The following is a 57,214-nucleotide window of genomic DNA, read 5'->3' as shown; positions in this document are numbered from 1 at the left end:
CGACTCCGGTTCGTCCTTCTTCATGTCCACGGCCGCCTCTTCGGTTTCCGGGGTGTCTTCCTCGGTCGCCGGGGCTTCGGCCTTGTCGGTCTTCGGGTCGTCCGCCGAGACCTCGTCGCCGTCGTCGGCCGAGTCCTCGGGCGCTTCCGGTTCGACGACTTCCTCGCGGCCCGGGCGCTTCTTCGCCGAGATCACGAAGTACGTCACCGCGAGGATGAAGACGATCATCGCGGTCCAGTCGTTCAACCGCAGGCCCAGGATGTGGTGGGCGTCGTCGACGCGCATGTACTCGATCCAGCCGCGGCCCACGCAGTAGGCGGCGACGTACAGCGCGAACGCCCGGCCGTGGCCCAGCTTGAAGCGGCGGTCGGCCCAGATGACGAGGAAGGCGACGCCGACGCACCACAGGGACTCGTACAGGAAGGTCGGCTGGTAGTAGCCGGGGACGCGGCCGTCCGTCGAGGACGTGATGTGCAGCGCCCAGGGGAGGTGCGTCTCGCGGCCGTAGAGCTCCTGGTTGAACCAGTTGCCCCAGCGGCCGATGGCCTGGGCGAGGGCGATACCGGGGGCCAGCGCGTCGGCCCAGGCGGGCAGTGGGATGCCACGGCGGCGGCAGCCGATCCACGCGCCCACCGCGCCGAGGGCGATCGCGCCCCAGATGCCGAGGCCGCCCTGCCACACCTTGAAGGCGTCCACCCAGTCGCGGCCCTCGCTGAAGTACAGCTCGTAGTCCGTGATCACGTGGTAGAGGCGACCGCCGACGAGGCCGAACGGCACGGCCCAGACAGCGATGTCGGCCACCGTCCCGACCTTGCCGCCGCGGGCGACCCAGCGTTTGTTGCCGAGCCAGACGGCGACGAAGACGCCGATGATGATGCAGAACGCGTAGCCGCGCAGCGGAATGGGGCCGAGGTGGTAGACCCCGTGCGACGGGCTGGGAATGTAGGCAATGGTTTCCATGGCAGGGTCGACGCTACCGTGCCGGACCGCGACCACGGCAAGCGGCCCGGCTACGGCTCCATAACGGGCCGGTATGAAAACCGGCCCGCCCGCTTACCCCGTGCTAGCCCTTGTTCGCGGCCTGGACCAGCTGCTTCAGCTTCGCCGGGGTCATCGTCTGGTCCGCGTAGATGTTCTTGCCGTCGAAGAGGACGGTCGGGGTGCCGGTGAATCCGCCGGCCTGGAACGCGGCGGCGGACTTCGCGACCCAGCTGTCGTGCGTACCGCTGTTGACGCACTTCTGGAAGGCGGGTGTGTCGAGGCCGCTCACCTTTCCCCCCAGCTCGATCAGCTTGGCGTTGCCGGCGAACGCGTCGTCCGTCTCCTTGGGCTGGTTCTCGTACAGCACGTCGTGGAAGTCGCGGAACTTTCCGGCGTCCTGGGCGCAGGCCGCCGCGTTGGCCGCGCGCTTGGAGCCGGTGCCGCCGAGGTTGCCGTCGATGATCGTGACCAGGTGGTACTGCACCTTGAGCTCGCCGGAGTCGGTCAGCTCGTGCAGTGTCGAGCGGTACGCCGTCTCGAAGGCCTGGCAGGCCGGGCAGCGGAAGTCCTCCCACACCGTGAGTGTCGGCTTGGCGCTGTCCTTGCCGACCTGGATCGCCAGGCTGTCCTTGCCGGTCGCCCCGGAGGGCGCCACGACCGGGCCCGCCTTGCTGCTGCCGCCGTCGTCCTTGCCGGAGTTCGCGGCGAGGACGCCGACCACCGTCGCCAGACCCAGCACGCAGACGACGCTCACGGCCACGATCAGCGTGCGCCGCCGCCTCTCCGCGGACTTCTGCTTCTCACGCTCGACCGCCAGCCGCTCGCGGGCGGTGCGCTTTCCGTCACGGTTCTTCTCGCTCACACCCCGCAGAACGAACCGGGGAGGCGCAGCGCGCCTCCCCGGTCCCAGGTCCACCCATACGAGGGACCCGTTGTTCTGTTATGCCGGTCGCTCTGTCATGCCGGGCGTTCTGTCACGCCTGTCCGCGTACGCCCTTCGCGAGGTCTGCCGCGAGGGCGCGGACCGCCTCGACGCCGGCCGCGTCGTCCGGCGCGTCCAGCATCCGCTTGACGAAGGCCGAGCCGACGATCACGCCGTCCGCGAAGCGGGCCACCTCGGCGGCCTGCCGTGCGTCGGACACGCCGAGGCCGACACACACGGGCGTGTCGGCGGTGGCACGGGTGCGCTCGACGAGGTCCTGCGCCTGCGCGCCCACGGACTCACGGGTGCCGGTGACGCCCATGAGCGAGGCGGCGTAGACGAAGCCGGTGCCGACCTTGGTGATCTCGGCGAGGCGGGCGTCCCTGCTGCTGGGCGCGACCACGAAGACGGTGGCGAGCCCGTGCTTCTCCGCGTGCTCCCTCCACAGCCCGGCCTCCTGGACGGGCAGGTCGGGCAGGATGCAGCCGGCGCCGCCCGCCTCGGCCAGTTCGGCGGTGAAGCGCTCGACGCCGTAGCGGTCGATCGGGTTCCAGTACGTCATGACGAGCACCGGCTTGCCGGTCGCCGCGTGGGTCTCGCGGACCGTGCGCATGACGTCCGCGATCTTGACGCCGCCGCGCAGGGCGATGTCGTCGGCGGTCTGGATGACGGGACCGTCGAGGACCGGGTCGCTGTGCGGCAGGCCCACCTCGACGATGTCGGCGCCGCCGTCGAACGCGGCCTTGATCGCCTCGATGCCGCCGTCCACGGTCGGGAACCCGGCCGGGAGATAGGCGATGAGCGCGGCGCGTCCCTCGGCCTTCGTGGCGGCGAGGGTGTCGCTCAACAGCCGGATGTTGCCGCTCACTTGGCGTCCCCCTCGATCTCCGCGGTGTCGGCCGCGTTGGCGGCGACGGTGGCGTCGGCGCCGGTTTCGTACAGGCCGAAGTAGCGCGCGGCCGTGTCCATGTCCTTGTCCCCGCGCCCGGACAGGTTGACGACGATCAGGCCGTCCTTGCCCAGCTCCCTGCCGACCTCCAGCGCGCCCGCGAGCGCGTGGGCGCTCTCGATCGCCGGGATGATGCCCTCCGTGCGCGACAGCAGGCGCAGTGCCTGCATGGCCGCGTCGTCGGTGACCGCGCGGTACTCGCCGCGACCGCTGTCCTTGAGGTAGGAGTGCTCGGGGCCGATGCCCGGGTAGTCCAGTCCGGCCGAGATCGAGTACGGCTCGGTGATCTGGCCCTCCTCGTCCTGGAGGACGTAGGACCGCGAACCGTGCAGGATGCCGGGCTCGCCCGCGGTGAGGGTCGCCGCGTGTTCGCCGGTCTCGACGCCGTGGCCGGCCGGTTCGCAGCCGATGAGGCGTACGCCGGCGTCCGGGATGAAGGCGTGGAACAGGCCGATGGCGTTCGAGCCGCCGCCGACGCAGGCGATCGCCGCGTCGGGGAGGCGGCCGGCGCGCTCCAGGATCTGGCGGCGGGCCTCGACGCCGATCACCCGGTGGAAGTCGCGGACCATGGCGGGGAAGGGGTGCGGGCCGGCGACCGTACCGAAGAGGTAGTGGGTGCGGTCGACGTTGGCGACCCAGTCGCGGAACGCCTCGTTGATCGCGTCCTTGAGGGTGCGGCTGCCGGACTTCACGGCGATGACCTCGGCGCCGAGCATGCGCATGCGGGCCACGTTCAGCGCTTGGCGCTGGGTGTCGATCTCGCCCATGTAGACGGTGCATTCGAGGCCGAAGAGCGCGCACGCGGTGGCCGTCGCGACGCCGTGCTGGCCGGCGCCGGTCTCCGCGATGACCCTGGTCTTGCCCATGCGCTTGGTGAGCAGGGCCTGACCGAGGACGTTGTTGATCTTGTGGGAGCCGGTGTGGTTCAGGTCCTCGCGCTTGAGGAAGATCCGGGCGCCGCCCGCTTCCGCGGCGAAACGGCGTACTTCGGTGAACGCGCTTGGCCTGCCGGTGTAGTTGACCAGGAGGTCGTCCAGTTCTCGGGCGAACTCGGGGTCGTGCTTGGCCTTGTCGTATTCGACGGCGACCTCGTCCACGGCGGCGACCAGGGCCTCCGGGATGAACTTGCCGCCGAAGGCGCCGAAGTAGCCCTCGGCGGTGGGGATTTGGCCGTCGGGGTCTGGGATGAAGAACTCGCTGGGCATGCGGAAACCTCACGGTGAGTGTTTGGAGAGACACTAAGCGCCGTGGGGCGGAGGGTTGTTAGTTGACTGCCGGCCGGCCGTGGCTGGTCGCGCAGTTCCCCGCGCCCCTGAAGACCTGCCATCGACGCCCGTTTACCTGCCCAGGTTCGTCTCCGATGACGTAACGCACCCGACGACCGTGGACTCGCCTCGCGGGCGCGCGGCAACCCCTCGGACGGCAGCCGCGCGCGAGGCGGGCGTGCCGGTCCATGGGCGTCAGGGTGAGTGTCATCGGAGGCAGCCTAGCGGGCGATCAGCTGCGGCCGTGGCGCAGTGCCGGGTGTTCGCCGGCCGCCACCAGGTCGGAGACCGCCGACTTGGGGTCGCGACCGGTGACCAGGGACTCGCCGACCAGGACCGCGTCGGCGCCCGCGTTGGCGTAGGCGATGAGGTCGTGGGGGCCGCGGACGCCGGACTCGGCGATCTTGACGATGTGGGCGGGGATCTCGGGGGCTACGCGCTCGAAGGTGGCGCGGTCGACCTCGAGAGTCTTGAGGTTGCGGGCGTTGACGCCGATGATCTTGGCGCCCGCGTCCACCGCGCGGTCGACCTCGTCCTCGTCGTGGACCTCGACGATCGGGGTGAGACCGATCGACTCGGCGCGCTCGATGAGGGACTCCAGGGCCGACTGGTCCAGGGCCGCGACGATCAGCAGGGCGAGGTCGGCGCCGTAGGCGCGGGCCTCCCAGAGCTGGTACGACGTGACGATGAAGTCCTTGCGGAGGACCGGGATGTCCACGCGGGCGCGGACGGCCTCCAGGTCGGCCAGGGAGCCGCCGAAACGGCGCTGTTCGGTGAGGACGGAGATGACGGCGGCGCCGCCCGCCTCGTAGTCCGCGGCCAGGCCCGCCGGGTCGGCGATCGCGGCCAGCGCGCCCTTGGAGGGGCTGGAGCGCTTGACCTCGCAGATGACCTTGACGCCGTCGCCGCGCAGTGCGGCCACACCGTCCTTGGCCGCGGGAGCCTTCGCCGCGCGCTCCTTGAGCTCGTCGAGGCTGACGCGCGCCTGCCGTTCCGCCAGGTCGGCACGGACTCCGTCGATGATCTCGTCGAGCACACTCACGCGAGCGGCCCCCTTCCGGACGGTGGAAAAGCAATGGTCACATCTGGCTTCGATGGTATCCGGAGGAAGGCGTAGGCCTCGCATCCGGTTGACGCCGGTCCCAGTACCTGGACATCGGTCGATTGTTCAAGGGTGTAGCCAGCCACCGAACGGCAGATTCCGGACAACCGTGAAGACCAGCACCAACGCGCCCAGAGTCCACAACCGGACCCTGCCGAGTTCGAGCCGCGCGGGCCGGCCGCGCGCCGCACGGACCACCCAGACGGTCCATACGACCATGAAGGCCAGATAGCCCACCACGGCGATCGCGTTGTCCTGGAGCGCGGCGAGGAAGTCGCCGTGGATGAACTCGTGCGCGCTGCGCAGGCCGCCGCAGCCGGGGCAGTACAGGCCGGTGAGGCGGTACAGGGGGCACACCGGGTAGTGGCCGGGCTGGTTCGGGTCGACCGTGCCGACGTAGGCGAATGCTCCGGCGACGGCCGCGAGGACGCCGGCGGGCGTGGCGACGCGGTTCAGCACGGAGGCGGGACCGGGGGCTCGCGTCTTCGGCACCATCTGGCTGTCGGCGTTCACGTCTCGCATTGTGCCCCCTGGCCCTTTCGTGCGGCACGCGCGCGTGAGGGGCGGTCCCCGGTATCCGTCCAGGGCCGCCCCTCCACGAAGTGTGGCTGACAGCTACGACTCGGGTACGACCTCAGCTGTCCGCGTGCGCGGTCTTGCCGAGCAGCTCGGTCAGGTCCTTGGGGCGGTCCTTGGGCATGCCCATTCCCATCGAGCTCATGACCCAGCCGACGCCGCCGCCGATGACCGCGATCGCCATGCCGGCCCAGAAGCCGATCGGCTGCGCCATGACCATGAAGGCGCCGGCGACCAGGAAACCGATGAAGATGATGGTGGTACCGGTCCAGGCGGCCAAAGTGTGACCGTGGCTGTTGCCCGCCATGACGTGCTCCTCGTTGCTGTGTACGTGTGTGAGCAGACGCTCACGCTTCATTGTTCCGCACGCACGCGTGTGCGGTGCTTCGGGGTGGGTGCACTCGCGCGTCGGCCCGGCTAGGCCCCGGTGGGATCCTCGCCGCGGTCCAGCGCCTTCCAGATGTCCTCGGGACGGTCGGGGTCCACCACGGGAATCCGCCGGGGGCGAGGCGTGCCGTTGCGTTCGTAGCGGCCCGACATCGCGGGCCAGCGGCGGCCGTAGAGGAGGGCGAGGAGGCCGGCCAGCAGGATCAGGCCGCCGCCGACCGCGGCGACGTACGGCCAGGCGGTGTGGTCGAAGGCGTGCACGACGGACGAGGTGTCGCCGGAGGCCTGCGCGGCCTTGTCGTCGAGCGCGGAGCTGTCGGTGGCGCCCAGGAGGGCGGCGGCGACGATGCCCGCGCCGGAGAGCGCGAGGAGGGCGGAGACCGCGAAGCGGCCCGTCCTGCGGACGGCGAAGACGGCGACGAGCGCGGCGAGGCCCACTATGGCGAGCGCCGCGGGCACACCCGTGACGTCGCTGCCCTTGACGGACAGCGGGAACGCGTCGCCGGCCACCGTCGCGGTCCCCATCGACCAGCGCTGACGGGTGGCCAGCAGGGCCACCGCCGCGCCGAGCGCACCGCTCATCAGCGCTACGGCGAGGCTGCGGCGGCCGGCGCGCGCGGGGCCTTCGCCTTCGGAACGGGGGTGAGGAACAGCAGCAGTCACGTAGTCCACTATCGCTCCAACCCCGGGCGAACCGTCACCCGGGGTTCATATGACTCTCGTCCTATTGCCCGAGCCGGTTCGCCGTGTGCACCGCGCGGAGGACCGCCGCCGCCTTGTTGCGGCACTCCTGGTCCTCCAGTTCCGGGTCCGAGTCGGCGACGATTCCGGCGCCCGCCTGGACGTAGGCCGTGCCGTCGCGGAGCAGGGCCGTACGGATGGCGATGGCGGTGTCGGAGTCGCCCGCGAAGTCGAGGTAGCCGACGCAGCCGCCGTACAACCCCCTTCTGGAGGGCTCCAGTTCGTCGATGATCTGCATCGCGCGGGGCTTGGGCGCGCCGGAGAGGGTGCCGGCCGGGAAGCAGGCGGTGAGGACGTCGAAGGCGGTGCGGCCGGGTGCGACCCGGCCGGTGACCGTCGAGACGATGTGCATCACATGGGAGTAGCGCTCCACCGACATGAAGTCGACGACCTCGACCGAGCCGGGCTCGCAGACGCGTCCCAAATCGTTACGGCCGAGGTCGACCAGCATGAGGTGTTCGGCGCGCTCCTTGGGGTCGGCGAGGAGTTCGTCGGCGAGGGCCTGGTCCTCCTGCGGGGTCGCGCCGCGGTGCCGGGTGCCGGCGATGGGGTGGACCATCGCGCGGCCGTCCTCGACCTTGACGAGGGCCTCCGGGGACGAGCCCACGACGTCGAAGCCGTCGAAGCGGAACAGGTACATGTACGGGGACGGGTTGGTCGCCCGCAGTACCCGGTACACGTCCAACGCGCTTGCCGTGCACGGGGTTTCGAAGCGCTGCGAGGGGACGACCTGGAAGGCCTCGCCCGCGCGGATGCGCTCCTTGATGTCCTCGACGGCCTCCTTGAAGTCGGGGCCGCCCCACAGCGCGGTGTACTCCGGAAGCTCGGAGGGCGGGAGCTGGGCGGGCGGCTGGGCCACCGCGCGGGAGAGGTCCGCCTCCATGGCGTCGAGGCGGGCCGTCGCGTCCGCGTACGCCTCGTCGACACCGGTGTCCAGGTCGTTGTGGTTGATCGCGTTGGCGATCAGCAGGACCGAGCCCTCCCAGTGGTCCATCACGGCGAGGTCGCTGGTGAGGAGCATGGTCAGCTCGGGGAGCCGGAGGTCGTCCCGCTCCCCCGGGCCGATCTTCTCCAGGCGGCGGACGATGTCGTAGCCGAGATAGCCGACCATGCCACCGGTGAAGGGCGGCAGGCCCTCCTGGTGAGGCGTGTGCAGGGTGTCGATGGTGGCGCGCAGGGCGGCTAGGGGGTCGCCGTCGACCGGGACTCCGACGGGCGGGGTGCCGAGCCAGTGGGCCTGGCCGTCGCGGGCGGTGAGCGTGGCGGCGCTGCGGACTCCTACGAAGGAGTACCTGGACCAGGAGCGGCCGTTCTCCGCGGACTCCAGGAGGAAGGTGCCGGGGCGCTCCGCGGCCAGTTTGCGGTAGAGCGCGACCGGGGTGTCGCCGTCGGCGAGGAGCTTGCGGGTGACCGGGATGACGCGACGGTCGGTGGCCAGCTTGCGGAACGTCTCAAGGTCCATGGCGGCTGACCCTACTGATCCGAGGCGGCGGTACTGGAATCAGCACCTTCTTTGAGAAGACCTTGTTTTAGACCTTCTTCGAGGTCTTCTTTAGGGCCTGCCTTGAGGAGCACGTCCGCGTCGAAGCAGGTGCGGGCGCCGGTGTGGCAGGCCGCGCCGATCTGGTCGACCTTCACGAGGACCGTGTCGGCGTCGCAGTCCAGGGCGACCGACCTGACGTACTGGAAGTGACCGGAGGTGTCACCCTTCACCCAGTACTCCCGGCGGCTGCGGGACCAGTACGTGCAGCGGCCCGTCGTCAGCGTCCGGTGCAGCGCCTCGTCGTCCATCCAGCCGAGCATGAGCACCTCGCCGGTGTCGTACTGCTGGGCGATGGCGGGGACGAGCCCGTCGGCGCTCCGCTTGAGGCGGGCGGCGATCTCGGGGTCGAGGCTGCTGGGTGAGGGCGCGCTGGTCATACGGCCATTGTGCCGCGCGGCACCGACAGTCCCGGCCCACGTCCACTGTGCGGACCCGGTGGGCGGTCGTAGGCTGACGGTATGTCGACCTTCGCCAAGCGTGAACGACTTCTTCTCGCCGATCTCCTGGAGACGACGGGTCCCGACGCCCCGACGCTCTGTGAGGGCTGGCAGACCCGTGATCTCGCCGCGCACGTGGTGGTGCGCGAGCGCCGCGCGGATGCCGCCGGCGGCATCATGATCAAGCAGCTCGCACCCCGTCTCGACCGGGTGATGACGGAGTTCGCGGCGAAGCCGTACGAGGAGCTGATCCAGCTCATCCGTACCGGCCCACCGCGCTTCTCGCCGTTCCAGCTCAAGCAGCTCGACGAGGCGTCCAACACGGTCGAGTTCTACGTCCACACGGAGGACGTGCGGCGGGCGCAGCCGGAGTGGACGCCCCGTGAGCTGGATCCGGTGTTCCAGGACGCCCTGTGGTCGCGGCTGGAGCGGATGGCCCGGCTGATGGGCCGTAGCGCGCCGACCGGGCTGGTGCTGCGGCGCCCCGACGGGCAGACGGCGGTCGCGCACAAGGGCGCACCGGTCGTGACGGTGACCGGCGAACCCTCGGAGCTGCTGCTGTTCGCGCACGGGCGGCAGAGCGTGGCCAAGGTGGAACTGGACGGCGACGAGAACGCGATCGCCAAGCTCCAGGAGGCCAAGCAGCTGGGGATCTGAGAGGTCAGTGGGGCAGTTCGGCCCGGCGCAGGTCGCGGACGGAGAGGGCGATGACCCCGCCCAGTCCGCAGACCACCGCGCTGACCACGAACACCGGGCCGGTGCCCCACGCGCCGATCGCGGCGGCCGACAGCGGCATGCTCAGCGGGGCGAACCCGAGGCTGGCCAGGCTGGCGACGGCGGTGACGCGGCCGAGGTAGGCGGGGGCGGAGTGGGTCTGGAGCAGGGCCACACAGACGGCGCCGCTGAGCCCGGCGAGCAGCCCGATGAGCAGGGCGACGCCGACTGCCCCGAGGACGCTCGGGACGTAGGCCAGGGCGCCGATCGCGACGGCCCCGGCGATGATCGAGCAACCGGCGACCCGCCCGGCGTACGGCAGCCGCCCCCGCACGGTCAGCGTCATCGAGGCGATGCCCGCGCCGACCCCGAACCCGGCGAGCACCCAGCCCATGCCGGACGCCCCCCAGCCCCGCTCGTCGGCGAGCAGGGTCAGGCCCACGTTGAGCGGGCCGACGAAGCCGAGGTCGCCGAGGGCGATGGCCAGCATCAGGGGCGCTACGACACGGTGACGGCGGACGTAGCGGAGCCCGGTGGCCAGGTCGCGCCACGCGGTGGTCGTGCCGACCGTGGCCGTGTCGTCCGGCGGCAGCTCCCGGACCCGTACCGAGATCAGCAGGGGTACCGACACGGCGATCAGCAGCCCGGCGGTCACGAACGCGGCCGCCGCTCCCCCGAACGCCACGGCGAGACCGCCGAGCGGGGCGCCGAAGACCACGGCGAACCGGTACGCGAGGCCTCGCATGCCCTGCACCCGGGCGAGTTGTCCCTTACCGGTGATGCGCGCGGGCAAGGCACCCACGGCGGGCACGAAGACGGCGTCCACGATGCCGAAGACCAGGGCGAGCGCGGCGAGCGGCCACAGCCCCGGGCCGGTGAGGAACAGCAGCGCGGCCACGGCGAGTACGGCCGCGCAGCGCACCGCGTCGCTGCCGATGACGACCCGGCGCGGACCGAAGCGGTCGGCGATCACTCCACCGCCCAGCATCAGCACGGCACGCGGCAGCGCGCTGACCGTCATCACCAGGCCCGCCTGCGCCGGGGATCCGGCCTGTACGGCGGCCCAGGAGAGGGCGATGTAGTAGATCCCGTCGCCGGCCATCGACGCGGCGTAGGCACCGAGCCAGCGCAGGACGTTCGGGTCGCGGTGAGCGGGTCTGTCGGTGACTGTGCCGGGGGCTATGAGCTTGGCGGGCACGGGAGTTCGTCCTCTCCGGGGCTCAGACGCGGAACGGGAAGCCGTACGTGTGCACCGCGACGTTCTCGCGCCCCTCGGTGTCACCGGCGGCGACGGCGGCCCGGCCGCTCTCCTCGTACCGGCGGACGACCTCGTACATCTCCTTTGACAGCTCGGCGAGTTCGGCGGGGGTGAGCCGCAGCAGCCACTCGGAACTGTCGGCCGCCGACGTCCACTCGTCGCTCCAGTGGGCACGCCCGTCGAGGTAGCGCCGGTACATGTCGACGTGCTGGTCGAAGAAGAGGCGGCTGGCCGCGGTGTGCGCGGCGGCCTTCTCCGGGGCGTCCCGGAAGTCCTCGTCCCGGATGCTCACGCCCTCGGACGCGGGCTGCCACCACCGCTCCCGCCCGTCCCCGCTGCGCGGCTCGGCCTCCTCGATCAGACCGTGCTCGGCCAGCTTGCGCAGGTGGTAGCTGACCAGCGAGGGAGCCTCGTCGACCTGGTCGGCGAGCTGGGAGGCGGTCGCCACCCGGGTGAGGATCAACAGCCGGTACAACTGTGCCCGCAGCGGGTGCGCGATGGCCTTGAGCGTCCCCACGTCCTTGATCCGGCGGTCTCTCTCCCTGTCAGTCACACTCGCAGACTAGATACGAAAGGAAAATTGCGCAATGTTTCTTTCGCATCTCCCCACAAGTAAGCCCCGACCACCATGCAGCCGGGGCTTACATCACCGCAGAAGACCTCACCTGACGGGGTGTCCCGCCTCCCGCAACGCCTGCTTGACCTCGCCGATCCGCAGGTCGCCGAAGTGGAAGACGGAAGCCGCCAGCACCGCGTCCGCGCCCGCCGCCACCGCCGGCGGGAAGTCCGCGAGCTTGCCCGCGCCGCCCGAGGCGATGACCGGTACGGTCACGTGCTTGCGGACCGCCGCGATCATCTCCAGGTCGTAGCCGTCCTTCGTGCCGTCCGCGTCCATCGAGTTGAGCAGGATCTCCCCCGCCCCCAACTCCGCGGCCCGGTGCGCCCATTCGACGGCGTCGATGCCGGTGCCCTTGCGACCGCCGTGGGTGGTCACCTCGAAGGAACCCTCGGAAGTCCGCCGCGCGTCCACCGACAGGACCAGGACCTGGCGGCCGAACCGCTCCGCGATCTCCTTGATCAGCTCCGGCCGGTTGATCGCCGCCGTGTTGACGCCGACCTTGTCCGCGCCCGCCCGCAGCAGCTTGTCCACGTCCTCGGCCGTGCGGACGCCGCCGCCGACCGTGAGCGGGATGAAGACCTGCTCGGCGGTGCGGCGGACCACGTCGTAGGTCGTCTCACGGTTGCCGGAGGACGCGGTGATGTCCAGGAAGGTCAGCTCGTCGGCGCCCTCGGCGTCGTAGACCTTGGCCATCTCGACGGGGTCGCCCGCGTCGCGCAGGTTCTGGAAGTTGACGCCCTTGACGACGCGGCCGTTGTCGACGTCCAGGCAGGGGATCACGCGTACGGCGAGGGTCATGACGAGCCCTCCCCGCGCGGCGCCGCCGGGTCCCGGTAGGCCTCCACCTCGACCTCGACGACCAGGCTCGGGTCGACGAAGCCGGACACGATGATCATCGACGCGGCGGGCCGGATCGCGTCGAAGAGTTCCTTGTGTGCGCGGCCCACGTCCTCGACGTCCCGGGCGTGGGTGATGTACATACGGGTGCGCACCACATCGCCCGGGCCGAGACCCAGTCGCTCCAGCGCCGCGAACGCGACGTTGAACGCGTTGACCGTCTGCTCGTAGGGACCGCCCCCGGCGATCTCGCCGTCCACTATCGACGTGCACCCGGAGACCAGCACCAGGCCGTTCGGCAGCTGCACCGCGCGGGAGTAGCCGAAGGCGTCCTCCCAGGGCGCGCCGGTCGCGACGCGTCGTAGCTCGGTCACAGGGCCACCGCCTCCAATGCCTCTTCCAGGGTGAACGCCTTCGCGTAGAGGGCCTTCCCGACGATGGAGCCCTCGACACCGAGCGGGACCAGCTCGGCGATGGCCCGCAGGTCGTCCAGGGAGGACACTCCGCCGGAGGCCACGACCGGGCGGTCGGTCGCCGCGCAGACGTTGCGCAGCAGCTCCAGGTTGGGGCCCTGGAGGGTGCCGTCCTTGGCGATGTCGGTGACCACGTACCGGGCGCAGCCCTCGGAGTTGAGGCGGTCCAGCGTCTCGTAGAGGTCGCCGCCGTCACGGGTCCAGCCGCGTCCGCGCAGGGTCGTTCCGCGTACGTCGAGACCGACCGCGATCTTGTCGCCGTGCTCGGCGATGACCTTGGCGACCCACTCCGGGGTCTCCAGCGCGGCGGTGCCGAGGTTCACCCGGGTGCACCCGGTGGCGAGGGCTGCGGCGAGGGTGTCGTCGTCGCGGATGCCGCCGGACAGCTCGACCTTGATGTCCATGGCGCCGGCGACCTCGGCGATGAGCTTGCGGTTGTCGCCGGTGCCGAACGCGGCGTCCAGGTCGACGAGGTGCAGCCACTCGGCGCCGGAGCGCTGCCAGGCGAGGGCGGCCTCCAGCGGGGAGCCGTAGGAGGTCTCGGTCCCGGACTCACCGTGGACGAGGCGGACGGCCTGGCCGTCGCGGACGTCCACGGCGGGAAGGAGTTCGAGCTTCGAAGGCATCAGAGGGTTCCGATCCAATTGTTCAACAACTGCGCTCCGGCGTCGCCGGACTTCTCGGGGTGGAACTGGGTGGCCCACAGGGCGCCGTTCTCCACGGCGGCCACGAAGGGCTTGCCGTGCGTCGACCAGGTCACCAGGGGGGCGCGCATCGCCGGGTTCTCGACGTCGAGGGACCAGTCGTGGACGGCGTAGGAGTGCACGAAGTAGAAGCGCGCGTCCGCGTCGAGGCCCGCGAAGAGCTGGGAGCCCGCCGGGGTGTCGACGGTGTTCCAGCCCATGTGGGGCACGATCTCGGCCTGCAACGGCTCGACCGAGCCGGGCCACTCGTCCAGGCCCTCGGTCTCGACGCCGTGCTCGATGCCGCGCGCGAACAGGATCTGCATGCCCACGCAGATGCCGAGCACCGGGCGTCCGCCGGCCAGTCGCCGGCCGACGATCCAGTCGCCGCGTGCCGAGCGCAGACCCTCCATGCAGGCGGCGAAGGCGCCGACGCCGGGCACCAGCAGCCCGTCCGCGTTCATCGCCTTGTCGTAGTCACGCGTGATCTCGACCTCGGCACCCGTGCGCGCGAGGGCACGCTCGGCGGACCGGACGTTCCCGAAGCCGTAGTCAAAGACGACTACTCGTTTCGCCGGACTCAATTCCACACCGCCAATCGCATGACCCCCGCGACCAGACACATCGAGGCGCCGATGGAGACCAGCACGATGAGGCTCGCCGGCATCTTCTGCTTGACGAAGGAGTAGACCCCGCCGAGGAGGAAGAGTCCGACGACGATCAGGAGGCTCGACAGGCCGGTCACAGCGCGCCCTTCGTGGAGGGGAGGATGCCGGCCGCGCGCGGGTCGCGCTCGGAGGCGTACCGCAGGGCGCGCGCGAGGGCCTTGAACTGGCACTCCACGATGTGGTGCGCGTTGCGCCCGTACGGCACGTGCACGTGCAGCGCGATCTGGGCCTGGGCGACGAAGGACTCCAGGATGTGCCGGGTCATCGTGGTGTCGTACTCGCCGATCATCGGCGCCATGTTCTCGGGCTCGGTGTGCACGAGGTACGGCCGGCCGGAGAGGTCCACGGTCACCTGGGCGAGGGACTCGTCCAGCGGGACCGTGCAGTTGCCGAACCGGTAGATCCCGACCTTGTCGCCGAGCGCCTGCTTGAAGGCGGCGCCGAGGGCGAGGGCGGTGTCCTCGATGGTGTGGTGCGAGTCGATGTGGAGATCGCCCTCGGTCTTCACGGTGAGGTCGAACAGACCGTGCCGGCCGAGCTGGTCGAGCATGTGGTCGTAGAAGCCGACCCCTGTCGACACGTCGACCTTGCCGTAGCCGTCGAGATCGATCTCGACGAGGACCGACGTCTCCTTGGTCGTCCGCTCCACACGTCCTACGCGGTTCATGTGCTCTGCTCCTTCGGGGGTGTGGGGGTGTCCCCCACAGAACTCGGTAGCTCACGGACCGCGTCGAGGAACGCGTCGTTCTCCTCGGGGGTTCCGGCGGAGACCCGCAGCCACCCCGGGATGCCGTTGTCCCGGACCAGGACGCCCCGGTCGAGGATCGCCTGCCAGGCGGTGTGGGAGTCCGCGAACCGGCCGAACTGCACGAAGTTCGCGTCGGACTCGACGACTTCACAGCCGAGGGCGCGCAACTCCCGCACCAGCCTGTCCCGTTCGCCCTTCAGCTGCTCCACGTACCCGAGCAGGGTGTCGGTGTGCTCCAGGGCGGCCAGCGCGGTCGCCTGGGTGACGGCCGACAAGTGGTAGGGCAGCCGTACGAGTTGGACGGCGTCGACGACCGCCGGGTGCGCGGCGAGATAGCCGAGGCGCAGGCCCGCCGCGCCGAACGCCTTCGACATGGTCCGGGAGACGACGAGATTCGGCCGACCTTCGAGCAGCGGCAGCAGCGACTCGCCGTGGCTGAACTCGATGTACGCCTCGTCGACGATCACCATCGACGGCTTGGCGGCCTGCGCCGCTTCGTACAGCGCGAGCACCGTCTCGGGCGGAACGGCGTTGCCCGTGGGGTTGTTGGGGGTCGTGACGAACACGACGTCGGGCTTGTTCTCCGCGATCCACCGCTCGGCGGCGGCGACATCGATGGTGAAGTCCGCGTTGCGCGGCCCGGAGATCCAGCCCGTGCCCGTGCCGCGCGCGATGAGCGCGTGCATCGAGTACGACGGCTCGAAGCCGATGGCCGTACGGCCGGGCCCGCCGAAGGTCTGGAGCAGTTGCTGGATGACCTCGTTGGAACCGTTGGCCGCCCACACGTTCTCGACGCCGACCCGGTGACTCCCGGTCTTCGTGAGGTAGTTGGCCAGCTCGGTGCGCAACTCGACCGCGTCCCGGTCCGGGTAGCGGTTGAGGTCGCGGGCGGCCTCGCGGACGCGCTCGGCGATCCGCTCGACCAGCGCCTCGGGCAGCGGGTAGGGGTTCTCGTTGGTGTTCAGCCGTACGGGGACGTCCAACTGGGGCGCGCCATAAGGGGACTTGCCGCGCAGTTCGTCCCGTACGGGAAGATCGTCGATTCCGAAGCTCACTTGCCGGGCACCTTCCAACCACGCGACATTCGTTCGTCTCCGACAAACCTGGCCTTGACCGCCGCGCCGTGCGCGGGCAGGTCCTCCGCCTCCGCCAGCGTCACCACGTGATGCGCCACGTCGGCCAGCGCGTCCTTCGTGTAGTCGACGATGTGGATGCCCCGGAGGAAGGACTGCACGGAGAGCCCCGAGGAGTGGCAGGCGCAACCGCCGGTCGGCAGCACGTGGTTGGAGCCGGCCGCGTAGTCGCCGAGGGAGACGGGTGCCCAGGGGCCGACGAAGATCGCGCCCGCGTTCCGGACCCGGTCGGCGACGGCAGCCGCGTCCGCCGTCTGGATCTCCAGGTGCTCGGCGCCGTACGCGTCGACGACCCGCAGCCCCTCCTCGATGCCGTCGACGAGGACGATCGCGGACTGCCGGCCGGCCAGTGCCGGGGCGATCCGGTCCTCGATGTGCTTGGTGGCCGCGACCTGCGGTTCGAGTTCCTTCTCGACCGCGTCCGCCAGCGCGACGGAGTCCGTGACCAGGACGGCGGCGGCGAGCGGGTCGTGCTCGGCCTGGCTGATCAGGTCGGCGGCGACGTGCACCGGGTCGGCGGTGTCGTCGGCGAGGACCGCGATCTCGGTGGGTCCGGCCTCGGTGTCGATGCCGATCTTGCCGGTGAAGTAGCGCTTGGCGGCGGCGACCCAGATGTTGCCGGGGCCGGTGACCATGTTGGCGGGCGCGCAGGACTCGGTGCCGTGGGCGAACATCGCGACGGCCTGGGCGCCGCCGACGGCGTAGACCTCGTCGACACCGAGCAGGGCGCAGGCGGCGAGGATCGTCGGGTGCGGCAGGCCGCCGAAGTCCGCCTGCGGCGGGGAGGCGAGCGCGACGGAGCCGACGCCTGCCTCCTGGGCCGGGACGACGTTCATGATCACGGAGGACGGGTAGACCGACCGTCCGCCGGGCGCGTACAGCCCCACCCGGTCGACCGGCACCCACTTCTCGGTGACGGAACCACCCGGCACGACCTGGGTGGTGCGGGTCGTACGGCGCTGCTCGCGGTGGACGAGCCGGGCGCGCCGGATGGACTCCTCCAGAGCCGCGCGGACGGCCGGGTCGAGCTGTTCCAGCGCGTCGCTGAGGGCCCGCGCCGGGACCCGTACCGATTCCAGCCGCACGCCGTCGAACTTCTCGGCGAAGTCGATCAGCGCCGCGTCGCCCCGATGATGCACGGCCTCGCAGATCGGCCGCACCTTCTCCAGGGCGGCCGAAACGTCGAAGTCGGCTCGGGGCAGCAGGTCGCGCAGGGCGGGCCCTTCGGGGAGGGCGTCACCGCGCAGATCGATTCGGGAGATCACCAAGCAATTCTCTCAGACTGAGATCGGGCGTCGTCCGCGCGTATCAATGGCTGATACAGAACGTGGCCGGAACCCGGAAGATCAGGGGGTGGGGGGGGGTGTCCCCCCACAAAGCACAGCACGTCTAGTGTTCCGGGCGTTACTCAGCGGGCATGAACAGCTGTGCGAAACCCGTAAGCAGTCGAGAGGGATGAAAGAGCAGTGACCGAGGGTGTCGGCATCCGCGCGGGGGATGTCCCGGACGATGCGACCGCCGCCGAGCTGGGCATGTGGCAGGCCTTCCGCAACGGCAGTGTGTACGACCTGAGCAGCGGCGACGCCACCGTCGACGATCCGCACGGCGGGCATCCGTGGGGCGAGGCACGTACGGTGCGGGCCCGCATGATCTGCCAACTGCTCCTCGACGGGCCGCCCCCGCTCTCCGGCCGGGTGGCCTCCCTGAAGCTCACCGGGCTGCGCGTCACCGGCACCCTGGATCTCGCGGGCGGCACCGTGACGCCGTACGTCGAGCTGAAGGGCTGCCGGTTCGAGCAGGAGATCCTGTTGCCGGAGGCCCGCTTCCGGACCATGCGGATGGTGAACTGCTCGGTGCCGCGCCTGGAGGCGGCCCGGGTGCACACGGAGGGCGATCTGCATCTGCCGCGCTGCCGTTTCCACAACGGCCTGCGGCTCACCGACGCGCACATCGGCACCGATCTGCTGCTCAACCAGGCGATCGTCTACCGGGACCGCACGGGCCGTTCGATCGCCGCCGACGGGATGACCGTAGGACAGGATCTTCAGGCCGAACTCCTGGAATCGCACGGTGAGTTGAGCCTCCGCAGTGCCAAGGTGGGTGTCTCGCTGAGCCTGCGCGGTGCCCGGCTGGCCAACCCGTACACCCGACTCGCCCTGAACGCGCCCCAGTTGACCGTGGGCCGCACCCTGTACCTCACCCCGGCCGGCGTCGGCGGCCCGTGGCGCAGCGGTACGACTCCCGCGCGCGGGACCCGCATCCAGCGTTTCACCTGCCAGGGCGGAGTGCGCCTGGACGACGGGCGGTTCGGGGACGCGGTGGATCTGGAGCGGGCCCGGTTCACGTTCACGGACGACCAGGAGCTGTCGCTGCTGCGGGTGCAGACGCCCGAGTTGCGCTTCCTCGGGGAGAAGCCGCAGCGCGGCAAGGTGGTGCTGTCCGGGGCGCGGATCGTCAACCTCATTGACGGGAAGGATAGTTGGCCGGGTCCTGGCAACCTCCACATGGGCGGCTTCGTGTACGAGAACCTCGTACCGCAGGGCCCGTTCCCGCTGGAGACCCGGCTCGACTGGGTGGCCGCCGCGACCCCCGAGTACAACCCGGAGCCGTACGAGCGGCTCGCGACCGTGCTGCGCAACGCCGGTGAGGACGAGGACGCGCGGGAGGTGCTGCTCGCCAAGCAGCGCCGGCGCCGGGAGAGTCTGCCCGTCGCGGCCAAGGTGTGGGGGTTCGCGCAGGACTGGACGGTCGCCTACGGGTACCGGCCGGGCCGGGCCGCCGTATGGATGGCGGTGCTGTGGGCGGCCAGTTCGCTGGCCTTCGCGCACGCCGACCACGCGCCGGTGAACGCGAACGGGCATCCGCCGTGGAGCCCCGCCCTGTTCGCGCTGGACCTGCTGCTGCCGGTGATCGACCTGGGGCAGGTGGGGCAGTGGCAGTTGCGCGGTGGCTGGCAGTGGCTGTCCGTGGTGCTGATCCTGCTGGGCTGGATCCTGGCCACGACGGTCGCGGCGGGCGCGACCCGGCTGCTTCGGCGGGGGTGACGAGCAGTCGCGCACAGCGCTCGAACAGGTGAACAACAGTCACATTTTACCTGGGCTTGACTGAGGCTCGTACAACTTTCCACGGGGTGCTCAAACGGTCTGGCGCACTCCGGATCCACGGTCATTCAATGGTCGGCACCATGGCTCTGCTGCGCGCGTTCATCCGCACCGCCCGGATGACAAGCACCACCTCGCGGCTCGCCGCCGGGCTGCCGGCCGACGACGAGGTCCTTCTCGACGCGCCCGACGACCGGCTCGGGCCCGTGCTCGTCGCGGCCGGGCGCGGCGAGTACGGCCCGGCCGCCGAGTTGCTGGCCGCGACCCGCGCGGACGCCGAGTGGGAGGACCGAGACCGCCATACGCTCCGGCTCGCCGCGTTCGCCCGCTCCCGCCCCGAGTGGCTGGCGGCCTGGAGCGCGGCTGCCCCGCAGGACCCGGACGCGCTACTGGTCACGGCTCAGCAGGCGCTGGACCGCTGCTGGGAATCACCGGCCCGGGCCGAGCTGCTGCACGGGCTGAGCCCGCTGATCGCGGCGGCGGCCGAGGCGGAGCCGCGCGATCCGGTGCCGTGGCGCATCGCCCTCGACCGGGCGCGGGGCACGAACGCGGGACACCCCGAGTTCGAGCGGCTGTGGGGCGAGGCGGTCCGCCGCTCCCCGCACCACTACGGCTGCCATGTGGCCGCCCTCCAGTACCTGTCGGCGGCCTGCTGCGCGCAGTGGGGGAACACGCCCCACACCGCCCGCTGCTCCCACCGCGAGTGCTTCGACTTCGCCGAGCCGGCCGCGCAGGACGCGCTGCCGGGCTCACTCGTCCAGGCGCTGCCGATGCGCGCGGCCTTCGCCTGTCTGACCGACGGCTGCGGTGCCACGGTGCCGCGCGCCCGGCTGGACGCGGCGGCCGACCTGGCCATAGCACTCTCGGCCACTTACGCCGCGGCCGATCCCTGGCCCGCCGAGGTCCGCAACCTCCTGGCCTACGTCCTCGTCCGCCTCGAACGCTGGACGGACGCCCTGGACCAACTGCGGCTGATCGGCCCGTACGCCACGTCCTTCCCCTGGGACCGGATCTCCGACGACCCGCTCGGCCGGTTCCTGGAGATACGCGACGGCATACGGATCGCGGTGGCCTCGGAACTGCCACCGGGTGGCCCGGTTCCGCCCGTCCTCCGGGCGATTCCGTGCCCGCAAGGCCCCCTCGGGAACGCTCCCGGGCATCCACGGAGTGAGCACGGGGAACATGCCCGCTCCGGCGACCATTAGGCTTTTGCGCCGTGACCACCGTCCGGCTGCCCCTCTTCCCCCTGAACTCGGTTCTGTTCCCGGGGCTCGTGCTTCCTCTGAACATTTTCGAGGAGCGCTATCGCGCCATGATGCGCGATCTGCTCAAGACCCCTGAGGAGGATTCGCGCCGATTCGCCGTCGTGGCCATCCGCGACGGCCACGAGGTGGCGTCGACCGCCCCGGGCATGCCCGACCAGACGGCCGTGCCCGAGCGCGGGCCCACGGCCGGCTTCGGCCCCGACCCGCTCAAGGCCTTCCACTCGGTGGGCTGCGTCGCCGACGCGGCCACGATCCGCGAACGCGCCGACGGCACGTTCGAGGTGCTGGCGACAGGCACGGCCCGGATGCGGCTGCTCTCCGTGGACGCCTCGGGCCCGTTCCTGACGGCGGAGCTGGAGGAGCTGCCCGAGGAGAAGGGCGACGAGGCAGGCGCGCTGGCGCAGGGCGTGCTACGCGCGTTCCGCCAGTACCAGAAGCGCCTGGCGGGCGCCCGCGAACGCTCGCTCTCGACGGGCGACGCGGAACTCCCCGACGAGCCGGCGGTCGTCTCCTACCTGGTGGCAGCGGCGATGATGCTGGACACGGCGACCAAACAACGCCTGCTCCAGGCCCCCGACACCGCCTCCCGCCTGCGCGACGAACTGAAACTCCTTCGCTCCGAGACGGCCATCATCCGTAACCTGCCGTCCCTGCCCGCGTCGGAGCTGACCCGAGGCCCGACGAGCCTGAACTGAGCCGGAGTCCCTTCGATGGCGAAAAAGCCGAAGCACCAGCACCAGAAGAACCACCAGTCGGGCGGCACCCCCGCGACCGTGGCCCTGACGGCCGCGGGGGTCCCGTACGAGATCCACTCCTACGACCACGACCCCGCCCACCCCTCCTACGGCGAGGAGGCGGCCGAGGCGATGGGCGTCTCCCCCGACCGCGTCTTCAAGACCCTGGTCGCGGACGTGGACGGCACGCTGACAGTGGCGGTGGTCCCGGTGGCGGGCCAACTGAACCTGAAGGCGCTCGCGTCGGCGGTGGGCGGCAAACGCGCGACGATGGCCGACCCGACCCTCGCCGAACGCACCACGGGCTACGTCCGCGGCGGCATCTCCCCCCTCGGCCAACGCAAAAAGCTCCGCACGGTCCTGGACGACTCGGCCACCGCCCACCCCACGATCTGCGTCTCGGCCGGCCGCCGCGGCCTGGAGGTGGAACTCTCCCCCAAGGACCTCACCACCCTCACGGAAGCGGTCCTGGCCCCCATCGGCCGTGCGTGACCCCTCGACGCCGGTCCCGTCCTGGGTTAAGCACAAGAGGCATGTCGAAGAAAACCAGGAAACGAAAGTGGCGCATCAGGAAGCACCGGGCCAACCATGGGCGCCGCCCGGCGTAGGCGATTGCGGGGCTCGGCCGGGGGTGACTTCTCCCCGCGGGCGGCGGACACGCTTGGGCTCCGTCCGGTCGGGCGTTGCCGGGGGGCCGCACTTCCCTTGGGGAGACGGGGAGACGGGGAGACGGGGAGTCGGGGAGGAGGCGTGGCTTCTCAATGCGGGCAAGGACGACCCCGGCCGGATCCGGCCCGGCGTTCTCCGGGGCCACGACTTTCCTCAGGGAAGGGCGGGGCGGGACTCCTCGACGCAGGCCAGCGCGTACAGCCTGTGCGGTGCCTCCCGAACGGGCGCGGCTTCTCAGCACCGGCCCGCACATCCAGCCAGCGCGGTGGCTCGCAAGGGGCGCGGCACCTCAACACCGGCCGGCACACCCAACCCGCCCCGCACCGGAATCTCCCAACGCAGGCCGGCAGACCCAGCCCGTGCGGTACTTCCCGCAAGGGCGCGGCACCTGAGCACCAGCCCACCCCACGTGCCACGAGGTACCGCATCCTCCCAACGCGGGCCCGCACATCCAGCCCGTCCGGCGTTTGAGGACAAGGCCCCTTCAGGGCCGAAGCGGGGTCTGGGGGCGCAGCCCCCAGGGCGGGGCGGAAGGGGCGGCAGCCCCTGGGGATGGGACGGGTAGGGGCGGCGGGGGCGAAAAAACCTAGGGCATCGGAGCCCCGAACCCATCCTCGGGAAGCGCCCCCTGCTGCACATACACCGGCTCAGGATCCCGCGGCCCGAACAACGCCGTCAGCCCCAGATGAACAACCAGCGCGGCCACCGACCACGCCAGCAACGCCCCCTTCGCCCCCAACTTCAACGGCGCGGAGAACGTAACCCCCTTACCCACCGACTTGGCATGCGCGAGCACATCCTTCGTGGGCCCGAGCCACACCCCCAACTTCCAGGCGAGGAAGGAGGCGAGCAGCCCACCCAAGGCCAGCGCAGCGATCAGCGGCACACTCCCCCGCCGCCGCCACAAGAACACAGCGAGCGCGCTCAGCACCCCAAAACCCACCGCGAGCAGAGTGAACGTTCCGTCCACCCCCACCGCCTGCTCCCCTTCGGAGTCCTTGAGGTAGACGACCCAGCTCTTGTCGACCACGTCCCCGACCAGCGGCACATGCGGAGCCAGCCACCACCACAGCACCCCGAGCACCACCCCGCCGAGCGCCACGAGGACCGTGACGATCACGGCCTCGATCAGTTCGGTCCTGATCCCGGGCCCGTCCGCGCCGTAGGACGCGTCCTGCGGCGGTGCGTACACGGGATAGCCGGCGCCCGGGTCACCGGGGGCACCCGAGGTGTCCGGGTCACCCGGCGGCTGCCACGGATCGTGCGGGGACTGGTCACGCGGCGGCGGAGGCGGAGTCAGCGGTGCGGTCACAATGCCATCGTGCCAGGCCCGGCTGTGCGGCGCGTCACCGGACGGCAGCCCGGCGGTAGGCCCAGGCGGCGACGGCCAGCGAGACGACCCCGACTCCGGCGCATACGGCGAGGTCACCGAGGACGAGCGCCCAGTCCGGACGCGCCGCGAAGGTCTGCGCGAAGGCCTCCACGCCGTAGGTGGACGGCAACAGGTCCCGCAGGAAACGCACCGCGTCCGGCATCCGATCGGCCGGCAGCACCCCGAGCAGCAGCGCCGCTGACATACCCAACTGCCCGAGCAGCGTGGCGAGTTCGGGCCGCGGCGCGAGTAGCCCGAGGGCCGCCCCGAGCCCGGCGAGCGCGGCCCCGGCGAGCGGGATCACCGCCACCAGGATCCAGATGTTCCCCATCGGCAGCCCGAAGAGCAGGCACCCGAAGACGGCGGTGAGCGCGGTCCCCGGCACGGTGAAGGAGGCGTACGCCCCCGCCGCGCCCAGCACCACGGAGGCGGGCGGCACCGGCAGGGTGGCGTAGTGGTCGAGCCCTCCGCTGGCGCGCAGCTGCCCGAAGTACTGCGCGAGCAGGTTCAGCCCGACGTAGGCGACGACGAGCACGGACGAGCCGGCGACGACGAACCGGGCGTCGTGGCTCCCGCCGTCGACGACCCCGCGCATCATGATCAGGATGCCGACCGACTGGAAGGTCGCGACGAACAGCAGCGGGATCCGCGCGACCCGCGCCCGGGACAGCTGGGCCCGGTACACGGCGGCCATGGAGGGCCACAGCCTCGCCTTCGGCCCCAGTTCGGCCGCACCCGAGGCAGCGGCCTCCGGCACGGCCAGGGGGCCACTCGGCAGAACATCGGCGGATACGACAGTCACGTCGCGCTGCTCCTCTCGACGCCGGAAGCCGTCCTGTCCCGTACGGGTACGACAACAGTCGCCCTGTCCCCTACGGATTCGACGGCGGTCGCCCTGTCCCATACGGATACGACGGCCCGTGTACTCATGCCTTCACCAGCCCCTGCGCGTGTCCGCCCAGTGCCAGATACACGTCCTCCAGGCTGGGCGTGGCCAGGGTGAAGTCGTCCAGGGCGGCGAACGCGGCCCCGCCGGTCACCGTGGCGACGGCCACCCGGGCCTCCTCGGGGGCCAGCCTGAGCGTCCAGCGGCGGCCGGACTCGACGGCCCGGTCCCGCAGCGCGGCGACCTCCGGGACGTCCAGCGGCGGTTTCTCCCGCCACACCAGCTCGACCCGCACCTCGCCCGCGACCTGTTCCTTGAGCCCGCCGGGGGTGTCGCAGGCGATGACCTTGCCCTGGTCGAGGACGGCGACCCGGTCGAGGACGGTCTCGGCCTCGATGACGTTGTGGGTGACGAGCAGCACGGTGGACCCGCGCTCGGCCCGGCGCCGGTCGACGGCGGACCACACGGCACGGCGCGCCACCGGATCCATCCCGGTGGTCGGCTCGTCGAGCACCAGCAGCGGGCGCTCCCCGACCAGCGCGGCGGCCACACACGCCAGCCGCCGCTGCCCACCGGACAGCTTCTTGAGCGGCCGCCCGGCAAGGGCGGTGAGCCCCAACTCGTCCAGTACGGCGTCCCGTTCGGCCCGTGCGTCGCGCAGGTCCAGGCCGCGCAGCCGGGCGGTGGTCTCGGCGGCCAGCGACACGGTGAGTTCGTCGAGCGCGGAGGACTCCTGGCCGAGGTAGGCGAGGATCCGCGCGGCCCGCTCGGGGTGGCGCACGATGTCGTGGCCGAGGATCTCGACGCTGCCCGCGTCGGGCCGCATGAGCCCGGTGAGCTGGCGTACGAGGGTGGACTTGCCGGCGCCGTTCGGCCCGAGCAGTCCGAAGATCTCGCCCCGGCGGATGTCGAGGGTCACGTCGTCGGTGGCCCGCACCTCGGGGGTTCCCGGCGCACCGCGTCGGCCGCGCACCGCCGGATAGGTCTTGCTGAGCCCGCGCATCGCGCACACGACGTCACCACCGTGTCGAAGTGCCTGTCCCGCGCGCGTACTCACGGGACGAGACTACGGGGTCCGGGAGCACCACCCGCTCGCGGGTCGGTCGAGAACGGCACATTCGTCGGTAAAGCCGTGCCGCAGTCAGGCCGCCCGGCCGCCTCCGCTCACTCCCCGGCGGGGGCGTGCTCCGCGGCCGTCCGTACGTCGATCTCGCGCCAGAAACCGGCCCGGATCGCGTACCGGTCGTGCTCGTCGATCTGGTCGTCCTTGTGCGCGAGGAGCCCGAACCGGGCGGCGTAGCGCAGCAGTTCACCGTCGATGCGGTGCGGGACGCGCGGGTACATCGCGGACAGTTTCTGCAGGTTGCCGCCCTGGTCGCCGAGGCGGCCCATCCAGCGGCGGGCGAAGACCTGCCCCACCTCGAAGGGGTCGCCGCCGACCGTGGTGATGTCCTCCTCGCGGTCGGCCCAGCGCTGCTCGGCGGTGGTCAGCTGCGCCAGCGTCGGCATCGAGGCGACGTCGGGCGACTCGGCGGCCCCGCCCGGCCGGTCGACCCACCCTTTGTCGGAGGACCAGCGCAGGGTCGCGCTCGCGGGCTGCGGCGCGGGGGCGGCGGCGCCCGGGGCCTTCAGGCTCGCCAGGTCCTTCGGGGTGGGCACGCCCTTGGCGGCGGGCACCCGCTCCTGCGTACCGTTCGGCGAACCGGCCTCGGCCGCCGCGTGCTCGCCCTCCTCGACGGGCCGCTCGCGCGCGGCCGGCGCGGACTCGGGCAGCGGCGCGGACAGGATCGCGGCGATCTCCGGCCGCGGCACGGGCGGCGGCGCACACACCCCACCGAGATCCTTCGCGCGTACGGCCTTGGTGATCCAGGTCCGGTCGAGCACCCGCCGCTCGTCGGCCTCGGCGACCAGGTCCTCGGACTGGTTGTAGTCCCCGTCCGCGGCCTGCACGGCCCACAGGTGTACGGCGACGCCGTGCTCCTTGGCGGCCATCATGCCAGGCAGCAGGTCCCCGTCCCCGGTGACGAGCACGACGTCGGAGCAGGCGCGGTTGCGGGCCAGCTCGGTCAGCTCGGCGTGCATGGCGGCGTCGACGCCCTTCTGTGCCCAGCGGCCGTCGCTGCGGGTCAGGGCGCCCAGGCGGACGGTCACGCGGGGCATCACGCGCAGCCTGCGGTGCTCGGGCTGCGGGACGCGGTCGGGGGCGCCGTCGAACCAGTAGATGCGCAGCAGGGGGCGTTCCGTGTCGGACTCGGCGCGCTCGCGCAGGCCCTGGATGAGGGCGGCGTGGTCGACGGTGATCCGGGAACGCGAGGGCTCTCCGGCGAGGAGACTGGCCGCCGCCCCCAGCAGATACCCGGCGTCCACCAGGACGATGCAGCGGTCCACGCGACTCACCCTCTTCCCGGTCGGTTCACTTCGGGCTTGCTTCGAGTCTGCCCGACCGCACAGGGGTTAACGGCCCGAACTCGATCTTCGGCGTGGCGTTTCCGGGCTTCTCTCTCGTATCAACCATGTCACACACGGTAATTATCCGAAATGCGTTCTTCGTCAGCCTATGTGAATCTGGTCGCGTTCCCGGCCCCCAGATCCCCCTCAGGAGGCAGATCACCATGGCCAAGAACAAGCACCGCGACCGTAAGCAGCCGCAGTCCGAGCGCGCCCAGGAGCAGGCCACGTCGTCCTCGATGGAGGCACAGGCCGAACAGCGCATATCCCAGGCGACGCCGAGCGACATGGCCCGCAAGGGCAAGCAGAAACGCTTCGGCCACAACTGACGCCTGTTTCAAGGGTTGTTGAACGGCTGAGGGGCGCATCCGTCGACGGATGCGCCCCTCACCATTTCTCCGTGTGTGTCGGTCAGCCGGCCAGGCAGGCCGGGCCGAGCAGCACCTTCAGGTCGCCGAACAGGGCCGGGTCGGGCTTCACCCGGTGCCGGTCCAGGCGCAGCACGGTGGTCTTGGTCGGGCCCTGGAGCCTGATGCGGACCTCGCTGTCGCCCCGGTGGTGGCTGAGGATCTCGCCGAGCCTGCTGATCATGGGCGGGGTGACCCGGGTCGCCGGGATGGTGAGGATCACGGGCGCGTTGGTGCCCACGTTCGACACGTCCGGGACCTGCATCTCCATCGCGACCAGACGGGGCACGTCCTCGCGCTTGTCGAGGCGGCCCTTGACGAACACGATGGTGTCCTCGACGAGTTGGGTCGAGATGAGCTGGTAGGTCGCCGGGAAGAACATGCACTCGATGGAGCCCGCGAGGTCCTCGACCGTGGCGATCGCCCAGGCGTTGCCCTGCTTGGTCATCTTGCGCTGGAGGCCCGAGATGATGCCGCCGATGGTGACGACCGCGCCGTCCCCGTGCTCGCCTCCGGTGAGCTGGGCGATGCCCGCGTCGGCCTTGTCGGACAGCACGTGCTCCAGGCCGAACAGCGGGTGGTCGGAGACGTAGAGACCGAGCATCTCCCGCTCCTGCGCGAGGAGATACGTCTTCTCCCACTCGTCGGTGGTGAACTCCACGTCGAGTCCGAAGCCGGGCTCGCTGGTGTCCTCCTCACCCATGCCCCCGAAGAGGTCGAACTGCCCCTCGGCCTCCTTGCGCTTGACCGCCACCACGTTGTCGATCATCGGCTCGAAGTGCGCGGTGAGGCCCTTGCGGGTGTGCCCCAGGGTGTCGAACGCACCGGCCTTGATGAGGGATTCGGTGGTGCGCTTGTTGCAGGCGGCGGCCTCGACCTTGTCCAGGTAGTCGGGGAAGGAGCCGTACTTCCCCTTCGCCTTGCGGGACCTGATGATCGAGTCGACGACGTTCGTGCCGACGTTGCGCACGGCCTCCAGGCCGAAGAGGATCACGTCGTCGCCCTGGGCTGCGAAGTTGTGCACCGACTCGTTGACGTTCGGCGGGAGCACCTTGATCTTCATGCGCCGGCACTCGTTCAGATAGATCGCGGACTTGTCCTTGTCGTCCTTGACCGAGGTGAGCAGCGCCGCCATGTACTCGGCCGGATAGTTGGCCTTCAGGTAGGCGGTCCAGTACGAGACCAGGCCGTACGCGGCGGAGTGCGCCTTGTTGAACGCGTAGCCGGCGAAGGGGACCAGGACGTCCCACAGGCCCTGGATCGCCTCGTCGCTGTAGCCGTTCTTCCGGGCGCCCGCCTGGTAGATGGTGAAGTTCTTCGCCAGTTCCTCGGGCTTCTTCTTGCCCATCACGCGGCGCAGGATGTCGGCCTCGCCGAGCGAGTAACCGGCGACGATCTGGGCGGCCTTCTGCACCTGCTCCTGGTACACGATCAGGCCGTAGGTCACCGCGAGAACCTCTTCGAGAGGCTCCTCCAGCTCCTTGTGGATCGGGGTGATCTCCTGGCGCTTGTTCTTGCGCTCGGCGTAGTTGATGTGCGAGTTCATGCCCATCGGGCCCGGCCGGTACAGGGCCGAGACGGCGGAGATGTCCTCGAAGTTGTCGGGCTGCATCTGGCGCAGCAGCGAACGCATCGGGCCGCCGTCGAACTGGAACACGCCCAACGTGTCGCCGCGGCAGAGCAGTTCGTACGTCTTGGGGTCGTCCAGCGGGAGGGCGAGCATCTCCAGGTCGATGCCCTTGTTGGACTTCACCATCTTCACGGCGTCATCCATGATCGTGAGGTTGCGCAGCCCCAGGAAGTCCATCTTGATCAGGCCGAGCGACTCGCACTGCGGGTAGTCCCACTGTGTGATGGTCACGCCGTCCGTGTGCCGCACCCAGATCGGGGCGTGGTCGACGATGGGCTCGCTGGACATGATGACGCCGGCCGCGTGCACGCCCATCTGCCGGACCAGGCCCTCGACGCCCTTGGCGGTGTCGATGACCTTCTTGACGTCCGGCTCGTTCTCGTACATCCCGCGGATCTCGCCCGCCTCGCCGTAGCGCGGGTGCTTGGGGTCGGTGATGCCGGAGAGGTCGATGCCCTTGCCGAGGACGTCGGCGGGCATCGCCTTGGTGAGCCGGTCGCCCATCGCGTACGGATAGCCCAGCACGCGCGCGGAGTCCTTGATCGCGTTCTTGGCCTTGATCTTGCCGTAGGTGCCGATCATGGCGACCTTGTCGGCGCCGTACTTCTCCGTCACGTACCGGATGACCTCGACGCGCCGACGCTCGTCGAAGTCGATGTCGACGTCGGGCATGGAGACGCGCTCGGGGTTGAGGAACCGCTCGAAGATCAGGCCGTGCGGGATGGGGTCGAGGTCGGTGATGCCCATGGCGTACGCGACGATCGAACCGGCCGCGGAACCACGCCCTGGACCGACCGCGATGCCGTTGTTCTTCGCCCACATGATGAAGTCGGCGACTACAAGGAAGTAGCCCGGGAAGCCCATCTGGATGATGACGTCGAGCTCGTAGTCGACCTGCTTCTGGCGGTCGTCGGGGACGCCGCCCGGGAAGCGGCGCTCCATGCCGAGGCGCACCTCCTCCTTGAACCAGGTGACCTCGGTGTAGCCGTCGGGGATGTCGAACTTCGGCATGAGGTTCTTGGCCTCGAACATGCCGGTGGTGTCGATCTGTTCGGCGACCAGGAGGGTGTTGCGGCAGCCCTCCTGCCAGGCGTCCGAGGAGTCCACGGCGTACATCTCGTCGGTGGACTTCAGGTAGTAGCCGGTGCCGTCGAAGCGGAAGCGGTCCGGGTCGGAGAGGTTCTTGCCGGTCTGGATGCAGAGCAGGGCGTCGTGCGCCACGGACTCGTGCGCGTACGTGTAGTGCGAGTCGTTCGTCACCAGGGGCGGGATGCCGAGCTTCCTGCCGATGTCCAACAGGCCGTCACGGACCCGGCGTTCGATCTCGATGCCGTGGTCCATCAGCTCCAGGAAGTAGCGGTCCTTGCCGAAGATGTCCTGGTACTCGGCGGCCGCCTTCAGGGCTTCCTCGGGCTGGCCCAGGCGCAGCCGGGTCTGGAGCTCGCCCGAGGGGCAGCCGGTGGAGGCGATGAGACCCTCGGACCACTGGGAGATGGTCTCCTTGTCCATGCGCGGCCACTTCTGGAGCCAGCCCTCGGCGTACGCGTCCGAGGACAGCTTGAAGAGGTTGTGCAGGCCCGTCTTGTTCGCCGCCCAGATCGTCTTGTGGGTGTAACCACCGGAACCGGACACGTCGTCGCGCTTCTGGTGCGGCTGGCCCCACTGGATCTTGCGCTTGTTGCGCCGCGACTCGGGGGCGACGTACGCCTCGATGCCGATGATCGGCGTGACCCCGGCCTTCGTCGCCGTGTGGAAGAAGTCGTAGGCCCCGTGCAGGTTGCCGTGGTCGGACATCGCGATATGGGTCATGCCCATCTCGTTGCACGCGTTGAACATGTCCTTCAGCCGCGCGGCACCGTCCAGCAGCGAGTACTGGGTGTGGACATGCAGGTGCGTGAACGGCGGCTTTGACACGGCTTGGCCTCCAGGGATAACACGGGAAACGATCGACAAAGAGCAGCGGACGGTCTGGGGGGGACGAGACCGAATCCTATGCCTGACCGCTGACATTAGAGATGAGTACTGTGACGCGAAGCGTCTCGATGGGGGGCGGTGGCCGGGTGACGGGTGGGCGGGCACTCCCACGTACCTTCGAGCGTTGGAAGGTGACGACAGACCCGTCACATGTCACGTACCACCCGTACCAGGAGGCACAGAGCGATGTCGGTTCCGCAGCTCAACGACGAGCACCGCGGCGAGGAGATCCTTGCCGTCTTCGACACCGCCTTCGGCGAGCTCCTGGCCGCCGACCCGGCCGCGTTCCGCGTGAAGTTCCGGAAGATGGCGGCCTCCGCCTTCGCCTTCTACCGGGGCACGGCGGCGCTCTTCTACCACGACCTCACTGCAAACAATTCCTTCGGCTCGAAGCGGGGCGGCCCGTACCTGGACGACCGCACCTCGCGCGTGTGGATCCACGGCGACCTGCACGCCGAGAACTTCGGCACGTACATGGACTCGAACGGCAGGCTGGTCTTCAACGTCAACGACTTCGACGAGGCCTACGTCGGCCCGTTCACCTGGGACCTCAAGCGCTTCGCCGCCTCCGTGGCGCTGATCGGGTACGCGAAGGCGCTCAGTGACGAGCAGATCACCGAGCTGGTGCAGGTGTACGCGGGCGCGTACCGCGAGCGGGTGCACGCGCTGGCGACCGGCGCGAAGAGCGACGAGGTACCGCCGTTCACGCTGGACACGGCCGACGGCCCGCTGCTGGGCGCGCTGCGCACGGCCCGCTCACTGACCCGCTTCGAGCTGCTGGACTCGATGACGGAGATCCGTGACTTCGAGCGCCGCTTCGCGTCGGGCGGCGGCTCCATCGAGCTGGACGCGGCCACCCGCTACAAGGTCCTCGCGGCCTTCGACGGCTACCTGGAGACGCTCCCCGAGTCCTCCCTCGACCGCCCCGACTCCTACCGGGTCAAGGACGTCGTCGGCCGCCGCGGCATCGGCATCGGCTCGGCGGGACTGCCGTCGTACAACATCCTTCTTGAGGGCAACAGCGACGCCCTGGAGAACGACGTCGTGATCTACATCAAGCAGGCCCAGACGCCGGCCGTCTCCCGGCACATCACGGACCCGGCGATCCGGGACTACTTCCAGCACGAGGGCCACCGCACGGTGATCTCCCAGCGCGCTCTCCAGGCGCACGCCGACCCGTGGCTGGGCTGGACCGAGCTGGGCGGCACGGGTCAGCTGGTCGCCGAGGTCTCGCCGTACGCGGTGGACCTGGACTGGAGCGACATCGACGACCCGGAGGAGATCGCCGCCGTCGTCGCCGACCTCGGGCGGGCCACGGCCACGATGCACGCGGCGGCCGACGACCAGTCCGGCGAGTCCCTGGTGCCGTTCTCCACCGAGCGGGCCATCGACGCGGCGATCGCGGCCGACGAGGACGGCTTCGCGGGCGTGCTCGTCGACTTCGCGCACAGCTACGGCGCACGCGCGCGTGCCGACCACCAGACCTTCGTCGACCTGTTCCGCAACGGCCGGATTCCGGGTCTGTAACCATCCGTACGCTCACAGGAACCCTTTAGCGGTGCCTTACCGGAGCACATGACAGACTCACCTCCGCTATGGACATATCCGGGATCCAGCTCAGGGCCGTACGCGCGGCGCTGTTCACGGCACTGGTCGTGACGCTCAGCACCGCGTCGCACGTGCTGCTGTCCCGGACCCCGCTCCCGCTCGGCACGGTGGCGACGATCGCCGCCACCGTGTTCGTGCTCGCGTACGCGCTGGCGGGCCGCGAGCGCGGCTTCGGGAAGATCGCCGCACTGCTGATCCCGCTGGAGCTGGCCGCCGACACGGTGTTCACCACCGGCCAGCACGCCTGCTACGGCAGGGCGGGCGGCCCGGTCGCCGGACCGCTGCGCGCGGTCGGCCTGGACGTGCTGTGCAGCGGCGGCAGCGTCGGCACCTCGCTGGCCCGGATGACCGACGATCCCCATCAGGCGGCGGCGCTGCTCACGCACACCGACGCCACCGCCGCCTGGCTGCTGCTCGGCGCGCACATCGGCGTCGGGCTGCTGGCCGCCGCCTATCTGCGCCGCGGCGAGCGCGCGCTGTCCGAACTGCTGCGCGCGGCGACGGCGGTGGGCTTCCGCCCGCTGCTCCTGGCCGTCGCCGCGGTGAACGGCCGGCGCACCTCCCCGGTCCGCCGGCTGCCCCGCGCCACGCACCGCACGGCCACCGCCCGTGAGCGGCTGCTGGTGCACTCCCTGGGACGGCGTGGACCGCCGTGCTCGGTCCTTCTCGCGGTCTGAACGACACCGCGCGCACCGAGCACCACGAGCAGTCCCCCATGCACCACGAGCAGTCCCCCATACGTATTCCGCGCACACCCTGTGCGCGTCCCTGATGGAGATCACCACCATGAGCAAGCGGAACAGCGCGGCGGCCAAGACGCAGGCCCGTGAGCGGCTGCGCGCCGAGCGCGAGCGCCAGGCCAAGCGCGCGAAGGTCAGGCGGCAACTCATAGTCGCCGGTTCGGTCGTCGGCGTCCTCGCGATAGCCGGCGGCATCGGCTACGCCGTCGTACAGGGCAACAAGCCCGGCTACTGGGAGGCGGCGAAGGACGACAAGCTCGTCAAGCCGGCCAACACCACCGGGACCAACGGCACGACCGTCGTCCTCGGCAAAAGCACCGCCAAGAAGACCCTCGTCATGTACGAGGACCCGCGCTGCCCGATCTGCGCCCAGTTCGAGCAGACCGTCGGCTCGACCGTGAAGAGCGACTGGGACGCCGGCAAGTTCAAGATCCAGTACGTCGGCGCCACGTTCATCGACAACAAGGACAACGGCGAGGGCTCCAAGAACGCGCTGAGCGCCATGGGCGCCGCGCTGAACGTCAGCCCCGAGGCGTTCCTCGAGTACAAGACCGCGCTCTACTCGACGAAGTACCACCCGGACGAGACGACCGACAAGTTCAAGGACGACAGCTACCTCATCAAGGTCGCCGACACGGTCCCCGCCCTGAAGGGCAACACGAAGTTCCAGACGGCCGTGAAGAACGGCACCTACGACAAGTGGGCGCTGGACATGTCCGCGACGTTCGACAAGAGCGGCGTGACCGGCACCCCGACCCTGAAGATGGACGGCAAGACACTGACCGACTCGGGCGGCACGAACGCGCCCATGACGGTGGCCGACTTCACCACGGCGATCACGGCGGCCCTCAAGGCCTGAGCCGCCTGACCACCTCCTTACGAGACGCGCGGTACAACAGCGGGCGAACTTTCACGAGTTCGCCCGCCGTTGTGCGTACCGGTCAGTAACCTGTTCGCTCGTGACCAGTCGATACAGAGCAACCGAGAGCGTCAACTCGCCCTCCCCGCGCCGCCGTACGGTCGTCAAGGCCGCGGCCGCCACCGCCGTTCTGGCCGGCCCGCTCATCGCCGCGCTGCCCGCCGGTGCCGCCACCGAGACCCCCGCCTTCCTGCACGGGGTCGCCTCCGGGGACCCGCTCCCGGACGGCGTCCTGCTGTGGACCCGGGTGACACCCACCGCCGAGGCGGTCCCGGGTTCGGGACTCGGCCCGGACACCGAGGTGAGCTGGACCGTCGCCACCGACAAGGCGTTCACGAACATCGTCTCCAGGGGCTCGCTGACCGCGACCGCCGCCTCCGACCACACCGTCAAGGCCGACATCCGCGGCCTGGCCCCGGCCACCGACTACTTCTTCCGCTTCGCGGCCGGCGGCACCGACTCCCCGGCGGCGCGCACCCGCACCGCGCCGGCGGCGGACGCCACCGTGACCGGCCTCCGCTTCGGCGTCGTCACCTGCGCCAACTGGGAGGCGGGCTACTTCTCCTCGTACCGCCATCTCGCGGCGCGCGGCGACCTGGACGCCTGGCTGCACCTGGGCGACTACATCTACGAGTACAAGTCCGGCGAGTACGGGACGCGCGGCACGGTCGTACGGCCGCACGCGCCACTGAACGAGATCATCACGCTCGCCGACTACCGCACCCGGCACGGCAGGTACAAGACCGACCCCGACCTCCAGGCGCTGCACAGCAAGGCGCCGGTCATCGCGATCTGGGACGACCACGAGTTCGCGGACAACGCCTGGTCGGGCGGCGCGGTCAACCACACCGAGGGCGCCGAGGGCACCTGGACGGCCCGTCAAGCGGCCGCGAAACAGGCGTACTTCGAGTGGATGCCGGTCCGTCCCGCGATCGCGGGCACCACCTACCGCCGCCTCCGCTTCGGCAAGTTGGCGGACCTCTCCCTCCTCGACCTGCGCTCCTTCCGTTCGCAGCAGGCGAGTTCGGGCAGCGGTGCGGTCGACGACCCGGACCGTACGATCACGGGACGCGCCCAACTCGACTGGCTGAAGGCCGGGTTGAAGGCCTCGGACACCAAGTGGCGGCTGGTCGGCAACTCGGTGATGATCGCGCCGTTCGTCATCGGCTCACTCACCGCCGACCTGCTCGAACCGCTCGCGAAACTGCTGGACCTGCCGCAGGACGGCATCGGCCTCAACACCGACCAATGGGACGGCTACACCGACGACCGGCGCGAACTCCTCGCCCATCTGCGCTCGAACGCGATCGGCAACACGGTCTTCCTCACCGGCGACATCCACATGTCCTGGGCCAACGACGTGCCGGTGGACGCCGGTACGTACCCGCTGTCGGCGTCCGCGGCAACGGAGTTCGTGATCACCTCGGTGACCTCCGACAACCTCGACGACATAGTCAAGGTGCCCGAGGGCACGGTCACGGCGCTCGCCGCCCCGATCATCCAGCTCGCCAACCGGCACGTCCACTGGGTCGACACGGACCGCCACGGCTACGGCGTCCTCGACATCACGGCCGACCGCGCGCAGATGGACTACTACATCCTGTCCGACCGCACCTCGCCCACCGCGACCTCGTCCTGGGAGCGGTCGTACCGCACGCGCAGCGGCACGCAGAAGGTGGAGCGGACGTACGACCCGGTATAGGTCCTCTAGAGGGTCTCCAGGAAGCCGAGTGCCACCCGCCAGGTGGCCTCGGCGGCCTCCTCGTCGTAGTCCGGGAGGCCGGGGTCGGTGTACAGGTGGCCGGCTCCGGCGTACCGGTAGACCTCCACATCCGCACCCGCCCTGCCCATCTGGAGATACCAGGAGCTGAGCCAGTCGTCCGTCTCGAACTGGTCCGGCTCGGCGACATGGAGCTGGACCGGGAGATCGTCGACGGAGGCGTTGGCCGCGATGTCCGAGGTGCCGTGCAGGAGCAGCAGCCCGCGGGCCTTCTCGTCGCCGAGGGCGAGGGTCTGGGCGACGGAGGCACCGAGCGAGAACCCGGCGTAGACGAGCCCGCGCTCGGAGTAGGGGGCGGCGGCCAGCACGGCCCGCTTCAGCAGCTCGTCCTTGCCGATCTTCTCGTTCAGGGCCCGGCCGTCCTCCACCGTGTCGAACGTATGCCCCTCGAAGAGGTCCGGCGTCCACACCTCGTGGCCCGCGGCGCGCAGCCGGTCGGCGGCCTCGCGCACCGCCGGCCGCAGTCCGTACGTCGAGTGGAAGAGCATGATGTTCATGAAGCCATCGTGCCAGTACGGTCGGACACATGGAGAACGTACTGCGCCCGCTGATCGTCATCGGCGGCTCCGTCGTCCTCACGCTGCTCATCGGCTGGGTCACCGACCTGCTGCTGCGCAAGGCGGACGCCCGGCACGACGACACCACCCTGTGGGGCCTGCTGCGCCGAGGCCGCGTCCCCTACCAACTGGTCCTCTGCGCGGCCTTCCTCAGAGGCTCCTACGACCAGGCGCAACTGCTGGAGGAACACCGGATCGGCATCGGCCAGACCCTGACCCTGGTGCTGATCGGCGCGACCGCCTGGCTGATGATCCGGGTCGCGGCGGCGGTCGTGGAGTCGTCGTACACGCGCTACGCCCGCGCCTCCCGTGACGCGGCCCGGGTCCGCCGGGTCCGGACCCAGGTGACGCTGATCACGCGGGTGGTGGCGGCGATCGTCGGTGTGGTGGCGGTCGCGGCGATGCTGCTCACGTTCCCCGCGATGCGGGCGGCCGGCGCCTCGCTGCTGGCCTCGGCGGGTGTCCTCGGCATCGTCGCCGGTGTGGCCGCGCAGTCCACGCTCGCCAACCTCTTCGCCGGCCTTCAGATCGCCTTCGGTGACATGGTCCGCATCGGCGACACCGTGGTCGTGGACGGCGAGTGGGGCACGATCGAGGAGATCACCCTGACCTTTCTGACGGTACGGACCTGGGACGAGCGCCGGATCACCATGCCGGTGTCGTACTTCACGTCCAAGCCGTTCGAGAACTGGTCGCGCGGCACCCCACAGATGACCGGCATCGTCTACTTCCAGGTCGACCACTCGGCCCCGGTCGACGCGATGCGCGAGCACCTCCGCGAGATCCTCCGCGCCTGCCCGGCCTGGGACGGCCGCAGCTACGGCCTCGTCGTCACCGACACCACCCCCAACACCATGGAGGTCCGGGCCCTGGTCACGGCGAAGGACGCGGACGACATCTGGACGGTACGGGTCACCGTCCGCGAACAGATGATCCGCTGGCTGTACGTGGAACACCCCTACGCCCTCCCCCGCGTCAACACGGCCGACGCGGCCCCGATCCCGGGCGAGGACACGTCACCCAACGGGAGCGCGGGGCGGGCGGCTCATGAGCCACCGGGGGCGGATCGCGGGTGACGGATCGGGGACCGGGGCGCGGTCGCCTCAGGCTGGGGCCCTGTGCGTGGTCGCCTAGGGCTGGGGCCCGGTGGGGGCTGGTCGCGCAGTTCCCCGCGCCCCTGGGTAGGTGGGGTTCGGGGCGCTTCAAGGCTTGAGTGGATGGGCTTCGGCAGCGACGCCCTCGCCTTTCAGGGGCGGGGGCCGTATCCATCAACAGCTCCGCTGGCAACGCCCTTGCCTTCAGGGGCACGAGGCCGTATCCATCAGCGACTCCGCTGGCAACGCCCGCCTTCCAGGGGCGCGGGGAACTGCGCGACCAGCCACGACGCCGCCGCACCCGACCGACAACCTCCCCCGCCACCTCAACGAGCCTCCACCAACAACCCCCTCGCCCTCCAGGGGCGCGAGGAACTGCGCGACCAGCCACGACGACGCCGCACCCGACCGACAACCCGCCCTGCCCCCCTCAACGCCCCCGCTCAGCCCCGCCGTTGACCTGAATCACCTGCGAAGTCACATGCCCCGCCGCAGGCGAGGCAAGCCAGTGCAGCGTCCCGGCGACATCCCCGGGCGTACCGGCCCGCCCGGTCGACGTGTCGTTGATGAGCCGCTCCCGCCGAGCCTCCGCGATCTCCGGTCCAAAGAACTCCGTGTCCTCGATGTACCCGGGCGCGACCACGTTCACGGTGATACCGCGCGGCCCGAGATCCCGGGCCAGATCATGCGCGTACGGATGCAACGCGGCCTTGGCCCCGCCGTACGCCCCACTCCCCGACCCCCGGTACACGGCGATGGAACTGACGAACAGCACCCGCCCGCCCGGCTCCGCGAGCCGCACCTTCAGCGCCTCGGTGAGCAGCGCGGCGCTCAGCGTGTTGATCCGGAAGTTGACGGTCCAGTCGTGCGCGACCCGGTCCAGTGGATCGCTGCTCACGCTCTCCGGCTCCAACGCCCCGGTACCGCCCGCACTGTGCACCAGCACATCCACGGTGCCGAACTCCTCGGCGACGAACCGCGCGACCCCGCGCACGGCCTCGGGCTCACTCAGATCCCCGGCATACGTCAGCGCCCCCGGCACCGCGGCCTTCTCCAGCACCTCACGCCGCCGCCCGAGCAGCAGCACCCGATCCCCACCGGCCGCGAAGACATGCGCCGCGGCGAGCCCAATTCCCGTACCACCACCGCTGATTACGATATTCCGTGCCATACGGCGAGCGTACAAAGCGAACCGGGCGTTCCGCTCCCGCGTTTACAGGACTGTCATGCATGGGCGGAAAGCCGCCGACGGCGCACGCCCCCCACGGGAAACGTCCACCCTCCAACCGACAGCAAACGGGCGGTGCGTCGGTGGGAGATCTCACCTCAGGCTACGGACGTCCAGATGCCGAAGGACCCGGTCCACGATCTCCGGATCAGCGCCGGGCTCACTCCGCGCCGCCAGCACCTCGTGCCGAGCCGCGCTCATCATCTCCGACTGGATCCGCCGCATCCGCTTCACCCGCTTCACCCGCTTCTCGTACGCCTCCCGCCGTTCCCCGTCCCCCACCTCGGGAGAGATCCGCACCCCGATGTCGAACGCCCGCCGCAGCAGTTGCTCGGACACCTCCTCCGGCAGCTCCTCCACGTCCTCGATCTCCCGCAGCCTCCGCTTCGCGGCCTTCGCCGCCCGCACCGCGAGCTCCTTCTCGAACGCCTTCTCGCTGTCGGTGTCGGCCCGCACCCCGAGCCGCTTCACGAGCCACGGCAGGGTGAGCCCCTGAAGGACGAGCGTCGCCATGATCACCCCGAACGCGATGAACACGATCTCGTCCCGGTCGGGAAAGGCCGACCCGTCGTCCGTCTTCAGCGGAATCGCCAGCGCCAGCGCCACGGACGCCACCCCGCGCATCCCCGCCCACCACATGATCACGGTCTCCCGCCAGGACGTCGGGATCTCCTCGTCGTAGTCCCGCTTGGCGTGCAGCCGTTTGGTCAGCCAGGTCGCCGGCAACAACCACGCCAGCCGTACGACCACGACGACCCCGACGATCGCGCCGGCCCAGCCGAGCATCTCGCCCCAGCGACCGGACGCCGTACGGATCGCGTTGTGCAGTTCGAGCCCGATGAGCCCGAACGCGACCCCGGTGACCAGCGTGTCCACCACGTCCCACACGGTCGCCCCGGCGAGCCGGGTCAGCACGTCGTCGGCACCGAAGGCGTACTCGGAGAGGAACAGCGCCGTGGTGAGCACGGCGAGCACTCCGGAGCCGTGCAGTTCGTCGGCCAGTACGTACGACGCGAACGGCACCAGGAGCGTCAGCCCGATCTGCAGGGTCGCGTCGTCGAGGATCGACATCAGCTTGTTCGTGGCCCACCCCAGGACCACTCCCACCACGACGGCGACGACGGCGGACAGCACGAAGTCGAGCCCGGCACGCCAGGGGTTGAAGGAGCCGCTGATGGCCGCGGCGATCGCCACGTGGTAGAGCACGATGGCCGTCACGTCGTTGAAGAGGCCCTCGCCCTCCAGGATCGACACCAGCCGCCGCGGCAGCCCGAGTTGACCCGCGACGGCGGTCGCGGCGACCGGGTCGGGCGGCGCCACCAGCGCGCCGAGCGCCACGGCGGCGGCGATCGGCAGCCCCGGCACGATCGCGCTCGCGACGGCGGCCACGGCGAGGGTGGTGACGAAGACGAGCGCCACGGCGAGCAGGAAGATGGGCCGGATGTTGGCCGTGAACTGCCGCCAGGAGGTGCGCCGTACGGCCGCGTACAGCAGCGGTGGCAGCAGCAGGGGCAGGATCAGATCGGGCGGGACGTTCACGTTCGGCACGAAGTCGGCCACCGCGAGGACTATCCCGAGGAGGGTCATGAGCACCGGCGCCGGCAGACCTAGCCGGTCCCCCAGCGGGACGCTCACCACGGCCCCGAGCAACAGGACGAAAAGCAGGGCCAATTGATCCACGGTCAGGGCTCCGGCGGGATCTCGACGTTCACACAGCGGACGCCCCAGCCTGCCACGCCGCCCACCGGACCAGCTCTTTCGACGCCCTACGGTTACTGAAGGGCGCGCCGCATCGCCCGGTGCGGGATGCCGGCGTCGGCGAACTCCGGGCCGTACGCCTCGTAGCCGAGCCGTTCGTAGAACCCCAGCGCGTGCGTCTGCGCGTGCAGGTCCACCGCGGCCAGCCCACGCGCGCGTGCCGCGTCCTCGACGGCCCGCACCAGCGCGATCCCGACCCCGAGCCCCCGCGCTTCCCCGATGACGGCCAGCCGCCCCAGGGAACCCACGGTCGGATCGCCGCCGGTCTTCGCCGCGGCCGCCTCGCCGTACAACAACCGCCCGGCACCGAGCGGCGTCCCGTCCTCCCGCACGGCGACCACATGCGTCGCCACGGCGTCGTACTCGTCGTACTCGATCTCCTGGGGCACGCCCTGCTCGACGACGAAGACCTCCTTGCGCACCGCGAAGCAGGCCTCACGGTCGGCCGGGTCCTCGGCGACGCGCACCGCGTACGGCGTCGGACTCATGCGTACGTCTCCTCGCGCACCAGGTCCAGAGCCTGCTGGAGGTCGTCCGGGTAGCCGCTCTCGAACTCGACCCACTGGCCGTCGGCGGGGTGCTCGAAGCCGAGCCGGACGGCGTGCAGCCACTGGCGGGTCAGGCGCAGCCGCTTGGCGAGCGTCGGGTCGGCGCCGTACGTCAGGTCGCCCACGCACGGGTGCCGGTGGGCGGTCATGTGCACCCGGATCTGGTGGGTGCGGCCGGTCTCCAGCTTCACATCGAGCAGGGAGGCCGCGCGGAACGCCTCGATGAGGTCGTAGTGCGTGATCGACGGCTTGCCCTCGGCGGTGACCGCCCACTTGTAGTCGTGGTTCGGGTGGCGGCCGATGGGGGCGTCGATGGTGCCGCTGGTCGGGTCGGGGTGGCCCTGGACCAGCGTGTGGTAGCGCTTGTCGACCGTGCGCTCCTTGAACTGGCGCTTCAGCGACGTGTACGCGCGCTCCGACTTCGCGACCACCATCAGGCCGGAGGTGCCCACGTCGAGGCGGTGCACGATGCCCTGGCGCTCGGCGGCGCCCGAGGTGGAGATGCGGTACCCGGCGGCGGCCAGGCCGCCGATGACCGTCGTACCGGTCCAGCCGGGGCTGGGGTGGGCGGCGACGCCGACCGGCTTCACGATCACGATCACGTCATCGTCGTCGTAGACGATCTCCATGCCCTCGACCGGCTCGGCGACGATCTGCACGGGCGCGGGCGCCTGCGGCATCTCGACCTCCATCCAGGCCCCGCCGTGCACCCGCTCGGACTTCCCGACCACCGAACCGTCGACCGTGACCTTCCCCGCCGCGGCCAGCTCGGCGGCCTTCGTACGGGAGAAGCCGAACATGCGGGAGATGGCGGCGTCGACACGCTCGCCCTCCAGGCCGTCGGGCACGGGCAGGTTTCGGATCTCGGGAACTGTGCTCACCCGGTCGAGTATGCCGGACGGGTCCGACACCGCCTTACCCGAGCCCGTGCGCGCAGGCCCAGGTGACCTGTGCTCAGTCCTTGTGGACCGTGCCGTCCGGGTCGAGGCCGCGGAAGGACAGCAGCACGATCAGGATGCCGCCGCACACGATCGCCGAGTCGGCGAGGTTGAAGACGGCGAAGCCCTTGGGCGCGATGAAGTCGACGACCTCACCCTGGAAGATGCCGGGCGAGCGGAAGATCCGGTCGGTGAGGTTGCCGAGCGCGCCGCCCAGCAGCAGCCCGAGCGCGATCGCCCACGGCAGGCTGTAGAGCTTGCGGGCCAGCCGGGCGATCACCACGATCACGGCGGCCGCGATCATCGTGAAGATGACCGTGAAGGCCGCGCCGAACCCGAAGGCGGCGCCGGGGTTGCGGATCGCGTGGAACTCCAGCCAGTCCCCGAAGACCTCGATCGGCGCGTGGTGCTCCAGCTTGTCCACCACGAGCAGCTTGCTGACCAGGTCGAGGGTGTACGCGAAGGCGGCCACCACGAACAGCACGGCGATCCGTCGCCTGCCCCTGGGAGGGGACACGGTGTCACCCTGCTCCGGCTCGGCCCCCGCCGCCTCTGGGGTATCCGGCGTACCGATGATGCGCTCCGCCTCTGCCACGTGAGTCCCTCGACCTAGGTGCCTAACTCAGGATGAGGGTACGGCACACCCCTCAGGAGCTTCAGTACCGGCGTCAGTACCGACGCTCCTGCTTCTGCTTGCACTCCATGCACAGGGTGGCCCGGGGGAAGGCCTGCATACGGGCCTTGCCGATCGGGTTGCCGCAGTTCTCGCACAGGCCGTACGTGCCCGCGTCCAGCTTCCCCAGGGCACGCTGCGTCTGGATCAGCATCTCGCGCGCGTTGGCGGCCAGCGCCATCTCGCTCTCGCGCGTGATGTTCTTGGTCCCGGTGTCGGCCTGGTCGTCGCCGGCACCGTCCCCGGAGTCCCGCATCAGACCGGCGAGGGCCTGCTCGGTGGACGTGATCTCCTCGCTCAGCCGCGCGGCCTCGGACAGCAGCTCGGTTCGGGCCTCCTCGACCTCCTCGGGCGTCCAGGGGTCCTCGCCGGGGCGCACCGCGAGCTCACCCGGTCCCGCCGCCGCGGCGAGCCGCGCCTTGGGAACCGCGGTCTTCGCCGCCGTGGCCGTGCCAGGAGTCTTCTTCGCAACCACCGTCGTGGCTCCCGTCTGCTCCGCGGCCTGCGCCGCGCCCGCCTTTGCCTTCTTGGCCGCGCTCTGTGTGCGCTTCGCGCTGTTCGTCGTCTTCGTAGTGGTCGCCGTCGTAGCGGTCGTCTTCGTAGCCGTGGTCTTCGTAGTCCTCGCGGTCGACTTCGCCGCGGACTTCTTGGTGGTCGGCTTCGGGGACGTCTTGGTGGTGGTGGCCGTCCTGGCCGTCGTCTTCGTCGTCGTCTTCGTAGAGGTGGCCTTGGGGGGCTCGCTCAGGGCGACGGCGGCATTCGGAGCCGCCGTCTTCTTCGGGGGTGCCGCTTTCTCGGACGTCGTCGTCTTCTTAGGTGGTGCCGACTTCTCGGGCATTGCCGTCTTCTTCACAGCCGCTTTCTTCACGGTCGTCTGCTTCGAAGAAGCCGTCTTCGTAGCGACCGCCTTCTTCGCCGCGGTCTTCTTCGCTGCGGTCTTCTTCGCCACCATGGCCGCGGCCCCTTCACATTTTGTGATCACGCACGCGAATCGTGCTGGGACGATAAATCGACTTCAGTCCCGCGGCAACGGGGCACGCCGCCCGATTCGTCCACCCCCCTGGCTTCGCGCGGCAAGCCTTCAAGCGTTGTGCCCAGCTCCCCGCCGGGTAATCCGCCGAGTCCGGCACCCCGAAAGCCGAACGCGTGTTCAGCGCCATTCGAGTCGTACGGCAGGTCAGGAAGCCCTCGGCCGGACCCCCGCCGAAACCGCCCCCGGAGGCCCCCGAAAATCCGGTCGGCCGCTGTCCGTGCGGCCCCGTACACTGGGCGGAGCGAGAAGCGTGGATGGGGACGAGTAGCGGCGTACGCAGCCCAGAGCGACCCGGGGACGGTGGAAGCCCGGGGGTGAGCGCGACGTGAAGATCACCCCGGAGCCGCCGGAAGAAAGCCGCAGCCGACCGGCCGTGGCGAGTAGACCCGGTATCGCGACCCCAATGAGGGGGCTCACTGGTGTGCGAGACGCGCCGGGGAGCCAAGGAGGGTGGTACCGCGGGAGCGCGCCGCACACGGCGTACGGAAATTCGTAGCTCTCGTCCCTCCGGACGGAAGGCAGAAAGTCCGCCGGAGGAAGCTCGCTGATGACAACGCCGACGTACCGCCAGGTGCCCGCCCAGGTCGACCTGCCCGCGCTGGAGCACGCCGTGCTCGACTTCTGGCGCGATCAGAAGATCTTCGCCAAGACCCTGGACCAGTCCGAGGGGCGCCCCGAGTGGGTGTTCTACGAGGGCCCGCCCACGGCCAACGGCATGCCGGGCGCCCACCACATCGAGGCGCGCGTCTTCAAGGACGTCTTCCCCCGCTTCCGGACCATGCGCGGCTACCACGTGGGCCGCAAGGCCGGCTGGGACTGCCACGGCCTCCCGGTGGAGCTGGCGGTCGAGAAGGAGCTGGGCTTCACCGACAAGCAAGACATCGAGGCGTACGGCATCGCCGAGTTCAACGCCAGGTGCCGCGAGTCCGTGACCCGGCACACCGACGCCTTCGAGGCCCTCACGACCCGCATGGGGTACTGGACCGACCTCGAGGACCCGTACCGCACGATGGACCCCGAGTACATCGAGTCGGTCTGGTGGTCGCTCAAGGAGATCTTCAACAAGGGCCTGCTGGTCCAGGACTACCGCGTCGCCCCCTGGTGCCCGCGCGACCAGACGGGCCTCTCGGACCACGAGCTGGCGCAGGGCTACGAGACCGTCGTCGACCCCTCCGTGTACGTCCGTTTCCCGCTCACCTCCGGTCCGCTGGCCGGCCGTGCCGCACTCCTGGTCTGGACGACGACGCCCTGGACACTCGTGTCCAACACCGCCGTCGCCGCCCACCCCGAGGTCACCTACGTCGTCGCGACGAAGGGCCCCGACAGCGCAGAGCAGCTCGTCGTGGCCGAGCCGCTCCTCACCAAGGCCCTCGGCGAGGGCTGGGAGACCACCGGTGAGACCTTCACCGGCACCGAGATGGAGTACTGGACGTATCAACGTCCGTTCGAGCTGGTGGAGTTCCCGGAACCGGCGCACTACGTCGTCAACGCCGAGTACGTGACGACCGAGGACGGTACGGGCCTGGTCCACCAGTCCCCCGCCTTCGGCGAGGAGGACCTCAAGGTCTGCCGCGCCTACGGCCTGCCGGTCGTGAACCCGGTCCGCCCGAACGGCACGTTCGCCGAGGACGTCCCGCTCGTAGGCGGTGTCTTCTTCAAGAAGGCCGACGAAAAGCTCACCGAGGACCTCAAGGACCGCGGTCTGCTCTTCAAGCACGTGCCGTACGAGCACAGTTACCCGCACTGCTGGCGCTGCCACACCGCGCTGCTCTACTACGCGCAGCCCTCCTGGTACATCCGCACCACGGCCGTCAAGGACCGCCTCCTCCAGGAGAACGAGAACACCAACTGGTTCCCGGACACCGTCAAGCACGGCCGGTACGGCGACTGGCTGAACAACAACATCGACTGGGCGCTGTCCCGCAGCCGCTACTGGGGCACCCCGCTGCCGATCTGGCGCTGCGAGGACAGCCACCTCACGGTCGTCGGCTCCCGCGCGGAGCTGACCGAGCTGACCGGCACCGACCAGTCGGGGCTCGACCCGCACCGCCCGTTCATCGACGCGGTCACGTTCTCCTGCCCCGAGTGCGGCGAAACGGCCACGCGCGTGCCCGAGGTCATCGACGCCTGGTACGACTCGGGTTCGATGCCGTTCGCGCAGTGGGGCTACCCGCACAAGAACAAGGAACTCTTCGAGTCCCGCTACCCGGCGCAGTTCATCTCCGAGGCCATCGACCAGACCCGCGGCTGGTTCTACACGCTGATGGCCGTCGGCACCCTGGTCTTCGACAAGTCGTCGTACGAGAACGTGGTCTGTCTCGGCCACATCCTCGCCGAGGACGGCCGCAAGATGTCCAAGCACCTGGGCAACACCCTGGACCCGATCCCGCTGATGGACCGTCATGGGGCGGACGCGGTGCGGTGGTTCATGGCGGCGGGCGGTTCCCCCTGGGCGGCCCGCCGGGTGGGCCACGGCACGATCCAGGAGGTCGTCCGCAAGACCCTCCTGACGTACTGGAACACGGTCGCCTTCCAGGCCCTGTACGCGCGCACGTCCGACTGGGCGCCGAGCGCGGCGGACCCGGCCCCGGCCGACCGTCCGGTCCTGGACCGCTGGCTGCTCTCCGAACTCCACGCGCTCACCGACCAGGTGACACAGGCTCTGGAGTCCTACGACACCCAGCGCGCCGGCAAGCTCCTCTCGGCATTCGTCGACGATCTCTCCAACTGGTACGTCCGCCGCTCCCGTCGCCGCTTCTGGCAGGGCGACAAGGCCGCGCTGCGCACCCTGCACGAGGTCGTCGAGACGGTCACCCAACTGATGGCCCCGCTCACCCCGTTCATCACCGAGCGGGTCTGGCAGGACCTGATCGTCCCGGTGACCCCGGGCGCCCCGGAGTCCGTCCACCTCTCCGCGTGGCCGGAGGCGGACCTGTCCGTCATCGACCCGGAGCTGTCCAAGCAGATGGTTCTCGTACGACGTCTGGTGGAGCTGGGCCGGGCCACGCGCGCGGAGTCGGGCGTCAAGACGCGCCAGCCGCTGTCCCGCGCGCTGATCGCGGCGACGGGCTTCGCCGCCCTGGACCGCGAGCTGCACGCGCAGATCACCGAGGAGCTGAACGTCGAGGGCCTCGCCTCGCTGAGCGAGGTCGGCGGTTCGCTGGTCGACACCACGGCGAAGGCCAACTTCCGCGCGCTGGGCAAGCGGTTCGGCAAGCGCGTCCAGGATGTGGCGAAGGCCGTCGCGAACGCCGACGCGGCCGCCCTGTCCCTCGCCCTGCGCGAGGGCACGGCGACCGTCGAGGTGGACGGCGAGACCATCACGCTGGCTCCGGATGAGGTGATCATCACAGAGACCCCGCGCGAGGGCTGGTCCGTGGCCTCCGACTCGGGGGCGACGGTCGCGCTCGACCTGGAGATCACCGAGGAGCTGCGGCAGGCCGGCCTGGCCCGTGACGCGATCCGGCTGATCCAGGAGGCCCGCAAGAACAGCGGCCTGGACGTCGCCGACCGGATCGCACTGCGCTGGACGTCGACGGACCCGGAGGTCATCGCGGCGCTGGCCGAGCACGCGGTGCTGATCGCCGACGAGGTGTTGGCGACGGACTTCGCCCAGGGCGAGGCGGACGACGCGTATGGCGTCCCGTTCACGGATGAAGGTCTGTCGCTGGTGTTCCGCCTCCGTAAGGCGTAGACACCACTGGTGTGAGAAAGGGCCCGGTCTCCATAGAGGAGGCTGGGCCCTTTTCATCGCCTCGGGCCGGACCGGAAGCCGTGCGCGGTTCCCCGCGCCCCTGAAGACCAAAGGGCGGGGCCCCCGGAAGAAGATCCGGGGGCCCCGCCCTTTGAACGCTGCCGACGCCTGAGGCGTACTACAGGCCGATCAGTTGTCGTCCTCGTCGATCAGGAACCCGCGCATCGGCGAGGGAGCCTGGCCCATCGGGGACGGGCCCTGCGGACGGACCGGCGCCATCGGCTGGGTCATGGCGGGAGACATCTGCTGCTGGCCGCCGTAGGAGGGACCGGCCGGAGCCGGGCCTCCCATGCCACCCATGCCCTGCGGGCTGCCGTACGACGGGGCGCTCGCGCCGGCCGGAGCCATCGAGGGCGCCGGGGACGGCGGAAGCGACGCGGCGGCCGGAGCGCGCGGCGGCGCCAGTGAGTCGTCGGCCTGGGTCTCCAACTGACGCAGCTGGGACTCGAGGTAGGACTTCAGACGCGTGCGGTACTCGCGCTCGAAGCCGCGCAGGTCCTCGACCTTGCGCTCCAGCGTGGCGCGGGCGGACTCCAGGGAGCCCATCGCGACGCGGTGCTTCTCCTGCGCGTCCCGCTCCAGGGCGTCGGCCTTGGCACGGGCGTCACGCTCGAGACCCTCGGCGCGCGAACGGGCCTCGCCGACAATCTTGTTGGCCTCGGAACGGGCCTCGGCGATCGCCTGGTCGGCGGTCTGCTGGGCCAGCGAGAGGACACGGGCGGCACTGTCGCCACCGGGACCCTGCTGCGGCATGCCGCCGCCCATACCGCCACCCATGGGACCGCCCATCGGGCCGCCCATCTGCTGCTGCATGGGGGGCTGGCCGCCCATTTGGCCCTGCATCGGGCCGCCCATCTGCTGCATCTGACCCTGCATCGGGCCCTGGCCCATCTGGCCCTGCATCGGACCCTGACCCATGGGGCCCTGGCCCATGGGGCCCTGACCCATCGGACCCTGGCCCTGCGGACCGCCCTGGCCACCGGGGCCGGGGGGCAACTGCGGGGCACCGCTGGGCAACTGGGGCGGACCGCCCATGGGGCCGCCCATCTGCTGCTGCGGGGGGCCAGATATGCCGGCGGGCACCGGGGCACCCGGACCACGCATGCCTTGCTGGGGCATCCCCTGCGGGGGCATGCCCTGTTGGGGCATCCCTTGCTGCTGCATGCCGCCCTGCTGCTGGTCCTGATCCGGGGGCTTGCGCATGTTCTGTTGGTTCTGCGCGGCGGCGCGCGTGGCCGCGGCCAGCTTGGCGCGCAGGTCCTCGTTCTCGCGCAGCAGGCGCGTCAGTTCGGCTTCGACCTCGTCGAGGAAGGCATCAACCTCGTCCTCGTCATAGCCTTCTCGGAGGCGGACGGTCGTGAACTGCTTGTTCCGCACGTCCTCGGGGGTCAACGGCATCTCTTCACCTCAACGTAGTCATCGGCAGTCGGCAAGACCGTATCGTCCACTGTCACCCCGCGAGATTGCCCACGATAGAGATCAAGATGTAGACGATGATCATCAGGACGAAGAAGGACAGGTCTAGCGCCACGCCTCCGAGACGCAACGGCGGAATGAACCGCCGTAGAAGCTTCAACGGTGGATCGGTGACAGTGTAGGCGGCCTCCAGAACGACCACCATCGCCTTGCCGGGTTGCCATGAGCGGGCGAACTGGAAGACGTAGTCCATGACCAACCGGAAGATGAGCACGATGAGAAACACCATCAGCGCGTAGTAGATCACCAGCGCGAACACGCCCATGGCTTGCCTTTCCTCCCCTGTTCCGTGCTTCCTAGCGGCTGTCTGTCTCAGCTCTGATTGAAGAACCCGCCCTCTGCGATGCGGGCCTTGTCCTCCGCCGTGACATCGACGTTAGCAGGCGACAACAGGAACACCTTCTGCGTCACCCGCTCGATGCTGCCGTGAAGACCAAACACCAAACCGGCCGCAAAGTCGACAAGTCGCTTGGCGTCTGTGTCATCCATCTCAGTCAGATTCATGATCACCGGGGTGCCCTCACGGAAGTGTTCCCCGATGGTACGGGCCTCGTTGTAGGTCCGGGGGTGAAGTGTGGTGATCCGGTAAGGCTCTCGTTCCGACACGACCTTGGGCATGATCACCGGTGCGTTCTTCTCCAGGGACTGGCGTTCTTGTGTGATGGATGCCACGGGCGCGATACGCGCCGGACGCCCTGATTCCGCACCCAGTGCAGCGGAATGGGACACCGGTTCACGAGGGGCCGGAGGCTGCACCACTCGCACCGGTTCGTCCCTTTGAGACTGATGCGGGCTGTGTGACTGGTGTGACGGCTCATGCCGTCGACGGTCCCGCTCGGGCTCCGGGTCCAGTTCGGGTTCGAAGTCGTCATCGGGGTCGAAACCCCGGCCGTCGTACCCATCGTCCTCCACGAGGCCGAGGTAGACCGCCATCTTGCGCATCGCGCCGGCCATGCTCTGAGTCCTCCGCTCTGTGGTGGATCGGCTGACGACTGCCAAGTGCCCGCGATCCACGAGGTCGTTACGCCCGCCTTCGGCGGCATTGACCATATTTTCTGCTGTGGTCCGACTTCCTGGCGACGTTACCCGAGCCTGGGGCGCACGCCGAGTACCGCAGTGCCGACGCGTACATGTGTCGCTCCGGCTGCCACGGCCTGTTCGAGGTCCGCACTCATCCCTGCCGACACCATGTTCGCAGCAGGATGGATTCGGCGCAGGTCAGTCGACAAATCCATCAACCGCCCGAACGCCTCCTGTTGGCGTCCCGCGTACTCACCGGTGAGCGGAGCGACGGTCATCAGCCCGTCGAGCCGCAACCCCGCGGCCCCGGCGACGAGATCGGCCAACTCCCCGATCCCGCCCGGCCCGACGCCACCCCGCTCGCCCCGCCCGCTCACTCCCGCGTCGAGCGCGACCTGGATGAGACAGCCCAGTCGGCGCCCGGACCGCTCGGCCTCCTTCGACAGCGCGGTGACGAGCCGGGCCCGGTCGACCGACTGCACGACATCGGCGTAACCGACCACGGATCGCACCTTGTTGGTCTGCAACTGACCGACAAAGTGCCAACTCAGCGGCAGATCCGCGCATTCGGCGGCTTTCGGGGCCGCGTCCTGGTCCCGGTTCTCGGCGACATGACGCACACCGAGTTCGGCCAACGTTCGTACGTCGCCCGCCGGATAGGTCTTGGTGACCACGATCAGGGTCACCTCTTCGCGCTTCCGCCCGGCCGCGGCACAGGCGGCGGCGATGCGCTCCTCGACTTTCGCCAGATTTACGGCGAGTTCGTCCTTACGGTCCGTCATGCCCGATCAGTCCAGCCAGACATAGCTCGCCAGCCGGCCGGTCGTACGGTCGCGGCGGTACGAGAAGTGGTCGCCCGATTCACGGGTGCACACCGGCGACTGCTCCCGGTCGCGCACCCCCAGCTTGTCGAGCTGCGCGTGCGCCCCGGCGGTCACGTCGACCGCGGGAGTGCCCCAACTCGTCTCGGCGTACGCCGCCGGTTCCACGGCGGCGACGTCGGCGCGCATGTCCGCGGGCACTTCGTAGCACCGGCCGCAGACGGCGGGTCCGGTGCGGGCGACGATCCGGGCGGGATCGGCGCCGAGTTCCACCATGGCCCGTACGGCGGCGGGGACGACCCCGGCGACCATGCCCGGGCGTCCGGCGTGGGCCGCGCCCGCGATCCCGGCGACCGGGTCGGCGAGCAGGACGGGCGTGCAGTCGGCGGTCAGCACGGCGAGGGCGAGGCCACGCCGGGCGGTGACGAGCGCGTCGACCGCGGGGATGTCCGAGGCGCCCCAGGGCTCCTCGACGACCGCCACGTCCGCGCCGTGCACCTGGTTCATCCAGACCACCAGCGCCGGGTCCAACCCGAGCGCTTTGGCGGCCAGTTCACGGTTGGTACGGACCGCGTCGGCATCGTCGCCGACCGCTCCGCCGAGGTTGAGCTCCTCGTACGGAACGGCGCTCACCCCGCCCCACCTGTCGGTGAAGGCGAAGTGCGCGCCGCTCACGGTGTCGAACTGTCCTATCACTTCAGGAAGTCCGGTACGTCCAGCTCCTCGGCGGCGCTGTCCGAGTAGGTCCGCGACGGCGGGACCGGCGGGGCGACCGGAAGGTCGGCGGCCTGTACCGGCGCCGACTCCGGCTCCTCCTTCGGCTTGACGCTGCCGAGCGACCCGAAGGACGGCCGGCTCTCGGCCTGCCGTACCGGAGTCGGCTCCTCGCGGCGGCCCGAGGTCGAGCCGGTCTCCCGGCGGGTCGGCGGCTGGCCGCCGTCGAAGCCGGCCGCGATGACCGTGACCCGGACCTCGTCACCGAGGGCGTCGTCGATGACCGCGCCGAAGATGATGTTGGCCTCGGGGTGGGCGGCCTCGCTGACCAGTTGGGCCGCTTCGTTGATCTCGAACAGGCCGAGGTCGGAGCCGCCGGAGATGGAGAGCAGGACGCCGCGGGCGCCGTCGATGGAGGCTTCGAGGAGCGGCGAGGAGATCGCCATCTCGGCCGCCGCCACCGCGCGGTCGTCGCCGCGGGCCGAGCCGATGCCCATGAGGGCCGAACCGGCCTCGGACATCACGGACTTGACGTCGGCGAAGTCGAGGTTGATCAGGCCGGGCGTGGTGATGAGATCGGTGATGCCCTGCACACCGGAGAGCAGGACCTGGTCCGCCGACTTGAAGGCGTCGAGGACCGAGACCTGGCGGTCCGAGATGGACAGCAGCCGGTCGTTCGGGATGACGATGAGGGTGTCGACCTCTTCGCGGAGTTCGGCGATGCCGTCCTCCGCCTGGTTCGCCCGGCGCCGTCCCTCGAAGGTGAACGGGCGGGTGACCACGCCGATGGTGAGGGCGCCCAGGGAGCGCGCGATGTTGGCCACGACGGGCGCGCCACCGGTGCCGGTGCCGCCACCCTCTCCGGCCGTCACGAAGACCATGTCGGCCCCCTTGAGGACCTCCTCGATCTCCTCGCGGTGATCCTCGGCGGCCTTGCGGCCGACGGCCGGGTTGGCGCCGGCGCCGAGTCCGCGGGTGAGTTCGCGGCCGACGTCGAGTTTGACGTCGGCGTCGCTCATCAACAGCGCCTGCGCGTCGGTGTTGATGGCGATGAACTCGACGCCCTTGAGACCGACCTCGATCATCCGGTTGATGGCATTGACACCACCGCCGCCGACACCGATGACTTTGATGACTGCGAGGTAGTTCTGCGGTGCTGCCACGTCGAAGGCCTCTCGCCTCGAGTTACGTGTCGTCGATCGCGGTGCTCCGCGATCCGACGACGGATGCCGAATGGGACGGTCCGTAGCGCCGACCCGAACCCTAACGTTGAAGTTTAGGGTTACCAGTGTGTCCGTTCCTTGAAGTCTTCTGAACAGGACACTAAGTCGACAAGTGGCGCACGTTCAACGAACACGCCGAACCTCCCGTTTTTCTTTTCACCCTATGTGATCAGCCGTAGCGCTGCCCAACCAGGGTGCTGGCCTGCGCGAATGTGCGTCAACTCCCGGCTGACGCAGGGGCGGTGGGAACACTTACATCGAAGTGCCGGGCCCCGGAAGCTGCTTTCATGAGAGCGGTGAGCGTACGCGCCTTCGCTGTGCCCTTCTCGCCGCTTCCCCATGCGACGGTACGGCCACCGCTCAACTCGAGTGAGATGTCGTCGTAGGAACGGACTTTGACGACCTGGGTGACGTGTGCGACGGCGGCCGGAATGTCACCCGCGACGCGCACCGCCTCGCGGACGAGTCGGGTCTCGCCGAAGCGGCGCAGGCCGACCGCGGACGAACTCGATTGCGAGAGCGTCAATTCGAGGGTGGGAACGGACTTCGGTGGCGTGGAAACGGTGGCGAACCGCACGCCCTCGCCGTCCACTTCGACGAAGTTTCCGCCCTTTTTCTCCACCAGGACCGGACTGCGTTCGGTCACTTTCAGCCCGATTCCATGAGGCCAGGAACGGACCACGTCAACGGTGTCAATTCGGGGCAATTTCCTACGGAGTCGGGCTTCGATCGCATCGGTGTCGACAGAGACGAGCGGTCCGCCGACCGGAACACCGGCGGCCTCGCGCACCTGCTCCGGCGTCAGCACCTTCGTCCCGGACACCGACACCTTCTCCACCCGCAGCCACTGCGAGCCGTAGAGCAGCCAGATCGCGGCAGTGCCCAACAGGGCCCCGGCGAGGGCGAGTACGACAATCAGACGAAGGCGTCGCGGACCCAGGCGCCGGACAAGGGGCGGGCCGGACGACTCCTGTTGGCGTTCACCGCGCTCGGCGGTCGTCGGTCCGGCCACGATCCCCTGCCTCTCTCACATAGGGCTAGCGGTGCCGCGAGGCGATCGCCTCGTACACCATGCCGACGAGCAGGTCGTCGGCGTCCCGGCGGCCGAACTCGCTTGCCGCGCGCGACATTTCGTACAGCCGGTGCGGGTCGGCGAGCACGGGCAGGACGTTGCCCTGGATCCACTCGGGCGTCAGTTCCGCGTCGTCGACCAGGAGTCCGCCGCCGGCCTTGACCACCGGCTGGGCGTTCAGCCGCTGTTCGCCGTTGCCGATGGGCAGCGGGACGTAGGCGGCCGGGAGTCCGACGGCGGAGAGTTCGGCGACGGTCATCGCGCCCGCGCGGCAGAGCATCATGTCGGCCGCGGCGTACGCGAGGTCCATCCGATCCACGTACGGTACCGGGATGTAGGGGGGCATCCCCGGCATCTGGTGCACCTGCGGCAGTTCGTTCTTCGGGCCGACCGCGTGCAGGATCTGGATTCCGGCCTGTTGGAGGTACGGCGCGACCCGCTCGACCACCTCGTTGAGGTGCCGGGCGCCCTGCGAGCCGCCGGAGACCAGCAGCGTCGGCAGGTTCGGGTCGAGGCCGAACGCGGCCCGGGCCTGCGGCCGTACGGCCGCGCGGTCCAGGGTGGCGATCGAGCGGCGCAGCGGGATGCCGATGTAACGGGCGTCGCGCAGCTTGCTGTCGGGGGTCGAGACGGCGACCCTGGCCGCGTAGCGCGAGCCGATCTTGTTGGCCAACCCGGGCCGGGCGTTGGCCTCGTGGATCACGATCGGCACCCCGAGGCGCTTGGCCGCGAGATAGCCGGGCAGCGCCACATAGCCGCCGAAGCCGACGACGCAGTCCGCCTTGGTGCGCTCCAGGATCTGCTCGGCCGCCTTGATGGTGCCGCGCAACCGGCCCGGCACGGTGATCAGTTCCGGGGTGGGCTTGCGCGGCAGGGGTACGGCGGGGATCAGCGCGAGTTCGTAGCCCCGCTCGGGTACGAGACGGGTCTCAAGGCCGCGCTCCGTGCCCAGGGCCGTGATCCCCACGGTGGGGTCCTGCCTGCGCAGGGCGTCCGCGAGGGCGAGCGCCGGCTCGATGTGGCCGGCGGTCCCCCCACCGGCGAGTACGACATGCACCGAAATTCACCGCTCTCCGGACGAACGCGCCGCCGAGGCACGCCGTCTCATCGTGTTCCATCTGCGGGGACTCCGACCGGAACCGGGTCCCCTGGCCCCCCGTTTTCTACCAAAGCGGGGTTGCCGCATCGCAAGCGCCGCCCGCGCAGCGGGGTCGTCGCGCGCGAAGGCGATCAGCAACCCGATGGCGAACATGGTCGGCAGCAGGGCGGAACCCCCGTAGGAGAACAGCGGGAGCGGGACGCCGGCGATCGGCAGCAGGCCGAGCACCGCACCGATGTTGATCACCGCCTGAGCGGTGATCCAGGTGGTCACGCCTCCCGCGGCATACCTCACGAAGGGGTCCTCCGTGCGTCCGGCCACGCGGATACCCGCATAGCCTAGAGCCGCGAAGAGGGCGAGGACCGACAGTGTGCCCGCCAGACCCAGTTCCTCACCGGTGACGGCGAAGATGAAGTCCGTGTGGGCCTCGGGGAGTTGACCCCATTTCTCCACACTCGCACCGAGCCCGGAGCCGAAGATCCCGCCGGATGCGAGCGCGTAGATGCCGTGCACGGCCTGCCAGCAGTCGGCGACCCCGGTCTTGGGCTCGGTGGCGCCGATGCAGGAGAGCCGGGCCATCCGGTTGGGGCTGGTCTTGATGAGGATCACACCGATCACGGCCGCGATCGACAGCACGCCGGCGAAGAGCCGGGTCGGTGCTCCGGCCAGCCAGAGCAGGCCGAACAGGATCGCGGTGAGGATGATCGCCGTACCCATGTCGCCGCCGAGCATGATCAGCCCGAGCAGCATGAACGCGACCGGCACCAACGGCACCAGCATGTGCTTCCACTGGGACAGCATCGCCTTGTCCTGCTTGCGGGCGAGCAGGTCGGCGCCCCACAGGACGAGGGCGAGCTTGCCGAACTCGCTGGGCTGGATCTGGAAGGAGCCGCCGAGCGAGATCCAGTTGCGGTTGCCGTTGACCGACATCCCTATCCCCGGCAACTGCACCAGCGCCATCATGAAGACGGCGCCCGCGAGGATCGGATAGGCCAGCGCCCGGTGCAGCTTGACCGGCATCCGCGAGGCGGCCAGCGCCAGCACCGCGCCGATGGAGGCCGCGAGGAACTGTTTGCGGAAGAAGTACGAGCCGGGCAGCGACAGTTGGAGCGCCGTGATCTGGGAGGCCGAGTAGACCATCACCAGACCCAGCACGGTGATCAGCACGCTGCCGCCGGCGATCAGGTAGTAGGCGGTCAACGGCCGGTCCCAGGCCCGGCGCACGTTCCCGTACAACCGTCGTACGGGGTTGTCGCGGACGGTCCTGGCGGCGGGACGTCTGGGGGGCCGCTGCTGCACGGGCGGCCGGCCGGTACGGCTACTGGGCATCAGCGCCTCCGCTCACATCGGTCAGGCGCCGAGTTCGCGAACCGCCTGGGCGAACGCGTCACCGCGCTTGTTGTAATTGGCGAACATGTCCATGGAGGCGCAGGCCGGGGCGAGCAGCACCGTGTCGCCGGCGGCGGCGAGCCGCTGTGCCTCCTGGACAGCCGCGAGCATCGCCCCAGTGTCGGTCCGGGCGAGGTCGACGACGGGTACTTCCGGCGCGTGTCGCGCCAGGGCTTCGGCGATCAGCGCGCGATCCGCGCCGATCAGGACCACGCCCCGAAGTCGCTTCGCCGACTTGGCGACCAACTCGTCGAAGGTCGCGCCCTTGGCGAGACCGCCCGCGATCCACACGATCGACTCGTAGGCCGCCAACGAGGCTTCCGCCGCATGGGTGTTGGTGGCCTTGGAGTCGTCGATGTACGCGACACCGTCCACATCGGCCACGTGCGCGATCCGGTGCGCGTCGGGCGTGAAGGCCCGCAGCCCGTCCCGTACGGCCTTGGCGGGCACCCCGAAGGCGCGCGCGAGGGCAGCGGCGGCAAGGGCGTTGGCGATGTTGTGCGGGGCGGGCGGACTGACGTCGGAGACCTCCGCCAGCTCCTGCGCGTTGCGCTGCCGGTCCTCGACGAAGGCGCGGTCGACCAGAATGCCGTCCACGACGCCGAGTTGGGACGGCCCGGGGCTGCCCAGCGTGAACCCGATCGCCCGGCAGCCCTCCTCGACGTCGGCCTCGCGGACCAACTCCTCAGTGGCCTTGTCGGCGACGTTGTAGACGCAGGCGACCCGATTGCCTTCGTAGATACGGCCCTTGTCGGCGGCGTACGCCTCCATCGAGCCGTGCCAGTCGAGATGATCGGGCGCCAGGTTCAGGACGGCGGCGGAGTGGGCGCGCACCGAGGGCGCCCAGTGCAGCTGATAGCTCGACAGTTCGACGGCGAGGACGTCGTATTCCTCGTCCCCGAGTACGGCGTCCAGGACCGAGACGCCGATGTTGCCGACGGCCGCCGTGCGCAGGCCCGCCGCCTTCAGGATGGAGGCGAGCATCTGGACGGTGGTGGTCTTGCCGTTGGTGCCGGTGACGGCGAGCCAGGGGGCCGCTTCGGGGCCGCGCAGGCGCCAGGCCAACTCCACGTCCCCCCACACCGGTACACCCGCCTCACGCGCCGCCGTGAACAGCGGCTTGTCGGGCTGCCAGCCGGGGGTGGTGACGATCAGTTCGGTGCCTTCGGGCAGGGATGCACCATCACCGAGGCGCACGGTGATGCCGAGCGCCTCCAGGTCGGCGGCCTGGGCCCGGGAGCGCTCGTC

At 70.1% G+C, this 57,214-nt stretch carries 55 protein-coding genes (2 of these 55 cut by a window edge); 12 read left to right on the top strand and 43 right to left on the bottom strand.

Going from position 1 to position 57,214, the window contains the following annotated elements; genetic code table 11:
• The 11 genes from lgt to hisI all read right to left on the bottom strand — a co-directional run.
• A protein-coding gene (lgt, locus tag ACIRRY_RS10865; RefSeq protein ID WP_403970499.1) for a prolipoprotein diacylglyceryl transferase crosses the window boundary here: on the bottom strand, positions 1–960 show its 5' portion. 24 nt of this gene lie to the left of the window's left edge; the window shows 960 of its 984 coding nt (coding positions 1–960); its start codon is at positions 958–960; its stop codon lies beyond the left edge, outside the window.
• Between the two features lie 103 nt (positions 961–1,063).
• A complete protein-coding gene (locus ACIRRY_RS10860; RefSeq protein WP_403970496.1) occupies positions 1,064–1,843 on the bottom strand; it encodes a DsbA family protein in 780 nt (259 codons plus the stop codon).
• Between the two features lie 112 nt (positions 1,844–1,955).
• The gene (trpA, locus tag ACIRRY_RS10855; RefSeq protein WP_403970493.1) at positions 1,956–2,771 is read right to left on the bottom strand and encodes a tryptophan synthase subunit alpha; all 816 of its coding nucleotides are present in this window, start codon (positions 2,769–2,771) and stop codon (positions 1,956–1,958) included.
• Positions 2,768–4,057 carry a tryptophan synthase subunit beta gene (trpB, locus tag ACIRRY_RS10850; protein WP_403970491.1) on the bottom strand — a complete coding sequence of 430 codons (1,290 nt, stop codon included), beginning with the start codon at positions 4,055–4,057 and terminating at the stop codon, positions 2,768–2,770. Before trpB ends, trpA begins: the two co-directional genes overlap by 4 nt.
• 58 nt (positions 4,058–4,115) lie before the next feature.
• Complete coding sequence (gene trpM, locus ACIRRY_RS10845; protein ID WP_403970891.1) at positions 4,116–4,307, bottom strand: tryptophan biosynthesis modulator TrpM; 192 nt, start codon at positions 4,305–4,307, stop codon at positions 4,116–4,118.
• A gap of 42 nt (positions 4,308–4,349) precedes the next feature.
• Positions 4,350–5,159, bottom strand: coding sequence for an indole-3-glycerol phosphate synthase TrpC (gene trpC, locus ACIRRY_RS10840; protein WP_403970488.1), 810 nt, complete (start codon positions 5,157–5,159; stop codon positions 4,350–4,352).
• A 126-nt stretch (positions 5,160–5,285) separates the two neighbouring features.
• Positions 5,286–5,741: a DUF2752 domain-containing protein gene (locus ACIRRY_RS10835; protein ID WP_403970485.1), complete on the bottom strand. Its 456-nt coding sequence runs from the start codon at positions 5,739–5,741 to the stop codon at positions 5,286–5,288.
• Positions 5,742–5,853: 112 nt separating this feature from the next.
• Positions 5,854–6,102: an HGxxPAAW family protein gene (locus tag ACIRRY_RS10830; protein ID WP_403970482.1), complete on the bottom strand. Its 249-nt coding sequence runs from the start codon at positions 6,100–6,102 to the stop codon at positions 5,854–5,856.
• Positions 6,103–6,212: 110 nt separating this feature from the next.
• A complete protein-coding gene (locus ACIRRY_RS10825) occupies positions 6,213–6,854 on the bottom strand; it encodes a TIGR02234 family membrane protein (RefSeq protein ID WP_403970478.1) in 642 nt (213 codons plus the stop codon).
• A gap of 52 nt (positions 6,855–6,906) precedes the next feature.
• Positions 6,907–8,385, bottom strand: coding sequence for an anthranilate synthase component I (locus tag ACIRRY_RS10820; RefSeq protein WP_403970476.1), 1,479 nt, complete (start codon positions 8,383–8,385; stop codon positions 6,907–6,909).
• Positions 8,386–8,396: 11 nt separating this feature from the next.
• Positions 8,397–8,843, bottom strand: a complete 447-nt coding sequence (gene hisI, locus ACIRRY_RS10815) for a phosphoribosyl-AMP cyclohydrolase (protein ID WP_403970473.1) — start codon at positions 8,841–8,843, stop codon at positions 8,397–8,399.
• A gap of 81 nt (positions 8,844–8,924) precedes the next feature.
• On the opposite strand from hisI, the gene ACIRRY_RS10810 reads away from it, so the two are divergent.
• Complete coding sequence (locus tag ACIRRY_RS10810; protein WP_403970471.1) at positions 8,925–9,560, top strand: TIGR03085 family metal-binding protein; 636 nt, start codon at positions 8,925–8,927, stop codon at positions 9,558–9,560.
• 4 nt (positions 9,561–9,564) lie between these two features.
• Here ACIRRY_RS10810 and ACIRRY_RS10805 read toward each other — a convergent pair whose 3' ends face one another.
• The 10 genes from ACIRRY_RS10805 to hisD form a co-directional block, all read right to left on the bottom strand.
• Positions 9,565–10,815: an MFS transporter gene (locus ACIRRY_RS10805; protein ID WP_403970468.1), complete on the bottom strand. Its 1,251-nt coding sequence runs from the start codon at positions 10,813–10,815 to the stop codon at positions 9,565–9,567.
• Positions 10,816–10,837: 22 nt separating this feature from the next.
• Positions 10,838–11,428, bottom strand: a complete 591-nt coding sequence (locus tag ACIRRY_RS10800) for an ArsR/SmtB family transcription factor (protein WP_403970465.1) — start codon at positions 11,426–11,428, stop codon at positions 10,838–10,840.
• A gap of 108 nt (positions 11,429–11,536) precedes the next feature.
• On the bottom strand, positions 11,537–12,292 hold the full coding sequence (hisF, locus tag ACIRRY_RS10795) for an imidazole glycerol phosphate synthase subunit HisF (RefSeq protein WP_403970462.1): 756 nt from the start codon (positions 12,290–12,292) through the stop codon (positions 11,537–11,539).
• The gene (locus tag ACIRRY_RS10790) at positions 12,289–12,705 is read right to left on the bottom strand and encodes a RidA family protein (RefSeq protein WP_403970459.1); all 417 of its coding nucleotides are present in this window, start codon (positions 12,703–12,705) and stop codon (positions 12,289–12,291) included. The genes hisF and ACIRRY_RS10790 overlap by 4 nt, the downstream gene beginning before the upstream one ends.
• Positions 12,702–13,430 (bottom strand): bifunctional 1-(5-phosphoribosyl)-5-((5-phosphoribosylamino)methylideneamino)imidazole-4-carboxamide isomerase/phosphoribosylanthranilate isomerase PriA, encoded by a 729-nt coding sequence (gene priA, locus ACIRRY_RS10785; protein WP_403970457.1) that lies wholly within the window; start codon positions 13,428–13,430, stop codon positions 12,702–12,704. The genes ACIRRY_RS10790 and priA overlap by 4 nt, the downstream gene beginning before the upstream one ends.
• A complete protein-coding gene (gene hisH / locus ACIRRY_RS10780; RefSeq protein ID WP_403970454.1) occupies positions 13,430–14,077 on the bottom strand; it encodes an imidazole glycerol phosphate synthase subunit HisH in 648 nt (215 codons plus the stop codon). Before hisH ends, priA begins: the two co-directional genes overlap by 1 nt.
• Positions 14,068–14,232 carry a hypothetical protein gene (locus ACIRRY_RS10775; protein ID WP_403970451.1) on the bottom strand — a complete coding sequence of 55 codons (165 nt, stop codon included), beginning with the start codon at positions 14,230–14,232 and terminating at the stop codon, positions 14,068–14,070. The genes hisH and ACIRRY_RS10775 overlap by 10 nt, the downstream gene beginning before the upstream one ends.
• Positions 14,229–14,822, bottom strand: a complete 594-nt coding sequence (gene hisB, locus ACIRRY_RS10770; protein WP_403970448.1) for an imidazoleglycerol-phosphate dehydratase HisB — start codon at positions 14,820–14,822, stop codon at positions 14,229–14,231. The genes ACIRRY_RS10775 and hisB overlap by 4 nt, the downstream gene beginning before the upstream one ends.
• Positions 14,819–15,958 carry a histidinol-phosphate transaminase gene (locus ACIRRY_RS10765; protein WP_403970445.1) on the bottom strand — a complete coding sequence of 380 codons (1,140 nt, stop codon included), beginning with the start codon at positions 15,956–15,958 and terminating at the stop codon, positions 14,819–14,821. Before ACIRRY_RS10765 ends, hisB begins: the two co-directional genes overlap by 4 nt.
• Positions 15,955–17,301, bottom strand: a complete 1,347-nt coding sequence (gene hisD / locus ACIRRY_RS10760; protein WP_403970442.1) for a histidinol dehydrogenase — start codon at positions 17,299–17,301, stop codon at positions 15,955–15,957. The genes ACIRRY_RS10765 and hisD overlap by 4 nt, the downstream gene beginning before the upstream one ends.
• Before the next feature lie 201 nt (positions 17,302–17,502).
• On the opposite strand from hisD, the gene ACIRRY_RS10755 reads away from it, so the two are divergent.
• The 4 genes from ACIRRY_RS10755 to ybaK all read left to right on the top strand — a co-directional run bounded on the left by ACIRRY_RS10755 (position 17,503) and on the right by ybaK (position 21,628).
• Positions 17,503–19,080, top strand: a complete 1,578-nt coding sequence (locus tag ACIRRY_RS10755) for an oxidoreductase (RefSeq protein WP_403970439.1) — start codon at positions 17,503–17,505, stop codon at positions 19,078–19,080.
• A gap of 128 nt (positions 19,081–19,208) precedes the next feature.
• Positions 19,209–20,342 (top strand): hypothetical protein, encoded by a 1,134-nt coding sequence (locus ACIRRY_RS10750; RefSeq protein ID WP_403970436.1) that lies wholly within the window; start codon positions 19,209–19,211, stop codon positions 20,340–20,342.
• 11 nt (positions 20,343–20,353) lie between these two features.
• A complete protein-coding gene (locus ACIRRY_RS10745) occupies positions 20,354–21,097 on the top strand; it encodes an LON peptidase substrate-binding domain-containing protein (RefSeq protein ID WP_403970434.1) in 744 nt (247 codons plus the stop codon).
• A 15-nt stretch (positions 21,098–21,112) separates the two neighbouring features.
• Positions 21,113–21,628 (top strand): Cys-tRNA(Pro) deacylase, encoded by a 516-nt coding sequence (gene ybaK, locus ACIRRY_RS10740; protein WP_403970431.1) that lies wholly within the window; start codon positions 21,113–21,115, stop codon positions 21,626–21,628.
• Between the two features lie 763 nt (positions 21,629–22,391).
• Here the strand turns inward: ybaK and ACIRRY_RS10735 are convergent.
• The 4 genes from ACIRRY_RS10735 to ACIRRY_RS10720 all read right to left on the bottom strand — a co-directional run bounded on the left by ACIRRY_RS10735 (position 22,392) and on the right by ACIRRY_RS10720 (position 26,451).
• On the bottom strand, positions 22,392–23,117 hold the full coding sequence (locus tag ACIRRY_RS10735; RefSeq protein ID WP_403970428.1) for a hypothetical protein: 726 nt from the start codon (positions 23,115–23,117) through the stop codon (positions 22,392–22,394).
• Between the two features lie 34 nt (positions 23,118–23,151).
• Entirely contained in the window at positions 23,152–23,979 is an 828-nt protein-coding gene (locus tag ACIRRY_RS10730; RefSeq protein ID WP_403970425.1) for an ABC transporter permease, read from the bottom strand.
• A gap of 124 nt (positions 23,980–24,103) precedes the next feature.
• Positions 24,104–25,075: an ABC transporter ATP-binding protein gene (locus tag ACIRRY_RS10725; RefSeq protein ID WP_403970889.1), complete on the bottom strand. Its 972-nt coding sequence runs from the start codon at positions 25,073–25,075 to the stop codon at positions 24,104–24,106.
• A gap of 152 nt (positions 25,076–25,227) precedes the next feature.
• Positions 25,228–26,451 (bottom strand): NYN domain-containing protein, encoded by a 1,224-nt coding sequence (locus ACIRRY_RS10720; protein WP_403970422.1) that lies wholly within the window; start codon positions 26,449–26,451, stop codon positions 25,228–25,230.
• Positions 26,452–26,675: 224 nt separating this feature from the next.
• Here ACIRRY_RS10720 and ACIRRY_RS10715 point away from each other — a divergent pair, with 224 nt between their 5' ends.
• A complete protein-coding gene (locus tag ACIRRY_RS10715; protein ID WP_019067731.1) occupies positions 26,676–26,840 on the top strand; it encodes a hypothetical protein in 165 nt (54 codons plus the stop codon).
• Between the two features lie 82 nt (positions 26,841–26,922).
• Here ACIRRY_RS10715 and dnaE read toward each other — a convergent pair whose 3' ends face one another.
• Entirely contained in the window at positions 26,923–30,462 is a 3,540-nt protein-coding gene (gene dnaE / locus ACIRRY_RS10710; protein WP_403970419.1) for a DNA polymerase III subunit alpha, read from the bottom strand.
• A 246-nt stretch (positions 30,463–30,708) separates the two neighbouring features.
• On the opposite strand from dnaE, the gene ACIRRY_RS10705 reads away from it, so the two are divergent.
• The 4 genes from ACIRRY_RS10705 (at position 30,709) to ACIRRY_RS10690 (ending at position 35,491) form a co-directional block, all read left to right on the top strand.
• Entirely contained in the window at positions 30,709–32,049 is a 1,341-nt protein-coding gene (locus ACIRRY_RS10705) for a DUF2252 domain-containing protein (RefSeq protein WP_403970416.1), read from the top strand.
• A gap of 68 nt (positions 32,050–32,117) precedes the next feature.
• The gene (locus tag ACIRRY_RS10700) at positions 32,118–32,807 is read left to right on the top strand and encodes a hypothetical protein (protein ID WP_403970413.1); all 690 of its coding nucleotides are present in this window, start codon (positions 32,118–32,120) and stop codon (positions 32,805–32,807) included.
• A 109-nt stretch (positions 32,808–32,916) separates the two neighbouring features.
• Complete coding sequence (locus ACIRRY_RS10695) at positions 32,917–33,729, top strand: thioredoxin domain-containing protein (RefSeq protein WP_403970410.1); 813 nt, start codon at positions 32,917–32,919, stop codon at positions 33,727–33,729.
• 100 nt (positions 33,730–33,829) lie between these two features.
• A complete protein-coding gene (locus ACIRRY_RS10690; protein WP_403970407.1) occupies positions 33,830–35,491 on the top strand; it encodes an alkaline phosphatase D family protein in 1,662 nt (553 codons plus the stop codon).
• 5 nt (positions 35,492–35,496) lie between these two features.
• Here the strand turns inward: ACIRRY_RS10690 and ACIRRY_RS10685 are convergent, their stop codons facing one another.
• On the bottom strand, positions 35,497–36,066 hold the full coding sequence (locus tag ACIRRY_RS10685) for a dienelactone hydrolase family protein (RefSeq protein WP_403970404.1): 570 nt from the start codon (positions 36,064–36,066) through the stop codon (positions 35,497–35,499).
• Positions 36,067–36,095: 29 nt separating this feature from the next.
• Here ACIRRY_RS10685 and ACIRRY_RS10680 point away from each other — a divergent pair, with 29 nt between their 5' ends.
• Positions 36,096–37,202, top strand: a complete 1,107-nt coding sequence (locus ACIRRY_RS10680) for a mechanosensitive ion channel family protein (RefSeq protein WP_403970401.1) — start codon at positions 36,096–36,098, stop codon at positions 37,200–37,202.
• Between the two features lie 448 nt (positions 37,203–37,650).
• On the opposite strand, the gene ACIRRY_RS10675 is transcribed toward ACIRRY_RS10680, so the two are convergent.
• The 6 genes from ACIRRY_RS10675 to ACIRRY_RS10650 all read right to left on the bottom strand — a co-directional run bounded on the left by ACIRRY_RS10675 (position 37,651) and on the right by ACIRRY_RS10650 (position 43,317).
• A complete protein-coding gene (locus ACIRRY_RS10675) occupies positions 37,651–38,391 on the bottom strand; it encodes an SDR family NAD(P)-dependent oxidoreductase (protein WP_403970398.1) in 741 nt (246 codons plus the stop codon).
• 150 nt (positions 38,392–38,541) lie between these two features.
• Positions 38,542–40,128 (bottom strand): Na+/H+ antiporter, encoded by a 1,587-nt coding sequence (locus tag ACIRRY_RS10670; RefSeq protein WP_403970395.1) that lies wholly within the window; start codon positions 40,126–40,128, stop codon positions 38,542–38,544.
• A 92-nt stretch (positions 40,129–40,220) separates the two neighbouring features.
• A complete protein-coding gene (locus ACIRRY_RS10665; RefSeq protein ID WP_403970392.1) occupies positions 40,221–40,694 on the bottom strand; it encodes a GNAT family N-acetyltransferase in 474 nt (157 codons plus the stop codon).
• A complete protein-coding gene (locus ACIRRY_RS10660) occupies positions 40,691–41,635 on the bottom strand; it encodes an RluA family pseudouridine synthase (RefSeq protein WP_403970389.1) in 945 nt (314 codons plus the stop codon). The genes ACIRRY_RS10665 and ACIRRY_RS10660 overlap by 4 nt, the downstream gene beginning before the upstream one ends.
• Before the next feature lie 73 nt (positions 41,636–41,708).
• Positions 41,709–42,287 carry a signal peptidase II gene (gene lspA, locus ACIRRY_RS10655; RefSeq protein WP_403970386.1) on the bottom strand — a complete coding sequence of 193 codons (579 nt, stop codon included), beginning with the start codon at positions 42,285–42,287 and terminating at the stop codon, positions 41,709–41,711.
• Between the two features lie 73 nt (positions 42,288–42,360).
• Positions 42,361–43,317: a TraR/DksA family transcriptional regulator gene (locus ACIRRY_RS10650; RefSeq protein ID WP_403970383.1), complete on the bottom strand. Its 957-nt coding sequence runs from the start codon at positions 43,315–43,317 to the stop codon at positions 42,361–42,363.
• 628 nt (positions 43,318–43,945) lie between these two features.
• Between ACIRRY_RS10650 and ileS the strand changes: the two genes are divergently transcribed.
• On the top strand, positions 43,946–47,092 hold the full coding sequence (ileS, locus tag ACIRRY_RS10645; protein ID WP_403970381.1) for an isoleucine--tRNA ligase: 3,147 nt from the start codon (positions 43,946–43,948) through the stop codon (positions 47,090–47,092).
• Between the two features lie 189 nt (positions 47,093–47,281).
• Here ileS and ACIRRY_RS10640 read toward each other — a convergent pair whose 3' ends face one another.
• The 10 genes from ACIRRY_RS10640 to murD all read right to left on the bottom strand — a co-directional run.
• Complete coding sequence (locus ACIRRY_RS10640) at positions 47,282–48,550, bottom strand: DivIVA domain-containing protein (protein WP_403970378.1); 1,269 nt, start codon at positions 48,548–48,550, stop codon at positions 47,282–47,284.
• Between the two features lie 52 nt (positions 48,551–48,602).
• Entirely contained in the window at positions 48,603–48,893 is a 291-nt protein-coding gene (locus ACIRRY_RS10635; protein WP_200689005.1) for a YggT family protein, read from the bottom strand.
• Positions 48,894–48,940: 47 nt separating this feature from the next.
• Complete coding sequence (locus ACIRRY_RS10630; RefSeq protein WP_200689006.1) at positions 48,941–49,582, bottom strand: cell division protein SepF; 642 nt, start codon at positions 49,580–49,582, stop codon at positions 48,941–48,943.
• A 128-nt stretch (positions 49,583–49,710) separates the two neighbouring features.
• Positions 49,711–50,430 carry a YggS family pyridoxal phosphate-dependent enzyme gene (locus ACIRRY_RS10625; protein WP_403970374.1) on the bottom strand — a complete coding sequence of 240 codons (720 nt, stop codon included), beginning with the start codon at positions 50,428–50,430 and terminating at the stop codon, positions 49,711–49,713.
• Positions 50,431–50,436: 6 nt separating this feature from the next.
• Positions 50,437–51,165: a peptidoglycan editing factor PgeF gene (gene pgeF, locus ACIRRY_RS10620; RefSeq protein WP_403970371.1), complete on the bottom strand. Its 729-nt coding sequence runs from the start codon at positions 51,163–51,165 to the stop codon at positions 50,437–50,439.
• Entirely contained in the window at positions 51,162–52,346 is a 1,185-nt protein-coding gene (ftsZ, locus tag ACIRRY_RS10615; protein WP_403970368.1) for a cell division protein FtsZ, read from the bottom strand. The genes pgeF and ftsZ overlap by 4 nt, the downstream gene beginning before the upstream one ends.
• A 277-nt stretch (positions 52,347–52,623) precedes the next feature.
• Positions 52,624–53,418, bottom strand: a complete 795-nt coding sequence (locus ACIRRY_RS10610) for a cell division protein FtsQ/DivIB (RefSeq protein WP_403970364.1) — start codon at positions 53,416–53,418, stop codon at positions 52,624–52,626.
• A gap of 25 nt (positions 53,419–53,443) precedes the next feature.
• Positions 53,444–54,535, bottom strand: a complete 1,092-nt coding sequence (murG, locus tag ACIRRY_RS10605) for an undecaprenyldiphospho-muramoylpentapeptide beta-N-acetylglucosaminyltransferase (RefSeq protein ID WP_329247907.1) — start codon at positions 54,533–54,535, stop codon at positions 53,444–53,446.
• A gap of 6 nt (positions 54,536–54,541) precedes the next feature.
• Positions 54,542–55,906, bottom strand: coding sequence for a putative lipid II flippase FtsW (ftsW, locus tag ACIRRY_RS10600; RefSeq protein WP_403970361.1), 1,365 nt, complete (start codon positions 55,904–55,906; stop codon positions 54,542–54,544).
• Between the two features lie 21 nt (positions 55,907–55,927).
• On the bottom strand, positions 55,928–57,214 hold the 3' portion of the coding sequence (murD, locus tag ACIRRY_RS10595; protein WP_403970358.1) for a UDP-N-acetylmuramoyl-L-alanine--D-glutamate ligase. Its footprint extends 147 nt past the window's final position; only the last 1,287 of its 1,434 coding nucleotides appear in the window; its start codon lies beyond the right edge, outside the window — the gene reads right to left on this strand; its stop codon occupies positions 55,928–55,930.

Source organism: Streptomyces sp. NPDC101776, from assembly GCF_044766845.1.
Classification (GTDB): Bacteria; Actinomycetota; Actinomycetes; order Streptomycetales; family Streptomycetaceae; genus Streptomyces.
The sequence above is the reverse complement of the archived record's forward strand: the minus strand, read 5'-3'. Positions and strand labels throughout refer to the sequence as shown.

Coding starts and splice junctions, on each gene's coding strand:
- ACIRRY_RS10630 (WP_200689006.1), bottom strand. CDS start 49,582: ATGGCCGGCGCGATGCGCAAGATGGCGGTCTACCTCGGCCTCGTGGAG.
- ACIRRY_RS10680 (WP_403970401.1), top strand. CDS start 36,096: ATGGAGAACGTACTGCGCCCGCTGATCGTCATCGGCGGCTCCGTCGTC.
- ACIRRY_RS10650 (WP_403970383.1), bottom strand. CDS start 43,317: ATGGTGGCGAAGAAGACCGCAGCGAAGAAGACCGCGGCGAAGAAGGCG.
- ybaK (WP_403970431.1), top strand. CDS start 21,113: ATGGCGAAAAAGCCGAAGCACCAGCACCAGAAGAACCACCAGTCGGGC.
- priA (WP_403970457.1), bottom strand. CDS start 13,430: ATGCCTTCGAAGCTCGAACTCCTTCCCGCCGTGGACGTCCGCGACGGC.
- hisI (WP_403970473.1), bottom strand. CDS start 8,843: ATGACCAGCGCGCCCTCACCCAGCAGCCTCGACCCCGAGATCGCCGCC.
- ACIRRY_RS10820 (WP_403970476.1), bottom strand. CDS start 8,385: ATGGACCTTGAGACGTTCCGCAAGCTGGCCACCGACCGTCGCGTCATC.
- ACIRRY_RS10625 (WP_403970374.1), bottom strand. CDS start 50,430: ATGACGGACCGTAAGGACGAACTCGCCGTAAATCTGGCGAAAGTCGAG.
- ACIRRY_RS10750 (WP_403970436.1), top strand. CDS start 19,209: ATGGTCGGCACCATGGCTCTGCTGCGCGCGTTCATCCGCACCGCCCGG.
- ACIRRY_RS10715 (WP_019067731.1), top strand. CDS start 26,676: ATGGCCAAGAACAAGCACCGCGACCGTAAGCAGCCGCAGTCCGAGCGC.
- ftsW (WP_403970361.1), bottom strand. CDS start 55,906: ATGCCCAGTAGCCGTACCGGCCGGCCGCCCGTGCAGCAGCGGCCCCCC.
- ACIRRY_RS10635 (WP_200689005.1), bottom strand. CDS start 48,893: ATGGGCGTGTTCGCGCTGGTGATCTACTACGCGCTGATGGTGTTTCTC.
- trpM (WP_403970891.1), bottom strand. CDS start 4,307: ATGGACCGGCACGCCCGCCTCGCGCGCGGCTGCCGTCCGAGGGGTTGC.
- ACIRRY_RS10705 (WP_403970416.1), top strand. CDS start 30,709: ATGTCGGTTCCGCAGCTCAACGACGAGCACCGCGGCGAGGAGATCCTT.
- ACIRRY_RS10685 (WP_403970404.1), bottom strand. CDS start 36,066: ATGAACATCATGCTCTTCCACTCGACGTACGGACTGCGGCCGGCGGTG.
- ACIRRY_RS10830 (WP_403970482.1), bottom strand. CDS start 6,102: ATGGCGGGCAACAGCCACGGTCACACTTTGGCCGCCTGGACCGGTACC.
- ileS (WP_403970381.1), top strand. CDS start 43,946: ATGACAACGCCGACGTACCGCCAGGTGCCCGCCCAGGTCGACCTGCCC.
- ACIRRY_RS10665 (WP_403970392.1), bottom strand. CDS start 40,694: ATGAGTCCGACGCCGTACGCGGTGCGCGTCGCCGAGGACCCGGCCGAC.
- ACIRRY_RS10640 (WP_403970378.1), bottom strand. CDS start 48,550: ATGCCGTTGACCCCCGAGGACGTGCGGAACAAGCAGTTCACGACCGTC.
- trpB (WP_403970491.1), bottom strand. CDS start 4,057: ATGCCCAGCGAGTTCTTCATCCCAGACCCCGACGGCCAAATCCCCACC.
- ACIRRY_RS10675 (WP_403970398.1), bottom strand. CDS start 38,391: ATGGCACGGAATATCGTAATCAGCGGTGGTGGTACGGGAATTGGGCTC.
- ACIRRY_RS10810 (WP_403970471.1), top strand. CDS start 8,925: ATGTCGACCTTCGCCAAGCGTGAACGACTTCTTCTCGCCGATCTCCTG.
- hisB (WP_403970448.1), bottom strand. CDS start 14,822: ATGAACCGCGTAGGACGTGTGGAGCGGACGACCAAGGAGACGTCGGTC.
- ACIRRY_RS10835 (WP_403970485.1), bottom strand. CDS start 5,741: ATGCGAGACGTGAACGCCGACAGCCAGATGGTGCCGAAGACGCGAGCC.
- hisF (WP_403970462.1), bottom strand. CDS start 12,292: ATGACCCTCGCCGTACGCGTGATCCCCTGCCTGGACGTCGACAACGGC.
- ACIRRY_RS10695 (WP_403970410.1), top strand. CDS start 32,917: ATGAGCAAGCGGAACAGCGCGGCGGCCAAGACGCAGGCCCGTGAGCGG.
- ACIRRY_RS10700 (WP_403970413.1), top strand. CDS start 32,118: ATGGACATATCCGGGATCCAGCTCAGGGCCGTACGCGCGGCGCTGTTC.